The 56,261-nt window shown below is 60.2% G+C and carries 47 protein-coding genes, 6 tRNA genes, 2 rRNA genes, 1 pseudogene and 1 riboswitch (2 of these 57 only partly in view); of the genes and pseudogenes, 27 read left to right on the forward strand and 29 right to left on the reverse strand.

The genetic code is table 11. The features are described 5' to 3' along the window. From ACTG2T_RS06575 to ACTG2T_RS06600, 6 genes are all read right to left on the reverse strand, one after another. Positions 1-304, reverse strand: the 5' portion of a protein-coding gene (locus ACTG2T_RS06575) for a DUF1820 family protein (protein WP_005340296.1). 20 nt of this gene lie to the left of the window's left edge; 304 of the gene's 324 nt are visible here — the first part of the coding sequence; its start codon is at positions 302-304; its stop codon lies beyond the left edge, outside the window. A gap of 138 nt (positions 305-442) precedes the next feature. Then, complete coding sequence (locus ACTG2T_RS06580) at positions 443-1,330, reverse strand: YjjW family glycine radical enzyme activase (RefSeq protein ID WP_330124919.1); 888 nt, start codon at positions 1,328-1,330, stop codon at positions 443-445. Positions 1,331-1,340: 10 nt separating this feature from the next. Then, the gene (locus ACTG2T_RS06585; protein WP_330124920.1) at positions 1,341-2,867 is read right to left on the reverse strand and encodes a YjjI family glycine radical enzyme; all 1,527 of its coding nucleotides are present in this window, start codon (positions 2,865-2,867) and stop codon (positions 1,341-1,343) included. Positions 2,868-2,989: 122 nt separating this feature from the next. Further along, positions 2,990-3,325 (reverse strand): AzlD domain-containing protein, encoded by a 336-nt coding sequence (locus ACTG2T_RS06590; RefSeq protein WP_005340292.1) that lies wholly within the window; start codon positions 3,323-3,325, stop codon positions 2,990-2,992. 1 nt (position 3,326) lies between these two features. Continuing rightward, positions 3,327-4,034 carry an AzlC family ABC transporter permease gene (locus ACTG2T_RS06595; RefSeq protein ID WP_279488810.1) on the reverse strand — a complete coding sequence of 236 codons (708 nt, stop codon included), beginning with the start codon at positions 4,032-4,034 and terminating at the stop codon, positions 3,327-3,329. Between the two features lie 120 nt (positions 4,035-4,154). After that, positions 4,155-4,634 (reverse strand): L,D-transpeptidase family protein, encoded by a 480-nt coding sequence (locus ACTG2T_RS06600; RefSeq protein WP_031227763.1) that lies wholly within the window; start codon positions 4,632-4,634, stop codon positions 4,155-4,157. Between the two features lie 279 nt (positions 4,635-4,913). On the opposite strand from ACTG2T_RS06600, the gene ACTG2T_RS06605 reads away from it, so the two are divergent. Next, on the forward strand, positions 4,914-8,081 hold the full coding sequence (locus tag ACTG2T_RS06605) for a S41 family peptidase (protein ID WP_330124921.1): 3,168 nt from the start codon (positions 4,914-4,916) through the stop codon (positions 8,079-8,081). A 15-nt stretch (positions 8,082-8,096) separates the two neighbouring features. Here ACTG2T_RS06605 and ACTG2T_RS06610 read toward each other — a convergent pair whose 3' ends face one another. Then, a complete protein-coding gene (locus ACTG2T_RS06610) occupies positions 8,097-9,389 on the reverse strand; it encodes a ferredoxin reductase family protein (RefSeq protein WP_330124922.1) in 1,293 nt (430 codons plus the stop codon). A 308-nt stretch (positions 9,390-9,697) separates the two neighbouring features. Between ACTG2T_RS06610 and ACTG2T_RS06615 the strand changes: the two genes are divergently transcribed. After that, entirely contained in the window at positions 9,698-9,934 is a 237-nt protein-coding gene (locus tag ACTG2T_RS06615; RefSeq protein WP_330124923.1) for a hypothetical protein, read from the forward strand. Between the two features lie 79 nt (positions 9,935-10,013). Here ACTG2T_RS06615 and ACTG2T_RS06620 read toward each other — a convergent pair whose 3' ends face one another. Continuing rightward, complete coding sequence (locus ACTG2T_RS06620; RefSeq protein WP_330124924.1) at positions 10,014-11,879, reverse strand: M3 family metallopeptidase; 1,866 nt, start codon at positions 11,877-11,879, stop codon at positions 10,014-10,016. A 276-nt stretch (positions 11,880-12,155) separates the two neighbouring features. Here ACTG2T_RS06620 and ACTG2T_RS06625 point away from each other — a divergent pair, with 276 nt between their 5' ends. Then, complete coding sequence (locus ACTG2T_RS06625) at positions 12,156-13,838, forward strand: methyl-accepting chemotaxis protein (protein ID WP_201986191.1); 1,683 nt, start codon at positions 12,156-12,158, stop codon at positions 13,836-13,838. A gap of 265 nt (positions 13,839-14,103) precedes the next feature. Beyond that, positions 14,104-14,188: riboswitch (cyclic di-GMP riboswitch) on the forward strand. Positions 14,189-14,253: 65 nt separating this feature from the next. Then, on the forward strand, positions 14,254-15,675 hold the full coding sequence (gene gbpA / locus ACTG2T_RS06630) for an N-acetylglucosamine-binding protein GbpA (RefSeq protein ID WP_330124925.1): 1,422 nt from the start codon (positions 14,254-14,256) through the stop codon (positions 15,673-15,675). Positions 15,676-15,745: 70 nt separating this feature from the next. Here gbpA and cbl read toward each other — a convergent pair whose 3' ends face one another. The 6 genes and pseudogenes from cbl to ACTG2T_RS06660 form a co-directional block, all read right to left on the reverse strand. After that, on the reverse strand, positions 15,746-16,693 hold the full coding sequence (gene cbl, locus ACTG2T_RS06635; protein ID WP_159157696.1) for an HTH-type transcriptional regulator Cbl: 948 nt from the start codon (positions 16,691-16,693) through the stop codon (positions 15,746-15,748). A gap of 123 nt (positions 16,694-16,816) precedes the next feature. Next, positions 16,817-17,883 (reverse strand): annotated as a pseudogene (locus ACTG2T_RS06640) (sulfate/molybdate ABC transporter ATP-binding protein). A gap of 23 nt (positions 17,884-17,906) precedes the next feature. Further along, positions 17,907-18,797 carry a sulfate ABC transporter permease subunit CysW gene (cysW, locus tag ACTG2T_RS06645; RefSeq protein ID WP_184236104.1) on the reverse strand — a complete coding sequence of 297 codons (891 nt, stop codon included), beginning with the start codon at positions 18,795-18,797 and terminating at the stop codon, positions 17,907-17,909. Further along, on the reverse strand, positions 18,794-19,633 hold the full coding sequence (cysT, locus tag ACTG2T_RS06650; protein WP_040067348.1) for a sulfate ABC transporter permease subunit CysT: 840 nt from the start codon (positions 19,631-19,633) through the stop codon (positions 18,794-18,796). Before cysT ends, cysW begins: the two co-directional genes overlap by 4 nt. A gap of 271 nt (positions 19,634-19,904) precedes the next feature. Continuing rightward, a complete protein-coding gene (locus ACTG2T_RS06655) occupies positions 19,905-20,480 on the reverse strand; it encodes an RBBP9/YdeN family alpha/beta hydrolase (RefSeq protein WP_088870220.1) in 576 nt (191 codons plus the stop codon). Positions 20,481-20,536: 56 nt separating this feature from the next. Continuing rightward, positions 20,537-21,538, reverse strand: coding sequence for a sulfate ABC transporter substrate-binding protein (locus tag ACTG2T_RS06660; protein WP_108541086.1), 1,002 nt, complete (start codon positions 21,536-21,538; stop codon positions 20,537-20,539). Between the two features lie 217 nt (positions 21,539-21,755). Here ACTG2T_RS06660 and ACTG2T_RS06665 point away from each other — a divergent pair, with 217 nt between their 5' ends. The 4 genes from ACTG2T_RS06665 (at position 21,756) to ACTG2T_RS06680 (ending at position 24,406) form a co-directional block, all read left to right on the forward strand. Further along, a complete protein-coding gene (locus ACTG2T_RS06665; protein WP_330124926.1) occupies positions 21,756-23,018 on the forward strand; it encodes an MgtC/SapB family protein in 1,263 nt (420 codons plus the stop codon). Positions 23,019-23,104: 86 nt separating this feature from the next. Then, a complete protein-coding gene (locus tag ACTG2T_RS06670; protein WP_069554486.1) occupies positions 23,105-23,695 on the forward strand; it encodes a sugar O-acetyltransferase in 591 nt (196 codons plus the stop codon). After that, positions 23,692-24,030, forward strand: coding sequence for a DUF1294 domain-containing protein (locus ACTG2T_RS06675; RefSeq protein ID WP_159157701.1), 339 nt, complete (start codon positions 23,692-23,694; stop codon positions 24,028-24,030). The genes ACTG2T_RS06670 and ACTG2T_RS06675 overlap by 4 nt, the downstream gene beginning before the upstream one ends. A gap of 163 nt (positions 24,031-24,193) precedes the next feature. Then, on the forward strand, positions 24,194-24,406 hold the full coding sequence (locus ACTG2T_RS06680; protein WP_040067337.1) for a hypothetical protein: 213 nt from the start codon (positions 24,194-24,196) through the stop codon (positions 24,404-24,406). Positions 24,407-24,474: 68 nt separating this feature from the next. Here the strand turns inward: ACTG2T_RS06680 and yrfG are convergent, their stop codons facing one another. Next, positions 24,475-25,155: a GMP/IMP nucleotidase gene (gene yrfG / locus ACTG2T_RS06685; RefSeq protein ID WP_159157702.1), complete on the reverse strand. Its 681-nt coding sequence runs from the start codon at positions 25,153-25,155 to the stop codon at positions 24,475-24,477. A gap of 143 nt (positions 25,156-25,298) precedes the next feature. Here yrfG and nudE point away from each other — a divergent pair, with 143 nt between their 5' ends. The 3 genes from nudE to ACTG2T_RS06700 all read left to right on the forward strand — a co-directional run bounded on the left by nudE (position 25,299) and on the right by ACTG2T_RS06700 (position 28,466). After that, positions 25,299-25,907 (forward strand): ADP compounds hydrolase NudE, encoded by a 609-nt coding sequence (nudE, locus tag ACTG2T_RS06690; RefSeq protein ID WP_330124927.1) that lies wholly within the window; start codon positions 25,299-25,301, stop codon positions 25,905-25,907. Between the two features lie 37 nt (positions 25,908-25,944). Next, positions 25,945-26,757: a 3'(2'),5'-bisphosphate nucleotidase CysQ gene (gene cysQ, locus ACTG2T_RS06695; protein WP_005357849.1), complete on the forward strand. Its 813-nt coding sequence runs from the start codon at positions 25,945-25,947 to the stop codon at positions 26,755-26,757. Between the two features lie 437 nt (positions 26,758-27,194). Beyond that, positions 27,195-28,466 (forward strand): aromatic amino acid transport family protein, encoded by a 1,272-nt coding sequence (locus ACTG2T_RS06700; RefSeq protein WP_103252478.1) that lies wholly within the window; start codon positions 27,195-27,197, stop codon positions 28,464-28,466. 71 nt (positions 28,467-28,537) lie between these two features. Here ACTG2T_RS06700 and ACTG2T_RS06705 read toward each other — a convergent pair whose 3' ends face one another. The 3 genes from ACTG2T_RS06705 to metJ form a co-directional block, all read right to left on the reverse strand. Further along, a complete protein-coding gene (locus ACTG2T_RS06705) occupies positions 28,538-28,876 on the reverse strand; it encodes a tRNA-binding protein (RefSeq protein ID WP_139494963.1) in 339 nt (112 codons plus the stop codon). A gap of 72 nt (positions 28,877-28,948) precedes the next feature. Next, positions 28,949-29,683, reverse strand: a complete 735-nt coding sequence (locus tag ACTG2T_RS06710) for an AraC family transcriptional regulator (RefSeq protein ID WP_330124928.1) — start codon at positions 29,681-29,683, stop codon at positions 28,949-28,951. Between the two features lie 41 nt (positions 29,684-29,724). Next, on the reverse strand, positions 29,725-30,048 hold the full coding sequence (gene metJ, locus ACTG2T_RS06715) for a met regulon transcriptional regulator MetJ (protein ID WP_005340251.1): 324 nt from the start codon (positions 30,046-30,048) through the stop codon (positions 29,725-29,727). Positions 30,049-30,253: 205 nt separating this feature from the next. Here metJ and metB point away from each other — a divergent pair, with 205 nt between their 5' ends. Both metB and ACTG2T_RS06725 read left to right on the forward strand, forming a co-directional pair. Then, positions 30,254-31,426: a cystathionine gamma-synthase gene (gene metB, locus ACTG2T_RS06720; protein WP_330124929.1), complete on the forward strand. Its 1,173-nt coding sequence runs from the start codon at positions 30,254-30,256 to the stop codon at positions 31,424-31,426. Continuing rightward, a complete protein-coding gene (locus ACTG2T_RS06725; RefSeq protein ID WP_330124930.1) occupies positions 31,426-33,882 on the forward strand; it encodes a bifunctional aspartate kinase/homoserine dehydrogenase II in 2,457 nt (818 codons plus the stop codon). Before metB ends, ACTG2T_RS06725 begins: the two co-directional genes overlap by 1 nt. A gap of 91 nt (positions 33,883-33,973) precedes the next feature. Here the strand turns inward: ACTG2T_RS06725 and ACTG2T_RS06730 are convergent, their stop codons facing one another. Further along, positions 33,974-35,239, reverse strand: a complete 1,266-nt coding sequence (locus ACTG2T_RS06730) for an inorganic phosphate transporter (protein ID WP_005343043.1) — start codon at positions 35,237-35,239, stop codon at positions 33,974-33,976. Between the two features lie 25 nt (positions 35,240-35,264). After that, positions 35,265-35,945 carry a TIGR00153 family protein gene (locus tag ACTG2T_RS06735; RefSeq protein ID WP_005340244.1) on the reverse strand — a complete coding sequence of 227 codons (681 nt, stop codon included), beginning with the start codon at positions 35,943-35,945 and terminating at the stop codon, positions 35,265-35,267. Between the two features lie 170 nt (positions 35,946-36,115). On the opposite strand from ACTG2T_RS06735, the gene ACTG2T_RS06740 reads away from it, so the two are divergent. Beyond that, complete coding sequence (locus ACTG2T_RS06740) at positions 36,116-37,084, forward strand: CYTH domain-containing protein (RefSeq protein ID WP_236285769.1); 969 nt, start codon at positions 36,116-36,118, stop codon at positions 37,082-37,084. Positions 37,085-37,162: 78 nt separating this feature from the next. Here the strand turns inward: ACTG2T_RS06740 and dapA are convergent, their stop codons facing one another. Continuing rightward, positions 37,163-38,035 carry a 4-hydroxy-tetrahydrodipicolinate synthase gene (gene dapA, locus ACTG2T_RS06745; protein WP_330124931.1) on the reverse strand — a complete coding sequence of 291 codons (873 nt, stop codon included), beginning with the start codon at positions 38,033-38,035 and terminating at the stop codon, positions 37,163-37,165. Between the two features lie 280 nt (positions 38,036-38,315). On the opposite strand from dapA, the gene rsmC reads away from it, so the two are divergent. The 9 genes from rsmC to ACTG2T_RS06790 all read left to right on the forward strand — a co-directional run bounded on the left by rsmC (position 38,316) and on the right by ACTG2T_RS06790 (position 43,317). Continuing rightward, positions 38,316-39,344 carry a 16S rRNA (guanine(1207)-N(2))-methyltransferase RsmC gene (gene rsmC, locus ACTG2T_RS06750; protein WP_330124932.1) on the forward strand — a complete coding sequence of 343 codons (1,029 nt, stop codon included), beginning with the start codon at positions 38,316-38,318 and terminating at the stop codon, positions 39,342-39,344. Between the two features lie 151 nt (positions 39,345-39,495). Further along, positions 39,496-40,713, forward strand: coding sequence for a glucose-1-phosphate adenylyltransferase (glgC, locus tag ACTG2T_RS06755; RefSeq protein ID WP_201937720.1), 1,218 nt, complete (start codon positions 39,496-39,498; stop codon positions 40,711-40,713). Then, entirely contained in the window at positions 40,703-42,163 is a 1,461-nt protein-coding gene (glgA, locus tag ACTG2T_RS06760) for a glycogen synthase GlgA (protein WP_139429970.1), read from the forward strand. Before glgC ends, glgA begins: the two co-directional genes overlap by 11 nt. Before the next feature lie 128 nt (positions 42,164-42,291). Further along, positions 42,292-42,377: transfer RNA gene (locus tag ACTG2T_RS06765), tRNA-Leu, on the forward strand. Positions 42,378-42,430: 53 nt separating this feature from the next. Further along, positions 42,431-42,516 (forward strand) — tRNA-Leu (locus ACTG2T_RS06770). Between the two features lie 44 nt (positions 42,517-42,560). Continuing rightward, a tRNA-Leu gene (locus ACTG2T_RS06775) sits at positions 42,561-42,646 on the forward strand. Positions 42,647-42,692: 46 nt separating this feature from the next. Next, positions 42,693-42,778: transfer RNA gene (locus ACTG2T_RS06780), tRNA-Leu, on the forward strand. Between the two features lie 71 nt (positions 42,779-42,849). Continuing rightward, positions 42,850-42,935 (forward strand) — tRNA-Leu (locus ACTG2T_RS06785). Positions 42,936-43,044: 109 nt separating this feature from the next. Beyond that, on the forward strand, positions 43,045-43,317 hold the full coding sequence (locus tag ACTG2T_RS06790; RefSeq protein WP_005343036.1) for a late competence development ComFB family protein: 273 nt from the start codon (positions 43,045-43,047) through the stop codon (positions 43,315-43,317). Here the strand turns inward: ACTG2T_RS06790 and ACTG2T_RS06795 are convergent. Beyond that, the gene (locus ACTG2T_RS06795; RefSeq protein ID WP_005357820.1) at positions 43,312-43,521 is read right to left on the reverse strand and encodes a hypothetical protein; all 210 of its coding nucleotides are present in this window, start codon (positions 43,519-43,521) and stop codon (positions 43,312-43,314) included. The genes ACTG2T_RS06790 and ACTG2T_RS06795 overlap by 6 nt on opposite strands. A 301-nt stretch (positions 43,522-43,822) precedes the next feature. On the opposite strand from ACTG2T_RS06795, the gene nhaC reads away from it, so the two are divergent. Continuing rightward, complete coding sequence (nhaC, locus tag ACTG2T_RS06800; RefSeq protein WP_005357819.1) at positions 43,823-45,232, forward strand: Na+/H+ antiporter NhaC; 1,410 nt, start codon at positions 43,823-43,825, stop codon at positions 45,230-45,232. Positions 45,233-45,371: 139 nt separating this feature from the next. On the opposite strand, the gene erpA is transcribed toward nhaC, so the two are convergent. The 3 genes from erpA to clcA all read right to left on the reverse strand — a co-directional run bounded on the left by erpA (position 45,372) and on the right by clcA (position 47,985). Then, the gene (gene erpA / locus ACTG2T_RS06805) at positions 45,372-45,722 is read right to left on the reverse strand and encodes an iron-sulfur cluster insertion protein ErpA (protein ID WP_005340225.1); all 351 of its coding nucleotides are present in this window, start codon (positions 45,720-45,722) and stop codon (positions 45,372-45,374) included. A gap of 87 nt (positions 45,723-45,809) precedes the next feature. Further along, positions 45,810-46,505: a DUF6776 family protein gene (locus ACTG2T_RS06810; protein ID WP_107684419.1), complete on the reverse strand. Its 696-nt coding sequence runs from the start codon at positions 46,503-46,505 to the stop codon at positions 45,810-45,812. A gap of 91 nt (positions 46,506-46,596) precedes the next feature. Further along, the gene (clcA, locus tag ACTG2T_RS06815) at positions 46,597-47,985 is read right to left on the reverse strand and encodes a H(+)/Cl(-) exchange transporter ClcA (RefSeq protein ID WP_330125763.1); all 1,389 of its coding nucleotides are present in this window, start codon (positions 47,983-47,985) and stop codon (positions 46,597-46,599) included. 244 nt (positions 47,986-48,229) lie between these two features. On the opposite strand from clcA, the gene hemL reads away from it, so the two are divergent. After that, positions 48,230-49,516 (forward strand): glutamate-1-semialdehyde 2,1-aminomutase, encoded by a 1,287-nt coding sequence (gene hemL, locus ACTG2T_RS06820; RefSeq protein ID WP_076495780.1) that lies wholly within the window; start codon positions 48,230-48,232, stop codon positions 49,514-49,516. A 217-nt stretch (positions 49,517-49,733) separates the two neighbouring features. Next, positions 49,734-50,549, forward strand: coding sequence for a hypothetical protein (locus tag ACTG2T_RS06825; RefSeq protein WP_139442935.1), 816 nt, complete (start codon positions 49,734-49,736; stop codon positions 50,547-50,549). Here ACTG2T_RS06825 and ACTG2T_RS06830 read toward each other — a convergent pair. Both ACTG2T_RS06830 and ACTG2T_RS06835 read right to left on the reverse strand, forming a co-directional pair. Continuing rightward, complete coding sequence (locus ACTG2T_RS06830; RefSeq protein ID WP_330125764.1) at positions 50,464-51,366, reverse strand: sulfite exporter TauE/SafE family protein; 903 nt, start codon at positions 51,364-51,366, stop codon at positions 50,464-50,466. The two genes, ACTG2T_RS06825 and ACTG2T_RS06830, sit on opposite strands and share 86 nt — an antisense overlap. A 296-nt stretch (positions 51,367-51,662) precedes the next feature. Next, the gene (locus ACTG2T_RS06835) at positions 51,663-52,412 is read right to left on the reverse strand and encodes a DsbA family protein (RefSeq protein ID WP_330125765.1); all 750 of its coding nucleotides are present in this window, start codon (positions 52,410-52,412) and stop codon (positions 51,663-51,665) included. Between the two features lie 197 nt (positions 52,413-52,609). On the opposite strand from ACTG2T_RS06835, the gene ACTG2T_RS06840 reads away from it, so the two are divergent. Beyond that, positions 52,610-52,697: transfer RNA gene (locus ACTG2T_RS06840), tRNA-Ser, on the forward strand. Between the two features lie 493 nt (positions 52,698-53,190). Here ACTG2T_RS06840 and rrf read toward each other — a convergent pair. Together rrf and ACTG2T_RS06850 are read right to left on the reverse strand one after the other, a co-directional pair. Then, positions 53,191-53,305, reverse strand: a 5S ribosomal RNA gene (gene rrf / locus ACTG2T_RS06845). 108 nt (positions 53,306-53,413) lie between these two features. Continuing rightward, positions 53,414-56,261, reverse strand: a 23S ribosomal RNA gene (locus ACTG2T_RS06850); it runs 42 nt beyond the window's last position.

The raw sequence follows: 56,261 nt of genomic DNA on the forward strand, positions 1-56,261 counted from the left end.
TGGGGCTGGGGAAGGAGGCGACGTTGCTGCCCAGATCCGTGATGCGGGCAGCCCCCTGCTTTTTCACCTGATCGATGCGCAGCACCTGATGCATGGGAATAAGGGTCTGGCGCACATCGGCAAATTCGCTCTTGAGCTTCTCGTGACTGGGATCGACGATAAGTGCCGTATGGTTATCCCAGACAAAATCGGCAATCTCGATAAAACCAAACAGTTGGCCCTGATTGACTTCGCGCACATAGACTTCGTAGCGCTCGCTGTGGCAAATAAACTGAACCCGATATAACGCCTTGCTTTCACTCATGATTATCTGTCATTGAGGGGTAAGAAGATGGCCATTATTCTAGCCGCCGTTCTCGCCCCCTCCAATAGACAGAAATCACAGTTGCGGCCTTTCCATGCCGCACCTCACGCCATGACGGTCACCGGATGACGCAACCACTCAGCCCATCAAGGCAGGCAGTGAGACCGGCCCCAATCCCGCTGCACGCAAACGACTGGCCAACTGTTCCAGCTCGGTTTGGTGAGCCTCTGGCCATTGCGCCGCCTCCCCCCGCACCCCGTGGTGGCGAAAGCCGTTGAGGCGAATGGGCACAGGCCCAAGCTGCTGCAAGAAGGCGGCGAGATCCGCGTCCAGCTCACCACTCGCATCCAGAAAATCGCTCTTGCCCGGCACATGGAGCAGCCGCAGTTCGGTCAGCTTGTCGTGGCGTGCCAGCAGTTGCAGCGATCCCAGCACCCGCTCGCGACCATAGCCGGTCAGGGTGTGATGCACCGAGTCACGCCACCCCTTGAGATCGAGCATGGCGCCGTCGAGCACCGGCAGCAGCCGCTGCCAGCCGGTTTCGGCCAGCGAACCGTTGCTGTCGAGCAGGCAACTGAGATGGGCCAGATCCGGCGCGGCCTTGATGGCGGTAAAGAGAGCAACCACAAAGGGGAGCTGGGTGGTCGCCTCACCGCCGGAGACGGTAATCCCGCTCAGCAGTGGGCCGTAGCGGCGCAGCAGGGCCAGCACCTCGACCACCGTCATGGTAGCGGTCTTGGGATTGGCACTGCGCGGGCAGACATCCAGACAGGCGTCGCAATCGGTACAGAGCGCCGCCTGCCATTGTATCTTGCCTTCGCTCAAGGTGAGGGCACCGCTTGGGCAGACCGCAAGGCAGTCACCGCAATCGTCACACAGCCCTATGGTGTGCGGATTGTGGCAACCGGGGCAGCGAAAGTTGCACCCTTGCAGAAACAGCACCAGCCGGTTACCCGGCCCGTCGACACAGGAGAACGGCAGCACCCTGCTTACCAAGGCGCTGCGTGTTGGCAATACATCAGCCATCGGTGCGAACTCAATACTCGCCGATGGTCGATTCGTGGGCGACCACTCGCGGCGCCCTCTGACGAATGGCGGTCACTTCACTCGCCTCGGCACCGAGACAGGTGGTCTGCAAGCGCGACCCCTCCTCTGCGAAGCGGGCCACGTCGCTCTTGCGGATCATATAGCCGGTCACCCGCACCAGATCGCTGTCGGCCACGTTGGCGGTGAACTCGCGCATACCGATAGCGAGCGCCCCTTTGCAGAGCTGCAGCAGTGCCTGCGGGTTCTGACGGATGGTGGGATCCAGCGTGAGGATCTCGCTGATCCCCGAATGGTAATAAGTGTGGTGCGGTGCCAGTGCCAGCACATGGCTTGCAGGATCCGGCTCCTGCCCGTAGGGAATGCGCACCCCGGGGGTAACAGCCACATCGATGCTGAGGCCACCTTGCGAGTGCAGCAGCGCGCGACCACCCCAAGCATGGGTCTGCGGGGTCGTGGTCACATAGGCGGAGAGCTGGGCCGAGATGCGATAGCCAAGCTGGTTAGCCTCCTCGCCATGGCCGTAGCGATCCGGCAGATTCTCTTTATCCATCAGGATATTGACCGCTTCCGCCATGCCGTAGATACCGAACATGGGGACAAAGCGATCCTCATCCAGCAGCCCCTCTTTCACCAGAAAGCTGTCGAAGAAACCGGACTCATCATGGAGGAAAGCAGCCCGCGCTTCGATCAGCTGAGAGGCCAAGCGGCAGTAGTGGGGCAGCAGGCAGCCGAGGAAGTCATCGATCCCCTGACACTGCTCGGCGACCCGCTTGAGGGAGATGCGCACCAGGGTGTTGGCGCCCCCGGCCTGAGGCAGGGCGTTGTAGCAGCTGACGATACCAAAACCACGCTGGTCGAAGGTATCGCGGTGGATCGGGTAGTTGGCGATGTGCGGCTTGCTGCACTCGGCGATATTCTTCACCGCCTGCAGCAGCAGGCTGTCCGGGGTCTGCTCCGGATCGTGGAAGAAGGTGAGGTTCGGCGCCACCTGCTTGAGCTCGTTGTCGATGCGCAGGATCAGGCGGCAGATACGGTTGTCATCCGGCCCGATATTAACGTGCATGAAGGCGTCCGGCAGCACCCTGTCCAGATAGACCCAGAACCCCTTCAGCTTGCGATAGAGGGTCTCGTCATCCAGTTCGCCGACAAACGGCAACAGCAGATGGTCGAGCCGACCCAGCCAGACCGGCATGCCGGTGACGGAGGGGACATGGTGATAGAGGATGCGCAGGGCGTTGAGCGCCTCGTCGAAATCCTGTGGTGGTGCCAGCTCCAGCCAGGCAGAGCCCTGAGTCAGGAATTTTTCATAGTCCGGCAGCACATAACGCGGCTTGTAGGGGGCATGCCCTTCGAACATGTCGCAGATAAAACCCAGCTCCATCGCCTCGGCGACTGCGGCAGGCAGGTCGGGGTAGGGCAACGCATTCTCGGCGGCCAGCGCCAGTGCGTGGCTCTTCTGGGCGGCGGAGAGATGGGGATCGCGCACGATACGCTGACAGGTTTCGATCAAAGACATGGGACACTCCTTCACGGACAGAGCCCATATCCTCACCATTTGCAGGCTTTTTTTGAAGTGACATTCATGACATGACGGATGTCGAATAATGACATCCATTACACAAGATCACGGCTCGCGCTTCACCAAGGCAAGAGCTCGGCTATGCCTCCCAGCCAGCGCAGCAGGAAGAAGCCCCCCATTCCACCCACCACCACAACCAGAGTCGGCAGCCGCAACAGGGTCAAGAGCATCACCCACAGGGTGGCGGTCAGGTAGTCAGGATCCCAGTCAAGACCTATCCCCGGCTCGTAGCTAAAGACGATGGGCAACCAGATGGCAGTCAGCACCGACTGGGCCGAGAAGCCGAGAAACGCCCCCATCTCGGCACCCGGCTGATATCGGGTCAACCGAGAAAAGAAGGCGAAGCGGTTGAAAAAGGTGATCAGGGCCAGCAGGCCAATCATCAGCCAGCTCACGCTACCTCCTCATCCGGTGCAACACATAGCCCACCACCATGCCAGCCAGAGCCGAGACGATGATGTGGATCTCCGCCAGCAGCGGCTTGGTAAGCAACGCTGTGCCGCCGCTCACCAGAGTGGCCGCCACCATGGGCAAGTTTTTCATGGCGGGAATGGTCATGGCGATGAAGGTGGCCGCGATGGCAAAATCCAGCCCCATGCTGTCCAGTCCATCGATGTACTGGCCGGCCGCGATGCCGACCAGGGTCGCCAGATTCCAGAACAGATAGAAGACGAATCCCGCGATGAGCGCGTAGGCCGGATCAAAGTGGCCGCTGCGCTCCCGGTCTTTCAGCGCCACAGCGAACATCTCATCAGTCAGGAAAAAAGCAAGGCTGGCCCGCCAGCGCAGGGAGAGCGGCAATACGTCACGGCGGAAGGTGAAGCCGTATAGCAGATGCTGGGAAGTGATCACCATGGTGGAGCCCATGATGGGCAGCAGGGGCGTGCCCGCCCCGAACAGGGTCGTGGCCGAGAGCTGGGCGGCTCCGGCGTAGACCAGCAACGACATCAGCTGAGCCTGAAGCGGACTCAGCCCTGCCTGCAACGCCAAAGCGCCACACAGGATCCCCCAGGGGATCACAGAAATGGAGAGCGGGAGCATATCCAGTGTGGCACGCCACCAGAGCATCCCCGTTCGCTCGGGCACGCTCGTTACTGACATCATGTGATCTTCCTTGTCACAGCCAAAGCGAGCCGAAAAAACTAGCACGGGACGGCAAGCGCTGTCACGTCATCACTGGCGGGAAATAAAACGCCCGCGGAGTCGCGGGCGTGCACAAGGGGATCAGGGCTCGATGACGATGGGCGTACCCGGGTCAACGGCGTCCCACACCTCATCCAGCTCGTGATTGAGCATGGCGATGCAGCCATTGGTCCAGTTGGAAGGCTGAACCCTGCGGTTGCCAATGCTGTTGCGCTGGCCGTGGATCATGATCATGCCACCCGGACGAACACCCAGCTCATTGGCGCGCTTGATGTCATCCAGGTTCGGATAGTTGATATGGATGGCTTTGTAGTAGCCGGAATTGGTCTTCTTGTAGTCGAGGGTGTAGCGCCCTTCCGGCGTACGCTGATCCCCTTCCTGCTGCTTGTGCCCCTTGGGCGCCGGGCCCAGAGCAATCCAGTAGCGCTTCAGTTCTTTGCCATCCTTCATCAGGGTCAGGCTATAGGTCGACTTCTTGACCACCACCAAATCGGCTTTTTCGGTCAAGGCAAAACTCAATGCGGGCCAAAGCCCCAACAAACACAGTAATACGGCTCTCATTCCATCCCTCGACAAGCCTCTGGTGCGGGCTTTTCTTGTTACCAGATCATCTGAACGATGCCCGCCGAGCGGCGAGCGAGCGCCATGATATTGGATCGCCATCAATACTCAATATGCCCGGCAAAACATATCTTGCCGCAGCCAGGCCATCTTCCTTGAACGCCGTCATTTGGTATTGGTAATTAACAGTTAAAACAACAAGATACCAAAAATTATCGCGCTGGCACCCGGGGCAATGATCGGCGAAGATAACACTCCACTCCCCGACAGGATCATGCCATGCGCTCTTCGTGCCGCCTCGCCACCCTGCTGTTCTCGCCACTTCTGCTCTGGCTGCCCGCCATTGTCGCCGCCGATGCACTCTGGCTGCGCGAGCCCGCCCTCTCCCCCGATGGCAAGCAGCTTGCCTTCACCTGGCAGGGGCGCATTTTTGTCGCCAGTGCCGAGGGTGGCCCCGCTACGGCGCTCACCGGCAGCGACTACCTGAGCCAGCGACCAATCTGGTCGCCGGATGGCAAACAGCTCGCCTTTGCCGCCAATCTCTACGGCAACGAAGATGTGTTCGTGGTACCCGCCAGCGGCGGCGAGATGGTGCGCCTCACCCGCGATTCGCGCACCGATCTGCCGCAAGCCTTCAGCGCCGATGGCAAACGACTGCTGCTGAGCAGCCAGCGCCTGGGGGCGCCCGATGCCGACCATTTTGTCGCGGAAGGCTACCAATGGGGCGAGCTCTACTGGACCCCGATCACCGGCGGCACCTTGCAGGCCGATCTGCCGCTGCCTGCGACCCTCGCCCGTCCCCACGGGGAGCGGATCGCCTATCAGATGCCCGCGGCGGATCAACCCTTTCGCAAGCATCAGCACTCGTTCGCGGTGCCCCGTCTCTGGCTGTTTGATGGCAAGCAGCACAAGCAGCTGACCGAAGATCGGGTGGCGGCCACCGATCCGGTCTGGAGCGACAAGGGAGATACCCTCTTTTACCTGAGCGAGCGCAGCGGCAATTTCAACGTCTGGCGCCGGGATCTTGCCAGCGGCAAGGAGCAACAGCTGACCCACTATCAGGGCCATCCGGTGCGGGGGCTCAGCGCCTCTCGCAGTGGCGATCTGGTCTGGTCATGGCTGGGCGAGCTCTATCGCCTCGATGCCGATAGCAGCGAGCCACGCAAGCTGACCCTCACCCCGCAAGTGGCCAGCGCGCCGGATGAGGCGAGCGAGACCCTGGCCCTGGCAGACGAAGCGCTGGTCAGCGAAGAGGCAGATGAGTTGATCCTGGTGAGCGAGGGCAACCTGTTTGCCGTCGACCCCGAGCGGGAAAGGGTGCGCCAGCTGACCCGCGATCCGAGCGAGCAATCCAGCCCTCTCTTTGCCGAGCAGGGGCGCGCCCTCATCTATCTGTCGGAGCAGCAGGGGCACGCCGCCCTCTATCGCCTGCGCAAGGGGGACCCTGATCTGCTGTTCAGCGATCCCGGCACTCTGACCGAGAGTCTGCTGCTGGCGATTCCCGACAAGGGGATCAGCTGTCCGGTGCTCTCCCCCGACGGCAAGCAGCTCGCCTTCGTGGTGGATGGCCAGGCCATCCATCTGCTGGATCTGGCGAGCAACAAGCAGCGGGAGCTGGTGCCTGCCAGCTTCAACCCGTCGCGCCACGAGGTGCATCTCGCCTTTGCCCCCGACTCCCGCCATCTGGCGCTCACCTTCCGCCCCGATGCGGCAGAGCAGGAGATCGCGGTGATCGACACGGCCAATCCCAAGGCCAAACCGGTCAATGTCAGCCTCAACGGCTATCAGGATGGGCAACCGGGCTGGAGTCAGGATGGCGCCATCCTCTACTGGCAATCGACCCGGTTTGGCGCACTGGGGCCCGATGGCGAGCCCCTCGTCACCAACCTGCTCGGCATTTACAGCAGCCGCGCCGCCAGAGCCGATGCGATTGCCGAACTGGAGCCGCCGAAAGGGGGATACGGCTTTGAGAGCGATCGTCTCAACCATCGCGAAGCGCTGCTGCTGCAACCCACCGGCACCCTGCTTGCCAGCCGCATCATCGGCGACCAGCTGATCTATCTGGTGGAGGAGATGGGGGTCAACAGCGAGAGCGAGATCAAGGGCTACAGCCAGGACCTGCGCAAGGGCAAAACCAGCGAACTGTTTGGTGAGCAGCCCGGCCCTGCGCTGGCAAGCCTCAACCAGCAGGGCACCCTGGCTACCCTGGTGCGCGATGGGGAGATCACCCGGATCCACCTCGACTCCGGCGAGGCCACCAGCACCCCCTTCGCCTTGCAGCCCACCAGCCGCTGGCAGGAACGCATGACCGCCGCCTTCGATCAGATCGCCCGGCTCACCCGGGACGAGTTCTATCTGGACGACATGAACGGGGTGAACTGGGATAGCTATGTCGCCGCTTACCGCCGCCTGCTGCCGGGCATCGGCAACCCGCGGGACTTTGGCAACCTGCTGGCGGAGCTGGCTGGCGAGCTCAATGTCTCCCACACCTGGGGCAGCGGCCCCGCCCCCTTCCCGCGCATGGCGGACGAGACCGCCAGCCTTGGCGGCTACTGGCAGGATGGCGAGCAGGGGGTGATGCTCACCGCCCTACTCTCTGGCGGCCCGCTGGATCAGGAGAGCGATATCGCCCCGGGCGCCCGCCTGCTCGCCATCAACGGCGTCCCGATTGCCAATCTGGCCGAGCTGGATCGGGCCCTCAACCATCAGGCCGGTGCCCGGCTTGCCCTCACCTTCCAGCAGGAGGGCAACAAGCAAACTGACGAGGTAGTGCTCACCGCCATCAACAAGCTGCAGGAGTACCAGCTGCAACAGGATCGCTGGATTGAGAAACGGCGGGAACTGGTGGCCAGCCTGAGCGGAGGACGGGTCGGCTACGTCTATCTGCCGGCAATGAATAGCGAGGTCTACGATGCAGTGGTGGCGGATGCCCTCGGCAGACAGCGCAATCGCGATGCGCTTATCGTCGATGTCCGCTTCAACAGCGGCGGCTATCTCGCCAATACCCTGGTGGAGTTTTTGACCGGCAGCGGCAGCACCAAGGGGATGGCCAGCAGTTGGCCCCGTCAGGGCAAGGGGGAAACCGATGCCGCCACTCGCCAGTGGACCAAGCCTTCGGTGGTGCTGGTCAACGCTGGCAGCTACTCGGAAGGTTCCGCCTTCCCCGAGTACTACCGTGCCCTCAAGGTCGGCCCCATCGTCGGCGATCCGGTGCCCGGCACCGGCACCATGGTCTACAGCCACGACTCCCGGCTGATCCCGGGACTCTCCTACGGCATTCCGACCCTGGGGCTGCGCAAACCGGACGGTACCTTCTACGAGAATCAGGAGCTGATCCCGGACCAGCAGGTGCCCCTCACTCCGGCTGACATGGTGGCTGGACGCGACCCGCAGCTGGAGGCGGCGGTACAAGCCGCCCTCAAGCAGTTGCCAGCCAGCGCCAAATAACGGCGCCCATCGAGCTCAACGAAAGCGGAACAGCTCGCGATGCAGATGCCCGTCCGGCAACAGCCGGGTCAGGGCATCTGCCATCCCCTCCGGCCCGCAAAACCATACCTGCTCGGGCGCATCCTGCGCGATGCGGGCCAGATCCAGCCGCCCGGCCACCTTGTCCAGATGCAGCTGATAACACACACCGGTGCGATGACAGAGCTCGGCCAACCGCTGCTGGTAAACGGCCCCCGCCAGATCCGGCGCGCACTGGATCAGAGTGATCCCTTCGCCCCGCTCCCCACGGGCAGCCAGCCCCTCCAGCCAGGCGACGAACGGCGTGATACCGATCCCGGCCCCCAGCCAGAGGGTTCTACCTCCCCCTTGCGGGGCGACAAAGGCGCCATAGGGGCCGGTCACCACCACCCCATCCCCGACGCGCGCCTCTGCCACCAGCTGACGAGTATGATCCCCGAGCGCCCGCACCGCGATCACCAGCTGGCGCCGATCCGCCGACACCCGCACCAGGGTAAAGGGGTGCGTCCCCTCCTTGGCATCAAATTCGAAAAAGGCAAACTGACCCGGGCGGTAATGGGCGAGCGGCCTCTCCAGCTGCATGGTCAGCTCGCAGGTGTGATCCGCCAGCGCCCGCACCGCAATGACCCGGCCGGGATGGCGATCCCGCGCCCCCACTTGCCCCAGCAGGGAGTAGAGGGCCCCGATAGCTCCCAGCCCACCGATTAACCAGATCGCTACCCCCACCGGGGTCATGGCCCCAATCTGAGGCAGCAGGCAGAGCCCGTGGCCCCAACCCGCCAGATAGATGAGCGGCGCCAGCCGGTGGATCAGCCGAAAGCGGCCATAACTGACCAGCGCCAGCAAGCTCACCACCACCAGTGCGATCAGCAGATAGAAACTCCACTCACCCAGGGTATTGCCAAGGGCATGGAGCGAGATGCCATTACCTGCACCAGCTCCAGCTGCACTGGCCCCACGCCGAGCGGGACGACTCAGCCAACCCGCCGAGACTGCCCACTTGGGCACCTCCACCAGCAGCCAGTGGGCGGTCAGCGCCAACGCACCGCCGATGGCCGTCTGACGGTGCCATCGCAACATCCGGTCCAGACCGCCACACCACACCTCCAGCTGCGGCAGACGCAACGCCAGCAACAGCGAAATGGCCATATAAGTCATCCCCAGCAGACCCGTCAGCAGCAACATCTCATGGCGCCAGGGCCACACCCCGTTGGCATCCCCCGCATAACCCAGCCACCAGACCCCGACCGCCAGCAGCGGCAACAGCCACCACATCCATTTGTTCGTCATAACATGCTCCCTGGTTCCATCGCGGCAGGGCCTCATCTCCCTGCTAATGGCGCCATTACACACCTGTCCGGTCACAAGACTTTGCCATAGGGGGAAGCTTGTGTGGCAATGTGTGACAAACGGAAACAAAAGAGGGGTCAACTGGCCCCTCATGATCACCCTTGTTGGCTCGCCCCTCTTCACAGGAGATGGCGCACAATCCACCTCCGCTGTGATTGACGACCTGCCAGAAAAAGGAATCAAATGGGGACATTACATATCTGCGGCGGAAAACCTGCTGCCCACTCTTCCGGACAAGGAGATCCCCCTTGCTTGCATCCACCGAACAACGCTACTGCCCGAGTTGTCAGCGCGAGACCAACCATGTCGTGGTGCTGGTCGACAAATCCTATGGAAAAGAGGTGAAACCAGAGCAAAAGCGCACTGCATTTATCAAAGACTTCATTACCGGCTGGGCCGCCGGCCCCTTTCTGGCCAACATGGATCGCTTTGAACGCCATACCATCTGTGAAAATTGTGGAAATAAAGTCATTGATGAATCGTGAATAATGAAAAAAGAATGGCAGGAAGGTCGCCCCTCCTGCCAATTGCCTATTCATATCAAGCCTGCCTTCATCACATCACTTACTGCACGCAGCTCAGCTCCTCTCTGACATCTCCAGCAAAGTAGCACCGGGTAATCCACGCCTCGAAGTCGGCCAGCATGCGGGTTTCCGACTCGCTGTTGTCGGCGATAAGCTCGGCGCCGTGTACCACCCGGATATGGGCATCAAGCGGGCTTCCCTCGCCAGCCGCGGGGCGCTGCTGGGCTGCGGCCATGCAGGCCTGCGCCTGTTGCCAGGCTTCGGCGGCGCTCAGGTTGCATGCCTCGGCCAGCGGCACCGCGCTAAACCCCTCGCCAGTCAGGCTGCGCAGGGTCTCATCGTGACTCATGCCGTTGCCAGGCCCCCAGTAGTGGGCGGCCAGATCCGGCCCGATACGCGGGTTGTCGGTGAGGTAGCCATCACGTTTGAGGAAAAAGGCGCGGGTCTGCTCCACCGCCATCAGCGCCAGCAGGTAGCCGTGATAGGCGCAGGCCGACTCCTGATTAAGGAGGTGCGGAATGGCCAGCAACGGGCGCGGGCTCTCGACCCCGAGGATCTTGCGCTCCCACTGGCGGGCCAGCGCCAACACAGCCTCGGGGGTGCGCTCGGCCTCACCCATGGCGTAGAGATCCCGCTCGAAGTAGGCCACCAACGCGATCTGGCGCTCGTTAAAAGCGCGAAACGGCTGACGCGCTTCAATCATCTCCTTGATGAGGGCGTCGGGAACAGCCTCTCCTGCCGCATTTCTAGCGTAACGTTTGAGCCAGTCGGCATCGTCCAGCAGGCTGTCGCAGAACATCGACTGGGTCTCGGCATAAGCCATGGAAGTTGGCGGGAACTCCTGGGAGAAGCAGGGGGCGTTGCCGGTGACATTGGCAAAATGCGCGGCGTGCCCCCCCTCGTGGAACAGGGTGTTGAGGCCACTCCAGCCGCTGCCCACCTGCGCCGGATCGGCCAGGCTGGTGAAATTGACCACCGCAGGCACCCAATCCCCTTGCTGGAAGAAGCTCGGAACCGGGCCGTGGCAGAAGCCGTTCTCGTATTTCCCCTCCCGTGTCAGCAAATCCAGGGTCAGGGTCGCCCCGCGATACTGGATGCCGAGCCGGCGGAAGCTCTCGACCCAATCTCGCAGCGCCCGCGAGAAGGGCACGTAAGGATCGAGCTGACGGGTCACGTCGCCGCTCACGCTGTAACGCAGGTTGTGAGGCAGCAGGGCCGCCTCGCCCTTGGCGGCCTTCAGCTCGGCCAGGCTCTGCTGCAACCGAGCGTCGGTGCGGGCAATAAAGTCGTCGAGGATGGCGAACAGCTGCTCCGGGCTCATCTGCTCGTTCTTGCGCACCTTGTAGTCGAAGTAGTCGCGATAGCCCATGGCGCGGGCAAAGCGGTTGCGGAGCGCCACCACCTCGAGAAAACCGTTGCCGACCACCCACTGCTCCAGGGTGTGGAACATGGCGAGCGCGCTCTGGCGCACCGCCTTGTTCGGGCTGGCGGCAAGGGAGGTACTCGCGGCGGGCAGGCTGCCTGCGACCTGCTGGCCCTGCTCATCCAGCAGGGTCAGTTTCAGCCCCTTGCGGCGGGCGAACAGCGCCGCCTCGGCAGCCACCAACTCATCCATCAGGGCGGATGCGGCGGGATCTTCAATCACATTGCACTCGAAGAAGGCGATCCAGCCTTGCAGACCGCGCTTGAGATCATCCTCGTCGGCCTGCGCCAACATCTCCCGCAATTCGGGCAGACGGGCCGGATTGGCACAAAAGGCCTTGTAGGCCTGCTCGGCCGCGGTGAAACCGGCCTGATCGTCGCTGGTGCCCATATAGGTGGACCAGAAGAGATCCTCCTTGCGCCTGTGCACCTGCAGGTAGTCGGCGTTGAGCTGGTTGAAGTAATTCCTGGCAATGGAACTCATAAATTCCCTCTTGTTATGGGGTCACCCGCAGCGGGGCCCACTCCTTTTTTTAGTGAAATGCCAAATGATTCACACTCTTTGGCAAAAATTGCGCAGGGATGCGCATCAACACGCTACCAAAAAGTGGGGGTTGCTGTCTGCTGACTATACTGATGTTAAAACGCTCATTTGAGAAAGGTCGGCAAGAGACTGAAAGTAAATGAGTTGTTAACTCTTACGAACTGGCTGCCGCGGTACAGAGCCACATAAAATCAACAGGGAAATGAGGGTTTAGTCATGTTCAAGCTCGGTGATATTACCGTGAGCCGCAAATTGATTTTGCTGCTCGCACTGGCGTTTGTCGGTTTTGTCTCGCTGCTACTTATCTCGGCCAACGCGCTCCAGCGTAATCTGATGAGCGAGCGAGAGGCGCGGCTCAATGCGGTTCTGGAACAGGCCATGAGCCAGATCCAGTTTCTGGCCAGCACCCTGCCAGCAGAGCAGGCCCAGCAGGAGGCGCGCAAGCTGCTGACCAACACCCGCTTTGATGGCAACAACTATTTATTCGTCATCGACGAGAACCGCACCATGGTGGTTCACCCTATCCGTCCCGAACTGGTCGGCCAGAAGATGGGTGAAGGAAGCGCCGCCACCGCCGGGCAGTTCTGGTATCAGATGGTGGATATCGCCAAAGGGGGCAAACAGGGCACCCTGCAATATGTCTGGACAGGCCCATCGGGTGAAACCGCCGACAAGCTCTCCATGGTATCCGGCTATCAGCCTTGGGGCTGGATCCTCGGTTCCGGCATGCTGCTGCAAGATATTCAGCAGACCATCTGGGCCCAGTACATGAAGATGGGTACCGCCACCGCCATCGTGATCCTGCTGATGGGGTTGCTGGGCTGGCGCATCACCCACTCCATCGTCTCCCCCCTCAGTCAGATCAACCACGCCATGCAACGGGTCGCCAAGGGGGATCTGGTGGTGAGCATCCCGGTACAGGGCAAGGATGAGTTGGGAGTGGTCGCCCGCTGCACCAACCAGAGTCTCGATGCCATCCGTCACGCCCTGCTGGAGGCCAGCCAGGGGGCTCGCAACGTGGCGGATGCCGCCCTGCGCATCGCCGCCTCTGCCGAGCAGACCAATCAGGCGGTCACCAGCCAGCGGGATCAGCTGGCCCAGCTCGCTACCGCCATGAACGAGATGAGCGCCACCATCTCCGATGTGGCCGGGCACGCCGAAAATACCGCGCGGGATACCCAGGAAGCGACCGGTGAAGCTGGCCTCGGCAACCGCGACGTTCACGCCAGCGTGCACGGCATCAAGGCGCTGGCCACCGAGGTGGAGCAGGCCACCCAGCAGGTCAACCAGCTTAAAGAGGGAGTGATGCAGATCAGCGAAGTGACCGCCGTCATCAGCGCCATTTCGGAGCAGACCAACCTGCTGGCCCTCAACGCCGCCATCGAAGCAGCCCGTGCCGGTGAGCAGGGCCGCGGTTTTGCCGTAGTGGCCGACGAGGTGCGCCAGCTGGCCAGCCGCACTCGCCAATCCACCGAAGAGATCCAGAGCACCATTGCCCAGCTGCAGCAACGGGCCGTCACCGCCGCCAACGCCATGGATACCAGCCGCAAACTGGCAGAGAGCAGCGTCAACCAGTCCCAGCAGGCGGGGCAGGATCTCACCCTGATCGTCAACCACATCCAGCATGTAAGCGACATGGCCACCCAGATCGCTACCGCCGCCGAGCAGCAGAGCATGGTGGCCGAGGATATGAACCGCAACGTCAGCGGCATCAACGACTCGGCGCTGGAGATGTCCCAGTCCGCCTCGCAACTGGCGCAGGAGAGCGAGCTGCTGGCCGGTCTCTCCCGCAGCCTGGATGAGCGGCTTGCGGTGTTCAAATTGGGCAAGGAGTCCTCCACTGCACCAATGATGGCTCCCGTGTCTCCCCCGTCAGGCGAGCAGCGCGCCCGTCATTGATGGCGTCAATCCTTGTCGCCTTGTCACCCGACCTGCCAGCCAAGCTGGCAGGTTTTTTTTACGTCAGCAACACGCAATCAACATGCATCTTATCGGCATATTCAACGTTAATCGGTGCCATTCACAGATAAGAGAACAATTTAAAAACAGCCAGTTAGAATGATTTTCGCGCCATTGAATGGCGCATTTAAACATTTAACTTCAGATAATTAATCAATGCAGTACACAATGCTGATGGCCGAACATTTGGCCCATCACTAACCATCTAGTCATTTGGCAAACTGACCGAAAGGTGGGACGCAAAGCCTCCGGTCTACAGACGTTTTGTCCAGGATAGCGGGGTTGCCACACGCAAGTGTGCATCGGGGAACTCCCCGGCCAACTGACTGCCCACATCTATCGAACAGAGGAATGTATGGCAGCAAAAATCCAACTCAATCACATCGCGGCGATGCTGGCCCTGCTGGCCAGCGGCAGCGCCCTGGCCCACGGCTACATCAGCCAGCCAGAGAGCCGCAACTACCTGTGCAAAACCGGTGGCAACAGCCAGTGTGGCGGCGTGCAGTGGGAGCCCCAGAGCGTGGAGGGCCCATCAGGCTTCCCGCAGAGCGGCCCGCAGGATGGTCAAATCGCCTCGGCGGGCAGCCCGCGCTGGAGCGAGCTGAACATCCAGACCAGCGACCGCTGGACCAAGCGTGAAGTACAGCCCGGCCCCTTCGCCATCAGCTGGACCTTCACTGCCAACCACGTCACCCGCAACTGGCGCTACTACCTCACCAAGCAGGACTGGAACCCCAACCAGCCGCTCACCCGCGCCTCGTTCGACCTGACCCCCTTCTGCGTCATCGACGGCAACATGGTGCAGCCGCCCAAGCAGGTGACCCATAACTGCATCCTGCCGGAGCGCACCGGTTATCAAGTGATCCTTGGCGTGTGGGAAGTGGGCGACACCAGCAACAGCTTCTACAACATCATCGATGCCAAGTTCAAAGATGGCAGCCAGCCGCCGCTGGAGTGGAGCCAGGCAGGCACCATCTACCCCTCCATCGACCTCGCGGTGGGTGACAAGGCGATGACCCGGGTATTCGATGCCAACGGCGAGCGCCCGGAACTGCAGACCGTGCTGACCATCACCACCGCCGAGCAGGGCCAGAAGAACAGCTGGACCCATGCCCTCGCCAGCAAGATCAACGCCGAGCAGAGCCTGATCCGCGCCGGCCAGCAAGGAGCCGATGGCCAATTCAATCCGGTCTACGGTATGAACCCCGTCTATCTGCATCGAGACAGCAAACTGGATCGAGTCGAGATTGATCTGCAACAGCTGCAGCCGCCGGTAGTGGACAGCATCAGCGTCAGCGGTCTGGCCAGCGACTATTTGCTGGACAACGGCAAGGCAATCCTCGATTTCACCGTCACCGCACAGGGCGATCTGGTCGTCACCAACACCCTCTATGACCACGGCGGCGTCGCCAAGGGTGAAAGCAGTGCCGACATCAAGGACAGCAGCCACACCTTCACCATGGCGCTGGAAGGTCTCAAGGCTGGTCACCACCAGCTGGTGATCAAGGCCACCCCGAAAGCGGGTGGCGAGACCATCCAGCAGACCATGGACCTGATGTTCAAGGAGCAGAGCAGCGGCGAATACGACTTCGTCTTCCCGAACTCGCTCAAATCCTATGCCGCCGGCACCAAGGTGCAGCAGCCGAAAAATGGCAAGGTCTATCAGTGCAAGCCCTTCCCCTACAGCGGCTACTGCCAGCAATGGACCACCACCGCCACCCAGTACGAGCCGGGTGTCGGCTCCCACTGGCAAGAAGCCTGGATTGAGCTGAAGTGATCCGCAGCGGGTCATGACGCCATCAATACAACGGGGAGCCAGTGGCTCCCCTTTTGCTATCTCTTCTCATTCAAATCTGGAAGTCGAGGGCGGGTTCGCTGCCCATGGCGCGGGCCTGAATATCCGCCAGCGCCAGCTCGGGGTTGCAGAGCTGGATAAACTGCCAGGCAAAGTTGTGCTGGAACTGCCCCTGCTTGAGGCCAATCCAGGCAGTGTGGGGGGCAAACAGATGGCTGCCGTCGAGCTGTACCAGCCCCTGATCACGCTGGGTGTCGAACGCCATATCGGCCAGTATGCCGACCCCCATCTCCAGCTCGACATAGGTCTTGATGACATCGGAGTCCTGCGCCGTCAGCAGGATCTGCGGCTCGATACCAGCCGCAGCAAAGGCTTCATCCACCCGCACCCGCCCGGTCAACCCGGCTTGATAGGTGACGATGGGCCAGTTGGCCAGCGCCGCCAGCGTCAGATCCCGCTCGCCAGTAAGCGGATGTTGCTCGGGCACCACGATATTGTGGTGCCAGCGGTAGTAGGGGAATGCCACCACCCCTTCGCTTTTGTCGAGCTGCTCGCTGCTGATGCCGATATCCACCTCGCCGGTCTGCACCAGCCGCACTATCTCCTCCGGGCTGCCCTGACGCAGCTCCAGCTGCACCAGCGGGAACTGTTCGCGAAACGCCTTTACCACCCGCGGCAAGGCATAGCGCGCCTGGGTATGGGTGGTCGCCACCAGTAAACGTCCCGAGTCGCGGTTGGCGAAGGTGCTGGCCAGTTTGCGGATGTTGTTGGCGTCATTGAGAATGCGCTCGGCAATCACCAGCAGCTCCTTGCCAGGCTCGGTCATACCGAGCAGCCGCTTGCCGTAGCGGATAAAGAGCTCGATACCGAGCTCCTCTTCCAGCTCGCGGATATGGCGACTCACCCCGGATTGCGAGGTAAAAAGGGCGTTGGCCACCTCGGTCAGGTTGTAATCCCGCCGCGCTGCCTCCCGGATAATGCGTAACTGCTGAAAATTCACCTTGTCGCCTCCTGCGAAGAGTGGGCGACACAATCTGCTCGCCCCTCTCATTTTTGTTATTTGGCCGGATCATGCCCCGGCAGAGCGCCTGAACCGGGCGGCCACACCGCCCGCAACACAGCATCAAATCTGATAATCGGGATAGAACTGCGCCTGTCTGGCCACCAGCTTCACCCCCTGACCCGGGACAAACAGCTTGGCCGCCTCCTTGGTCAGCTCCGCCTCGTAGTGGGCCCCTTTGGTCTCTCCATCGCCACGCAGCTCCACCCTAATGCGTGGTCCCATGGGCAGCAGACGGGTAATGGTGGCGCGGATCCCGCCCGGCGCATCGGCTGGCAAGATCTCCAGCTCATGGGGACGGACATAGGCGATGGCGGCACTGCCGTGGGCCAGATGAGAAGCCGACGGCCCGCCGAGCAGCTGCTCACCGACACCGATCCCTGCTCCGCCACCCGACCGCGGAACTGGTTCACACTGCCGAGGAAGCTGTGGACGAAGGAGCTGGCAGGCTGGTCGTAGACCTCGGCCGGGGTGCCGATCTGCTCGACCCGTCCGGCATTCATCAGCACCACCCGATCCGCGACCTCCAGCGCCTCCTCCTGATCGTGGGTGACGAACAGGCTGGTGACGTGCAGCTCGTCGTGCAGCTCGCGCAGCCAGCGACGCAGCTCCTTGCGCACCTGCGCATCGAGGGCACCGAAGGGCTCATCCAAGAGCAGTACCTTGGGCTGCACCGCCAGCGCGCGAGCCAGCGCGACCCGCTGACGCTGACCGCCGGAGAGCTGGGTCGGATAGCGCTCGGCCACATGGCTGAGCTGCACCAGATCCAGCAGCTCCTTGACCCGGGCGCGAATGGCCGCCTCGGCCGGGCGCTCACTGCGCGGTTTGACTCTAAGGCCAAACGCCACGTTCTCGAAGACTGTCATATGGCGAAACAGGGCGTAGTGCTGGAACACGAAACCGACATTGCGCTCGCGCACATGGAGATCCGAGGCGTCCTCACCGCGGATGATGACGCTGCCACTGTCGGCCTGCTCCAGCCCGGCGATGATCCGCAGCAGGGTGGTCTTGCCACAGCCGGAGGGGCCGAGCAGGGCCACCAGCTCACCGTCGTGAAAGTCGAGGTTGATGTCTGCCAGCGCCGCGTACTGATTGAAATGCTTGTTGAGTTGTTGAACCTGAATGCTCATGGCTGCCTCTTTAAAACGGTGACTCAGTGAGATTTGGTGGGCTGGGCACGCAGCCGGGCCAACAGGGTTTCCCCCAGCAAGGTAAAGATCCCGAACAGAGCCAAGAGGCTTGCCACTGCAAAGGCGGCGCCGGTCTGGTACTCGTTGTAGAGGATCTCGATATGCAGCGGCAGGGTATTGGTCTGGCCGCGAATATGGCCGGAGACCACCGACACCGCGCCAAACTCCCCGACCGCGCGGGCGGTACAGAGCAGCAGGCCGTACATCAGGCTCCAGCGAATGCCGGGCAGGGTGACGCGCCAGAACATCTGCAGACCGCTCGCCCCCAGCATGATGGCCGCCTCTTCCTCTTCCGGGCCACGCGCCTCCATCTGGGGCAGCAGCTCGCGCACCACGAAGGGCACGGTAATGAAGGTGGTGGCCAGGATGATCCCCGGGGTGGCGAAAATGATCTTGATGTCGTGCTCGCTCAGCCAGTCACCAAACCAGCCGCGGCTGCCGAACATCAATACCAGCATCAGACCGGCGATCACCGGCGATACCGAGAAGGGCAGATCGATGATAGTGATGAGCAGCTGCCGACCGGGGAAGCGGAAGCGGGCGATGGCCCAGGCCGCCGCGATCCCGAACAGCAGATTGAGGGGAACGGCGCAGAGGGTCACCAGTGCGGTCAGACCGAGGGCGCTCAGGGCATCCGGCTCGCTGATGGCGTGCCAGAAAAAAGCCAGCCCCGGCGTCAACGCCTGAATAAAGACGGTGGCCAACGGCAGCAGCAACAGGGCGGCAAACCAGCCCAAACCGACCGTGATGAGCAGCCACTTGACCCACTGGGGTTCACGGATCACGACCGGCGCCTTGCGAGCGGGGGTCACCTCCACAGAGGCCGCCTCAATAGCGATAGCAGATGAACTCATATCCGGCTCCCTCCGATGCGAGACCAGCTCCAGGCCTGCAACTTGTTGATTAGCAGTAACAAAATGAACGAAATCAGCAGCATCACCACGGCGATGGCGGAGGCTCCGGCGTAGTCATACTCCTCCAGATGGCTCATGATCATCAGCGGCGCGATTTCCGAGACCATCGGCAGGTTGCCAGCGATAAAGATGACCGAACCGTACTCCCCCACCCCGCGGGCAAACGCCAGCGCAAAGCCGGTGAGCAGGGCAGGCACCAGGGTCGGCCAGAGCACCCGCAGAAAGGTCTGCCAGCGATCGGCGCCGAGGCTGGCGGCCGCCTCCTCCTGTTCAGTTTCAGCCTCCCGCAGCACCGGCTGCAGGGTACGCACCACAAACGGCAATCCGATAAAGGTGAGTGCGATGACCACCCCGATAGGGTTGTAGGCGAGCTGGATGCCGAGCGGCGCCAGCAACTGGCCGATCCAGCCGTTGGGGGCGAAGATGGCGCACAGGGCGATGCCGGAAACGGCGGTCGGCATGGCGAATGGCAGGTCGATCAGCGCATCCACCAGACGACGACCGGGGAAGGTGTAGCGCACCAGGATCCAGGCCAGGATCAGGCCAAACAGGCTGTTGAGCAGCGCCGCGACAAAGGCCGCACCGAAGCTCAGGCGAAAAGAGGCGAGCACCCGGGGTGAACCGATCACCTGCCAGAACTCGGCGGCGGTCAGGTTGTTGATCGCAAACAGTACCAGGGCCGAGAGCGGCAACAGCACCAGCAGGCCCAGATAGAGCAGGCTGAACCCCAAGGTGGGGCCAAAACCGGGCAGGACAGAATAAGAACCAAATCGCATAACACATCCATCTGTTATGAAGAATTTTCGATATGGTGATTCTGCGCACTCCCCTCATCGGCAACAAACATCAATTGCGACTTTGCTAATCACTTTTTTGTCTAACCGCAGAGTCACAAGGCTCTTGGCGCACTCCAAATAAAAAAAGGTCTTTTATATAAATAAAAGACCTAAGAAATGGAGCAATACGGAGCGGAGCATTCAAAGAACGGGGGCATGGAGTAGCCAGCGAACAGCGCGCTCGCCAACCCTCCAACCACTTCACAGATACCTAGCGAAAGCCCAGTACGACCGGCCGGGGCGATGCGGTCTTGACCGGTGCCACCACCAGCTCACCACGGCGATAGAGAGCCCCCAGCAAATGCAGCCCTTGATGCCAGTCCCCATGACCGGACTGGGCATTGATATGGCCCGCCTCACCGGCATCGAACAGCGGCACCTGCCACTGACGGCTCCAGTATTCGGCCCGTTCAAAGCTCATCCAGGGATCATTGCGGCTGGCCACCAGCTGGGCCGACACCTGAAGCGGCCCGGCCAAGGCCTCATCCACAATGCCAAAACGGGCAGGATCGGCGGGAGCTACCAGAAAGATCGAGGCCACCTTCTCCGGCTGCAAGCGGGCCGCCGCGATGGCGGTCAGGGCGCCGAAGGAGTGAGCCACCAGATGGACCCGGCTGCGGCGACGTTTCAGCTTGCTCGCCAGCTTGGCACTCCAGACCCTGAGGTCCGGCTTGTCCCACGGTAGCCCGGTCATCCGCTGCCATTGGGGAAAATGATCGTGCCAGCGGCTCTGCCAGTGATCCGGCCCACTGTTGTGCAGACCGGGAACCAGGAGGATCTTGTTCATCTTGGTGCTCCTATCGGCTGGCACAGGGGCCAGTTCAGTGATGGATAACGAAGCTATCAACGACCCGGCTGATAGATCTGGTCAAACAGACCGCCCTGGGCGAAGTGTTTCTTCTGGGCTTTCTCCCAATCCCCTTCCAGATCCTTGACGGTAAAGAAGGCAAGCTGCGGGAACTGGGCTGCCGTCTCCTTCAGGATCGCCGGGTTGCTGGGGCGATAGTGATGTTTGGCGACGATATGCTGCCCCTCGTCAGAGTAGAGATAATCGAGATATGCCTTGGCCACCGCTTCGGTACCGTGCTTCCTGGCCACCTTGTCCACCACCGCGACCGGCGGCTCCGCCAGAATGGAGACCGAAGGCACCACCAGCTCGAACTTGTCGCTGGCACCCGCCTGACCAAGCACCAGCAGGGCTTCGTTCTCCCACGCCAGCAGCACGTCACCGAGACCGCGCTCGGTAAAGCTGGTGGTGGCACCGCGGGCGCCTGAGTCCAGCACCTTCACGTTCTTGAATAGATCGCCGACAAACTGCTTGGCCCCCTCTTCACTGCCGCTCTTCTTCAGGGCATAGCCCCAGGCGGCCAGATAGTTCCAGCGTGCCCCGCCGGAGGTCTTGGGATTGGGAGTCACGATGGCGACATCCTTGCGCACCAGATCATCCCAATCCTTGATCTGCTTGGGATTGCCCTTGCGCACCAGGAAGACGATGGTGGATGTATAGGGCGAGGCGTTGTTGCCGAGGCGACTCTGCCAGTCGGCAGCGGTCAGCCCCGCCTTGGCGATGGCGTTGACATCGTAGGCCAGCGCCAGCGATACCACGTCGGCCTCCAGTCCATCCACCACAGCGCGGGCCTGCTTGCCGGAGCCACCGTGAGACTGGCTCACCACCACGTCGTCACCGGTTTTTGCCTTCCACTCCTTGGCAAACGCGGCGTTGTACTCCTGAAACAGCTCGCGGGTCGGATCGTAAGAGACGTTGAGCAGGCGGATCTCGGCGGCATTGGCCTGACCAAATGCCAGCAGAGAGAGCAGGGTCAGGGCGGTCATTCGCAGTTTCATGGTGATTCTCCATATCTTGTTGGGTTGAGAACAGCATGCCGTGGAGTTGTTATGCCCAGAAGAAAGAAATAACTCTTTGCTTATCTCTTTTGCTCATATCAACTCAGCCACCCACACCGGGAGCCGAACGCAGACTCTGTGAGCCATGCCCCTCTGGCCCCTTGCTCGCTGTGCCATCATGGGAACAAGGCAGGCTGATGACGAAAAGGAAGTCGTTATGTGGATCAATGCAGAACCGGTCAACGGTGCCCTGGTCTCGCTGGCCATCGGCCTTATCATCGGGCTGGAGCGGGGCTGGCAGGTGCGCCAGCTGGGGGATAACCAGCGCATCGCCGGGATGCGGACCTACGGCCTCATCGGCCTGCTTGGCGGGGTGTGCGGTTTGCTGCTGCCCACCCTGGGCCCCTGGCTGCCGCTGCTCGGCCTGCTGGCGGTGGTGATCGGCTGCGGCCTCTCGGTCTGGCTGGCCCAGCGCTGGCAAGGGGAGTTCGGTCTCACCAGCTCGGTAGCTATGCTGCTCACCTATTTGCTGGGGCTGATGTCGGTACTGCTGAGCCCGAGCGAGGCGGTCGCCTGCGCCGTGCTGGCCGCCCTGTTGATGGGCTTGAAGGGACAGATCCAGCAGGGGATGCTGTTTCTCAGCGAAACCGAATTCCACGCCACCCTGCGCTTTCTGCTTATCTCGCTGGTGCTGCTGCCGGTGCTGCCCAACGAGGAGATGGGGCCCCTCGATGCCTTCAACCCCTTCAAGATCTGGCTGATGGTGGTGGTGATCGCCGGCATCTCGTTTTGTGGCCACTTCGCGGTACGCCTGCTCGGCACCCGCGCCGGGCTGGTGCTCACCAGCATACTGGCGGGACTGGCCTCCTCCACCGCCCTCACCCTGCAGTTCGCTCGCCTCAACAAGGAGCAGGGGGGGCTGGAGCGACTACTGGCTACCGGCATCCTGCTGGCAGGGGCCACCATGTGGCTGCGGCTGCTGGTGCTGGTGCTGCTCATTCACAGCGAGCTGGCGATGCGCCTCATCGCCCCCCTGTTGCTGCTGGCCACCACAGTCTACGGCTTTGCCTTCTGGTTCTGGCGTCAGCGCGAGGAGCTGACTGACGGCCCGGTGCAGCCGGAAACCAGCAACCCGCTCGATCTGGCCACCGCCATCAAGTTCGGCCTGCTGCTGGCACTGATCGGCTTTATGGCCACCCTGTTGCAGAGCAAGGTGGGCAACTCCGGGGTCTATCTGCTGGCGCTGGTGTCGGGGATCACCGACGTGGACGCCATCACCTTGTCGCTCTCCCAACTTTCCCATAAAGAGCTGGCGCTGGAGGTGGCGGCCCGCGGCATCCTGCTCGCCGGTTTGATCAACTCGCTGGTGAAGGGGCTGCTGGCCCTCGGTATCGGCGGTCGCAGTCTGGGGCTGCGGGTGCTGCTCCCCTACTTCATCTCGGCCCTGCTGATCCTGCCCCTCGTCTGGCCCGCAGGTTGACGGGGATCACCTGCAACAAGTGACAGACTGACGGCGCCCCTGACAGTCACGTATACTGCCTGCTCTTGCAGCATGAGGAGGTAGCAATGGCGAGCGACTGGGACAAGGTACTGGCAGGCGGGGCACTGGATAGCCAGAGCGAGGAGATAGCCAACGACCGGATCCGCGGTCAGGCGCTGCTGGCCCGGCTCAATGGTTCATCGGCGGGCGATGCCCCTCTGCGCCAGCAGATCTGCCGCGAGCTCTTTGGCCACTGCCCCGACTCCTGCTGGATCAGCACGCCGTTTACCTGCGAATTCGGCCGCAACATTCATATCGGCGAGAAGACCTTCTTCAACTTCAACGTCACCATTCTCGACGTGGGCGAAGTGCACATCGGCAGCCATGTGCTGCTGGCCCCCAACGTGCAGATCTACACCGCCACCCACACCATGAACTATCTGGAGCGACGCAACTGGACCGCCTACAACAAGCCGGTGCGGATCGGTGACGACTGCTGGATTGGTGGCGGCGCCATCATCTGCCCCGGCGTCACCATAGGGCCGCGCTCCATCATAGGTGCCGGCGCCGTGGTGACCCGCGACATCCCGGCCGACTCGGTGGCAGTGGGCAATCCGGCCAAGGTGATCCGCACCCTCAAGCAGGACGAGGAGCGCTGCTGGGAGCTGGCCCAATGATGGCGCTGGCGCTGCTGCCACTGGGCGCCGCCCTCTGGCTCGGCCTCGGCGAACAGCAGTGGTGGCCCCTGGCCGTGTTGCTCTCCATGAGCCTGCTCACGGTAGCCGCCTACGCCTGGGACAAGCGGCAGGCGGTACGGGGTGAGTGGCGCATTCCCGAATCGAGGCTCCATCTGCTGGAGCTGTGCGGCGGCTGGCCGGGGGCGCTGGTGGCCCGCCAGTGGCTGCGCCACAAGACCCAGAAGCGCAGCTACCGGCTGGTCTTCTGGTTTATCGTGCTGCTGCACCTCACCCTGTGGGCCCTCTGGCTTGGCCGCCCCCTCTGGCAACAATAGCCACCCGAGTAACAAAATTGTGGCTTGACCGCCCGCTCTGGCAGCAATAGCCAACTGCATCACAAAGACGAAACGGGCCCCATTGCGGCCAATTGGCGGCTATGAGAAAACAGAACGGATCCATCAGCGTTTTCGCCGTTTATAGACGACAAGGAGTCGTGACATGACCATGTGGACAGGCATAGTCCTGATCGTATTTATCAGCCTATTGTTCGGATATCTCGGCAAGCGGGCCCGCTATCAGATGGGGGATGCCCGCATCACCGACCGCCTCGGCAAGCAGGATATGATCATCAGAGAATTGCAGGAGAGGATCGCCAATCTGGAGGCGATCGTCATCGAAGAGGAGAAACGGCGCCCGTTTCGGGAGCTGTGATTTTTTCACCGCAAGGTTTCAGATACAGAGAGGGCTGCACGATGCAGCCCTCTCTTGTTTCAGCAGGCTCAGATTGCCAGCGGCAGCAACTCGGCATAGTCGCGGATCGCCGGAAAAGCGGTAATGCTCTGCTCCGGCTTGCAGCTGTCCGGATTCTGGATCGCCAGCTGGTAGCCGATACCGTAGTCGGCAGCAGCCTGCAGGATCCGCTCGCTGTCATCCACAAACAGAGTACGGGCCGGATCGAACGCCAGCCGCTCGGCCAGCGCCTGCCAGCAGTGCTGGCTCTCCTTCGACCAGCCCAGCTCGTGGGTACTCACCATCAAATCCAGATGGTCGCGGAGCCCCAACTGCGCATCCTTCACCGACAGGCTGGCGGGGTGGGCATTGGTGAAAAGCACCAGCTGCTTGCCCGCGGCGCGCAGCGCGGCCAGAAAGGGGATGGCGTGTGGACGCCACTGGATCTTCGCCAGCAGCTCCTGCTTGAGGGCACGAATATCGAGCCCCAGGGTCTCGCTCCAGTAATCCACGCAGTACCAGTTCAGGGTGCCGTTGACGGCGTGATAGTGGACATCGATCTGCGCTTTGGCTTCATCCAGTGGCAGCCCGAGCCGCTCGGCGTAACGCTCCGGCACCAGCTGCTGCCAGAGGTGGTTGTCAAAATGCAGATCGATCAGGGTGCCATCCATATCGAGCAAGACGGTATCTATCTGGTGCCATGGCAAGGTGGTGGAGCGGGAGTGTGGCATCGGGCCTCTTGATCGCGGATCTCGGAAAACGGGGCGGCAGTATAACGGATTTTTCCTCCCCCTTTCCCCTCCCTGCCCCGTGGTGTTCGGTGTGGGAGTCGTTTACTCTTGAAGCACGATTTTTTAACGAGCTGTCACCCCTGATGAGTGAGCACCACAAAAGCCCCCCCGAACAGATTTCGATCGACCAGCTGGAGCAGGAGAAGAGCAAACCGGAGATCCTCAAGGCCGAGATCGTGGCAGAGAGCCGGCTGTTCAGAGTGGAATCCCTCCACCTCAAATTCTCCAACGGCGAGGAGCGGGTCTACGAGCGGATGCGCGGCGGCAACCGGGGCGCCGTCATGGTGGTACCGCTGTTCGATGCCCACACCCTGCTGCTGGTGCGCGAATATGCCGCGGGCACCCACTCCTACGAGCTGGGCTTTCCCAAGGGGCTGATCGACCCGGGCGAAGATGCCTTCGAGGCTGGCAACCGGGAGCTGATGGAGGAGGCGGGCTTTGGCGCCAGCAGCCTCACCCTGCTCAAACAGGTGTCACTGGCGCCCGGTTACTTCTCCAGCCGGATGGACATTTTACTGGCCCGGGATCTCTTCCCCGAGCAGCGGATCGGCGATGAGCCTGAGCCCCTCGAGGTGATCCCCTGGCCCCTCAACCGGATCGACGAATTGCTGGCGCGACCCGACTTCACCGAGTCGCGCAGCATCAGTGCCCTGCTCCTGGCCCAGAAGTGGCTGGCGGAGCAGGCAGAGTAGCCCGCAGACGGGCAGTTAACAGACAGAGGATAACGAGATGCAGGAGTTGTTGGCCTGGGTGCCGGGGGTCAAGGAGATTGCCCGCGAAGCCGGAAGGATCCTTCACGACATCTATCACGGCGGTCAGTTCGAGCGTCAGCTGAAGGAGGATGCGACCCCGGTCACCAGTGCCGATCTTGCTGCCGATGCCTACCTCAAGCAGGCGCTCTCGGCGCTCACCCCCCATGTGCCGGTGCTGACCGAAGAGGCAGCCGACATCCCCTTCAGCCAGCGATCCAACTGGCGGCAGTACTGGCTGGTGGATCCCCTCGACGGCACAGGTGAGTTCATCGCCGGTAGCGGCGACTTCGCCACCCTGATCGCTCTGGTGCGGGACAATGTGCCGGTGCTCGGGGTCATCTATGCTCCCGAGTCCAACGTGCTCTACTGGGCGGTGCGCGGCTACGGCGCCTTCAAGGAGGTGAATGGCGAGGTACTGCCCATCAGCGCCATGCACCACGAGCATGACCAGCCCGACTCACTGGTGGTGGCCATCAGCCGCCGCCAGAAGCTGGAAAACCTCACCCGCCGCCTCAACCCGGCCATCAACTACGAGCTGATCCCGCTTGGTTCCAGCTCCCTCAAATCCTGTCTGGTGGCGGAAGGGGCGGCCGATTGCTACGTGCGACTCGGCCCCACCGGCGAGTGGGATACCGCCGCCGCCCAGTGCATCGTCGAGGCAGCCGGTGGCCGCATCCTCAGCCTGGCGTTGCAGCCGCTCAGTTACAACGAAACCGAGTCGCTGGAGAACCCTGACTTTATCGTGATGGGGGATCCGGATCTCGCCTGGGGCAACATTCTGGCCCACTAGACCGATAGCGATATCATCACACCAGACAAGCAGGCGGCCCGATGGCCGCCTGCTTTTTCAGGGAAGTTGCCCCAGGTGATGACCGGAGTGATCCGCTGGTCAAGGCACTCTTGAACAGCGTGATACGCTGGCAAAGCGGCAAAATGATAGTGAAACATCACAATCGGTCGGCGAGAAATGGTGCGATTTTTCACGTAATTCTGAAAACACCTGATTAGCCAAAATAAAAAAATGATAGTCGATCAGATTTTGGTTTTATATTTCACAAAAATCACCAATATCAGTTTTGTTCCATTATGTGAACCAGATTCCATTCCCAATCTCGCTGGCTAAACCCCGCAATGGCAGTGATATGTTTCAGTCTCGTTTTTTGAGAATTAAATCCCGATAAACCACAATGAACTCAGATTAAAACACTAACAAAAAGTGAATTAGTAATGAGTTTATCTGTAGAGGCTACCAAGGAGCTATCCGGTTCCTGCTCCACCACAGCCAGCACCACCCGCTGGCGCCGTCACGACACCCACTGGGTCATCAGCCTGTTTGGCACCGCCGTTGGGGCCGGCATCCTGTTCCTGCCTATCAATCTGGGTCTGGGCGGGATCTGGCCTCTCGTCATCGTCGCGGTACTGGCGGGCCCCATGACCTTCCTCGCCCACCGAGGGCTGGCGCGCTTCGTGCTTTCCTCTTCGCGCCCCCACGCCGACTTCACTGAAGTGGCGGAGGAGCACTTCGGCAAGATGGCCGGTCGCCTCATCTCGGCGCTCTATTTCCTCTCCATCTTCCCGATCCTGCTCATCTACGGGGTCGGGCTGACCAACACGGTAGAGAGCTTCATGGTCAACCAGCTCGGCATGGCGACCCCGGATCGGGTGATGCTCTCCGGCCTGCTGGTATTTGCCATGATCGCCGTGATGCTGGCGGGTGAGAAAGCGATGCTGCGTGCCTTCGCCTTTATGGTCTATCCGCTGGCGGCCATTCTGGCGGCCCTCTCCTGCTACCTGATACCTCAGTGGCAATGGCCGGAAGTGACCGCGTTTGAAGGGGTCAGCTTCCTCAACACCGTCTGGCTGGCGCTGCCGGTCACCGTGTTCGCCTTCAGCCACGCCGCCGCCATCTCCGGCTTTGCCAACGTGCAGCGCCGTGAATATGGCGAGCAGGCCGAAGCCAAGAGCGGCCTGATCCTGCGCAACACAACTGTGATGCTGGTAGGCTTCGTGCTGTTCTTCGTCTTCTCCTGCGTGCTGAGCCTCTCGCCAGCCCAGCTGGCAGAAGCCAAGGCCCAGAACGTCTCTGTGCTCTCCTATCTCGCCAACATCACCGACAACCCGGTGATCGTTACTCTGGGGCCGCTCATCGCCTTTATCGCCATCAGCTCCTCCTTCCTCGGCCACTTCCTCGGTGCCCGCGAAAGCCTCAAAAGCCTGATCGCCAAGCCCACCGGCCTGCCGCTGGCCAAGGCGGACAAAGTCGGCATCGCCCTGATGTTCTTCTCTATCTGGGGTGCCGCCGTCATCAACCCGGGCATTCTGGGGCTGATGGAAACCCTCTCCGGCCCGGTCATCGCCATGATCCTGTTCATCATGCCGGTGATTGCCATCTATAAGGTGGAGGCGCTGGCCCGCTTCCGTCACGGCTGGACCAACGGCTTTATCCTGCTGACCGGTTCGCTGGCGGTATCAGCGCTGATCTTCAGCCTGTTGAAGTAACGACTCGCAGCAGAAAACAAAAAGAGAGGCGACCCCGGGGTCGCCTCTCTTGTCTCTGTTCGGGTGTGAACTCAGCCCAGCCTGGCGCCGTTCTCCACCGCCCGCTCGGGAATGGCCATCACCACGGCGCCATCCTGCCGGTAGAATCCGGTTAGCAGAAACTCCGACTGAAACGGGCCGATCTGCTTGGTCGGGAAGTTGACTACGGCGATGATCTGGCGGCCCACCAGCTGCTCTGGCTGGTAGAGAGCGGTGATCTGGGCACTGCTCTTGCGAATCCCCAGTTCGGGGCCAAAATCCGCCCACACCTTGTAGGCCGGTTTGCGCGCCTCGGGGAACGGCTCGACCCGCACCAGGGTGCCCACCCGGAGCTCCACCATTTCGAAATCCTGCCAGCTAATCGTCTCCATTTCAGCTCCTGTTTATCGTGCACCTTGCATGACCCGCAGCATGGCCCAAAGAGAGCATCTCGTCTTCGGCGATCAGCCGTTTCGTTGCGGCAGGCGGCCGTTTTGCTGGCGCCAGAGGGAGGGCGTGAGCCCGGTCTCGGCCAGGAAGCGCTCGCCGAAGGCCCCCTGATTCTGGTAGCCGCAGCGGCTGGCAATCTCCCCAACGGGCAGTTGCGTACCGGCAAGCAGGGTGCGCGCCAGCGCCATGCGCCGACTGCGAATGTAGTGGGAGACGCTCACCCCCAACTGCTGGCGAAAGGCGAGCTTGAACTGGCTCTGGCCAAGGCAGGCGATGGCGGCGAGTTGCTGATTGGTCAGCGGGGCGGCGAGGTTGGCATCGATATGGCGTTGCACCTTGAGGATGCGGGCGGCAAGGCGTGGAATGGCTGCGCTCTGCATCCCCAGCCCTTCAGCCAGCAGGGAGAGCCACACCTGCTCCATGCCCGCCACCTGCCGCCCCTCGGCCACCATTCGGTGCAGAAAAGCGAGGTAGTGGCGCTGGGGCTCATCCAGCTCGATAAAGGGGCGGGCCGCCAAATCGCCGGGTAACCAGTCGCTCTCCTGCACCAGAAACGAAAGCGCGGGATCGGCAGCGTAGTCGTGCCGCTCGCCGGGGGCGATGACGCAGGCAGAACCGGGGGCAAGTCGACGCGCCCGGCCCTGCACCTCGATCTCGAGGGGGCCGTCGAGGGGGAGCACCAGTTGGGCAAAGTCGTGGCTATGACTGCAAACGTGGTGGTGATAGTGGCGCAGGCTGAAGCGGGACATGGCAGATAGCAATGACGCGGCCAGGACCGCGTCATCAGGGGTTATTCCTTGTCGAAATCTTCGATCTCTTTGCCCAGCGCTTCCATGATGGCGCGCGCTTCGGCCGGGACGCTGTCCGGTTGATCCTTGCGCAAGTCTTCGTCGCAAGGGAGCGGCTGGCCGGTGAAAGCGTGCAGGAAGGCTTCACAGAGCAGCTCGCTGTTGGTCGCATGACGCAGGTTGTTCACCTGACGGCGGGTGCGCTCATCAGTCAACACTTTCAACACCTTGAGCGGGATCGAGACGGTAATCTTCTTGACCTGTTCGCTCTTCTTACCGTGTTCCGCGTAGGGGCTGACGTAGTCGCCGTTCCACTCTGTTCCCATGACTCACCTGTTCTCATTTAGCCGTGAGCGCGGATTTTAACCCTTAAGGAAATTAATGGCAATCCAACAGCAAAGCCATTTAGACGTCTGGAAGTGTTGACGGCTTTTTTAAGCTGGCGTAGTGTGGTTGTCCATGAGCCCGCAATGGCGGGATGGCGCGTGGCAGCAAGATGCCGGCGTGTGAAGAGACATCAAGGAGAGTGATATGACCCACAAGGCCACCCTGGCGGTTCGCACCGGGATTGAGACAGACACACAGCACGGTGCCGTGGTGCCCCCCATCTACCTCTCCAGCAACTACACCTTTGCCGACTTTGGCGAGCCCCGTCAATACGATTATGCCCGCTCCGGCAATCCGACCCGCACCAATCTGGCGGACGCGCTGGCGGCGCTGGAAGGGGGCGCTGGCGCCGTGGTCACCGGCACTGGCATGGGCGCCGTCCATCTGGTCACCACCGCCCTGCTCAAGGCGGGAGATCTGCTGATCGCCCCCCACGACTGCTACGGTGGCACCTGGCGCCTGTTCGAGTATCTGGCGGCCAAGGGCCACTACCGGGTGCAGTTTGTCGATCAGGGGGATGAGGCCGCACTGGCCGCCGCACTGGCGCAAAAACCGGCACTGGTATGGGTCGAGACCCCCTCCAACCCGCTGCTGCGAGTGGTAGATATCAGTGCCATCGCCAGCGCCGCCCATGAGGCAGGTGCACAGGTAGTGGTGGACAACACCTTCCTCTCCCCCCTGCTGCAACAGCCGCTGGCCCTCGGTGCCGATGTGGTGGTGCACTCCACCACCAAGTACATCAACGGTCACTCAGACGTGGTGGGCGGGGTGGCGATTGCCAAGGAGGCCGCACTGGCCGAGTCGCTGGTGTGGTGGGCCAACTGTCTGGGGCTCACCTCCGGGGCGTTCGACTCCTACCTCACCCTGCGCGGTCTGCGTACTCTGGCCCCCAGATTGCGCACCCATCAGGAGAACACCGATCGCATCCTCGCCTTCCTGCAACAGCAGCCGCTGGTGAAACGCATCTATCACCCCAGCCTGCCGAGCCATCCGGGCCACGATATTGCGCGCCGTCAACAGTCCGGCTTCGGCGCCATGCTAAGTTTTGAACTCGATTGCAGCGAAGCGGGCATTCGTGCCTTCCTCGCGGCCCTCACCCTCTTCTCGGTGGCCGAGTCCCTCGGCGGGGTGGAGAGTCTGGTGGCCCATCCGGCCAGCATGACCCACAGGGCCATGACCCCGGCTGCGCAGCAGGCAGCAGGCATCAGCGCCCAGCTGCTGCGGCTATCGGTCGGTATTGAACACGGTGAAGACCTGGTGGCCGATCTGGCTCAGGCTTTTGAACAGGCGCAGCAGGCAGAACAGGTAGCGAAGTAATGGAACAGCAGCAACAAGGAGAGATCGCGGTGGCAGCAGAAGCAGGATTGAAGCGACGTCACGTCCACAAATTTGGTGGCAGCAGTCTGGCGGATCCGGTCTGTTATCGCCGGGTCGCCAGTATCGTTGAACAACAGGTGGGCGGGGATGAACTGATCGTGGTCTCCGCCGCCGGCAAGACCACCAACCGGCTGATCCAGCTGGTGGAGCTGGCCGAAGCGGGGGACGAAGCCGCCGGTGAAGCCATCTCTGCCCTGCAGGCCTATCAGCAGAGTCTGATCGACGGCTTGCTGGAGGGTGAACTGCAGCTCGATCTGAGCAAGCAGCTGGCCGACGACATGCAACTGATCGCCAAAACGCTGGAGGGACAGTTTGATCGCTTCGCCCGAAACGGCCTGCTCGCTTTTGGCGAAGTGTGGTCGGCGCGCCTGCTGGCGGCCCTGCTCACCAGCCGCGGCGACAAGGCTATCTGGCTCGATGCCCGCAGTTTCCTGCGCGCCGAGGATGGCGCTCTGGTCAAGGTGGATACCGCCCTCTCCAGCGAACTGCTCAAGGCGCGACTGGCGGAGCATGCCGGTCGCATCGTGGTAACCGGCTTTATCGCCGCCGACATGGAGGGGCGCTCCCTGCTGCTCGGTCGCAATGGATCCGACTACAGCGCCAGCCTGTTGGCCCTGCTGGCGGACGGCGAATCCACCACCATCTGGAGCGACGTGGCCGGTGTCTACAGCGCCGACCCGCGCCGGGTGAAGGAGGCTCGCCTGCTGGAGCGCCTGAGCCTAGCCGAAGCCAACGAGCTGGCCCGCCTCGGCTCCTCGGTGCTGCACTCGCGCACCCTGCAACCTGTGGCCGACAGTCGTCAGCGCCTCACCCTGCGCTGCAGCTACAACCCGGACGAAGGCTGCACCCACATCCTGCGCCGCGCCCCCCGCTCCGGCGGTGCCCGCATCGTCTCCTCGGTGGATCAGATCGCTCTCATCGAGCTGAAGGTGCTGCCACAGACCAACTATGAGCAGACGGTGGCTACCATCGAGGCCCATCTGGCCCGTCACCGCCTCAACCCGCTCACCCTGCAGCGCCAGCCGGATCGCCGGATCCTGCGCCTCGCTTACACCCTCGAGGTGGCACAGGGAGCGTTCGAGCTGCTGCGGGACTTCCAGCTGCAAGGGAGCTTCACCGGCCTCATTCAGAAAGAGGGGTACAGTCTGGTGGCGCTGGTAGGGGCAGGGGTCACCGACAACGCGGAGCAGTGTCACCGCTTCTATCAGCTGCTGGCAGATCAACCGCTGGAGTTCGTACAGGTGGCCCGAGATGGCCTGAGTCTGGTGGCGGTGCTGCGCCAAGTGGTGCTGGAACCGCTGCTCATCGCCCTGCACAGCGCCCTGTTCAGCCGCCCGACCCGGGTCGGACTGGTGGTGTTCGGCAAGGGCAATATCGGGGGCCACTGGCTGAGCCTCTATGCCCGCGAAAAGGCGCGACTCGAGCATGAACTCAATCTGGCACTCACCCTCTACGGGGTGTTCAGCTCGGAAGGGGGCCTGCTGGATGAAGAGGGGCTCAATCCCCTCAAGGTACAGGACAACTTCAACCCCAAACCGCTGATCTGGCCGGAGTTGCTCTCCCAGCTTGAACAGCACAGCTTCGATGCGCTGATTGCGCTGGACATGACCGCCAGCGAAACGGTGAGCCGCTACTATCCGGATTTTGCCCAGCTCGGCATTCACATCATCGCCGCCAACAAGTTTGCCGGTGCCGCCGACAGTGAGTTCTACCAGCGCATCAAGCAGACCTGCCGCGACCATCAGGTGCAGTGGCGCTACAACGCCACCGTGGGTGCCGGGCTGCCAATCCAGTCCAGCATCCAGATGCTGCGCCAGAGCGGCGACCGTATTCAGGGGGTCTCCGGCATCTTCTCCGGCACCCTCTCCTGGCTGTTCCAACAGTATGACGGCACCCGCCCCTTCTCCGAGCTGGTGGACGAGGCGTGGCAGCACGGCCTGACCGAGCCGGATCCCCGCGAGGATCTCTCCGGTCAGGATGTGCGTCGCAAGCTGCTTATTCTGGCGCGGGAGGCGGGCTTCGAGCTCGACTCCGCCGATATCGAGCTGGAGAATCTGGTGCCCGTTACGCTGCGCAAGGTGACCGCCGATCAGTTCATGGACAGACTGAAAGAGCTGGATTGCCCGATCCAGACCGCCTTCGAAGGGGCCAAGCGCCTCGGCAAGGTACTGCGCTACGTGGCCCGCTTCGAGCATGACGGCAAGGCGCGGGTCGGACTGGAGGCGCTGGAGCCCCACCACCCGTTTGCCAACCTCTTGCCGTGCGACAATATCTTCGCCATCGAGAGCGACAGCTATCGCACCAACCCGCTGGTGATCCAGGGGCCGGGGGCGGGTCGGGAAGTGACCGCCGCCGCTATCCAGTACGATCTGTGGCAGATCTGCGCCAGCCTCTAAGGTGATATGCAAAGGGAGCAGCACTCAGCTCCCGCGCACAATAAAAAAGCCCGAGTCGATGACTCGGGCTTTTTGCAGAATGCCGCTTCGATTAGGAGAAGCAGGCCTGCAGCACGTAGAAGATGGCGATAGCCAGAATGGCACCTGCAGGCAGGGTGATGATCCAGGAGACCACGATGTTGCGCAGTACCCCCAGATTCAGCGCCGCAATACCGCGCGCCAGACCGACACCCATCACAGCACCGACCAGGGTCTGGGTGGTGGAGATGGGCAGACCGGTACCGGAGGCAATCACTACGGTCGCGGCAGTCGCCAGCTGGGCAGCAAAACCACGGCTCGGGGTCAGGTGAGTGATGCCGGTACCGACCGTCGCCATCACCTTCTCGCCCATGGTCGCCAGACCGATCACGATACCGATACCGCCCAGCGGCAGGATCCACCAGGCAATGGCAGCCTGACTGGAAATCTCGCCACCGGAAGCCACGATAGAGGCCACCGCAGAGAGCGGGCCAATGGCGTTGGCCACGTCGTTTGAGCCGTGGGCAAAGGCCATGGCACAGGCAGTGATCACCATCAGGATGCCGAACACCTTCTCCACGTTGGCGAAGTGCATCTTGCTGTCATCCTGCGGGTTGTACTTCTGACCGCGAATGTAGATCCAGCCGGCAAACGCCACTGCGATGGAGATGGCGATGGAGAGCAGAATGCCCTCGCCATCGCTCAGGTGCAGACCGACGTGGGTCAGCCCCTTCTTGATGGTCACCAGACAGATCACCAGCGCAGTCAGGAACATGTAGAACGGCACATAGCGCTTGGCGTTGTTCAGGGGATCATCGGTGTTGAAGATAAGCTTCTGCACGCTGATGAACATGAAGTAGGCGATGACACCTGAGATGGCCGGGGTGATGACCCAGGAGCCGACGATGCCGCCAAACTTGCTCCACTGCACCGCTTCCGGGCCAATGCTCACCACCGCAAAACCGACGATGGCACCGATGATGGAGTGAGTGGTGGAAACAGGCCAGCCGAAGTAGGAGGCGAGGATCAACCAGGCGCCGGCCGCCAGCAGGGAGGCGATCATGCCGAGCACCAGCAGGTCCGGGCTATCGACAAACGCATTGCTGTCGATGATGCCGTTACGGATGGTGGCCGTCACTTCGCCACCGGCCAGATAGGCACCGGCAAATTCGAAGATCATGGCAATGATGATCGCCTGACGGATGGTCAGGGATTTGGTGCCGACCGATGTCCCCATGGCGTTGGCAACGTCATTCGCGCCAATACCCCAAGCCATCAAAAAGCCGAACAAGGCCGCCACGAGCACCAGAGTGGTGCCGTAATTCGCGATAATGTCCATTAATAGTGTTTACCCAGTCAGTCGATTACGAACGAGCCAGCATCAGTTCCAGACGGGCGCCTACGCGCTCGGCCTGATCTGCCAGGTCACCTACCCATTCGAGGATCTTGTAAAGGAACATCACATCGATCGGATTGTAATTGTGCTCAACCGCTTGCAGCTGTTGGCGCAGTCCGATCTGCATGGTGTCTGTATCGTCCTCGATCAGATCCAGCTGGTGGATCATCTCGGCAACCATTTCCACTTCCCGTCCTTTGAAGCCGGTCTCGAGCAGCTCGTCGAGCTCCCCGATCGCTTTCTCGGCCTGAGCGGTCGCATCAATACAACGTTTGAGGTAAGCCATGAAATCCGTCCGCATTTCGGCGGGGAACTCCATGCGACGACCAAGCATGCGGCCGGAGATATCCTTGGCACGGTTGGCAATCTTGTCTTGCTGGGTCAACAGCTCCAGCAGGTCGGTACGTGCAACCGGCAGGAACAGGCCGCGAGGCAGTTTCAGACGGATTTCACGCTTGAGGGTATCTGCCTCTTTTTCCAGTTGGGCGATCTGCTGCCGGATCTTCTCGGCATCTTCCCAACGGTCTTCGGCAACGGCGTCAAAGAAGGGAACCAACTGCTGGGAGCACTGGTGAACCTTGACGATATGCTTCTGCAGCGGCTTGATGGGGGACTTGGCAAAAAGCCCCAAAATAGTATTTACTGGCATGGCCAAACCTGTGTCGGTGAAAAAACACTCGATACGATTTTATGAGGCGCGCATGGTAACCGAACTGCGCCCTCAATTAAACCGCGAATTAATCTAGTCGTCTCGCGGGCATTATATCCCCGCGACCCGAATCCTGCCCCCCCAAAGTTGTCTGCCAGCCCGGAATGACTATGCAAACTGAGATCGAGATAAAGTTTTTTGTCGCCCGCGACATTCAACCCGAGTTATCCAACCTGCTGAATTCTCTTGAGATTAAAGAATCGTCACAACAGCAGCTCGGCAACGTCTATTTCGATACGCCGACCTTGGCTCTTCGCCAACTGGATATGGGGTTGCGCATTCGCCGCTGCGACGCCTTCGCCGAACAGACCATCAAATGCCGCGGCCAGGTGGTGGGCGGCCTGCACGCCAGACCCGAGTACAACGCTCCCGTGAGCGGCGATCTGCCGACCCTCTCGGCCTTTCCCGATGAGATTTGGCCAACCCTGAGCGAGCGCGACCACATTCAGCAGCAGCTGGTCGCCCAGTTTCGCACCGACTTCCTGCGCCGCCACTGGCTGATCGCCTTCGAGGGGGCCGAGATTGAGCTGGCCTGGGATCAGGGAGAGATCGTCGGCAGTCAAGGCAGCACCACCATCAACGAGCTGGAACTGGAGCTCAAATCAGGCGCTACCGCGGCGCTGTTTGCACTGGCCCAACGCCTCGCCGGGATCGGCGGGCTGCGCCTTGGCGCCCAATCCAAGGCCCAGCGCGGCTATCGACTGGCTGGTCTTGGCAAACCGCTGGCCCTGCAGGCGCTGGTCGAACATGAAGGTATGGATGGCACAACGGGGGTAAGCGAGGGGCTGCGCCACTGGCAGCATCACGAGCAGCTCTGGCTGGAGCATCCTCAGGATAAAGGCATTCAACAGCAGGCACTCGCAGCCCTGTGCCAAGGGATCGATCTGGTCGCCCGCACTGCGGCCACGCTGCCACAACCCGCACCTTGGCTGCCAGCACTGACCAGCCTGCACGCCCATCTGCAAGCCCAATCGGACGAGCAAAACGAGTGGCCTGCCGAACTGGCCGATCTCTTCCTCTATCCGGCATATGTCGAGTTGCAGCTGGCCATCGCCGCCTGGCTGCATCACGCAGCCTGAGTGGTGCGATGTCGTAAATAAAGGCCAGAAACAAAAGCCAAAAACAAAACGGGTGAGCCTTGGCTCACCCGTTTTGCATTACAGCAGGTTGAGCTGCTGCATGGCGCTGCGAATGCGCTCGCGAGTCGCCTCCGACAGCGGCATCACCGGCAGGCGACACTCCTCGCTGCAGAAACCGAGCAGGGAAGCGGCATATTTGGCACCGGCCGGGCTCGGCTCGGCAAACATCGCCTGATGAAGCGGAATCAGCTGGTCTTGCAGTTCACGCGCTTCTTGCCACTTGCCGGCCAGCGTGAGGTTCTGCACCTCGGCCACCAGCTTGGGGGCCACGTTGGCGGTCACAGAGATACAGCCCTGACCACCGCCGATGTTGTAGGCAACAGCGGTGGCATCCTCACCGGAGAGCCAGGCGAAGGACTTTTTGATCAGCTGGCGCTCGGTCCAGGGGCGGGCCAGATCGCCGGTGGCATCTTTTACCCCGGCAATGCGCGGCAGCTCGGCCAGACGGGCCAGGGTCGCGGGTTGCACGTCAACGATTGCACGCGGCGGGATGTTGTAGACGATGATCGGCTTGGCGGTGGCATCGTGTACCGCCTTGAAGTGGTGGTAGAGCCCTTCCTGATTGGGACGGTTGTAGTAACCGGCTACATGCAGGGTGGCATCGGCGCCCACCCGCTCGGCATACTGGGTATATTCGATCGCCTCGACTGGATTGTTGGAACCCGCTCCGGCAATCACCGGAATGCGACCAGCGACCTGCTTGACCACCAGCTCCACCACCCGGCAATGCTCGTCGTGGGTCAGGGTCGGACTTTCCCCCGTGGTACCCACCGGCACAATGCCGTGAGTACCCTGTTCGATATGCCACTCAACCAGACGCAGCAGCGCCTCTTCATCCAGCTTTCCCTGTCGAAACGGGGTGATCAACGCAACGATTGAACCTTGAAACATGGGATCTCCTTCTCCTAAATGACGCGCATATGGCAATAAAAAACCCCGGTACGATGTGCGCAACCGGGGTTTGAAGCTTCTCAGGGATGAGAGGTTACGCGCGAACGTCGGCAGGCCCGAATTTCAGGCTTTTTTTGTGCTTTCGTTTCAACCCGTTGAACCGCATTTCGTCATCTCTGGTCAAAAAATGGTGTCTGGGCATATTTCGGGAACACGGCATAAATGTCAAGGCGAAAGGGGCTATGTATAATGGCCGCCCAAAATTGCGTGGAGAGACCCGATGAGCAGCCCAATCAGTGCCGTCAGCCAGATGCTGGAACGAAACCAAGCCCTCTTTGTCGGCAAGCGGCTACTTGTCTGTGGCGCGCTGGAGGATGACTATCCCCGCCAGCTGGCGAGCCTGGCCCAGACCCTGACCGTCTTTACTACCGATTACTGCTACTACCGCAGCCAGCAGGCGGCCCTCGGCGAGGCCATTCTGTTCGACCACCAGCTCGGTGGCGCCCCCCGCTTCGATGCCCTGTTGCTGCTGATGCCCAAGGCCAAGGCCGAGGCACAATATCTGCTGGCCATGATGACCCCCTTGCTGGAAGCGGGTGCCGATCTGTTCCTCGCCGGTGAAAACCGCGGCGGCATCAATGGCGCCGACAAGCTGCTGGCCCCCTATGGCGAAAAGCCGATCAAGCGCGATTCGGCCCGCCGCTGCTCCCTCTATCACGGTGAGCTGAGCCAACCGGTCGCCCCGTTCGATCTGGATAGCTGGTTTGGCCGCTACCAGTGCAAGGCCGGTGATACCGAGCTGACCGTGCTGGCACTGCCCGGCGTCTTCAGCGCCGCCGAGCTGGATCTCGGCACCCAGATGCTGCTGGCCGCCGTGCCGCCGATGACGGGCGAATTGCTCGATTTCGGTTGTGGCGCCGGGGTGATTGGGTCTGTGCTGGCCAAGCGCAATCCGGCTCTGCGGGTCAACATGGTGGATATCAGCGCGCTGGCGCTCGAATCGAGCCGCCGCACCCTGGCGACCAACGGTCTGAAGGGCAAGGTCACCGCTTCCGATGTCTATTCGGATGTCTCCACCCGTTTCCAACACATCGTCTCCAACCCGCCATTCCATGCGGGTCTCAAAACCTTCTATGCGGCAACCGAGCAGTTCCTGGCCAAGGCGCCGGAATTTTTGCTGCCAAATGGTTCGCTGACTATTGTTGCCAACGCCTTCTTGCGCTACCAGCCTATACTGGAGACACACTTCAAACGGACTGAAGTGATCAGCAGTGATGCCAAATTCAAGGTCTATCTGAGCAAAATGTAAATAAGTGTAAGCAGCACAATAAAACAGCTAGAGAGCGCCATCCGGCATCTGATAAGGTATTAAGCACACGATAAAAACCACCCCTTTAGGGGTGTTTTTATACCGAACATTGAAAACCTTTTCATGTTGTTAATTCAGGGAGAGAAATACGATGGCAGGCATATTGACCATGATCCTGGCTGGTGGCGAAGGTACTCGCCTGCAGCCTCTGACCACTACCCGCAGCAAGCCTTCCGTCCCCTTTGGTGGCAGCTACCGGCTGATCGACTTTGTCCTCAACAACTTCGTCAACGCCGACTTTCTGCGCATCTATGTACTGACCCAATTCAAATCACAGTCCCTCTACCTGCACATGAAGAAGGGGTGGAATATCGTCGGCATCACCGACCGCTTTATCGATCCCATCCCGGCCCAGATGCGGATGGGCAAACGCTGGTATGACGGCACCGCCGATGCCATCTACCAGAACCTCGGCTTTATCGAGCGGGCCGAACCGGATCATGTCTGCATCTTCGGCTCCGACCACATCTACAAGATGGATGTGAGCCAGATGGTCACCTTCCACAAGCAGAAGAACGCCGCCATGACGGTCGCAGCCCTGCGCATGCCCATCGAAGAGGCGAGCGCCTTCGGGGTGATCGAGGTCGATACCGAAGGGCGGATGATCGGCTTTCAGGAAAAGCCGAAGCAGCCCAAGCACATTCCCGGCGATCCGACCCAGGCGCTGGTCTCCATGGGCAACTACATCTTCGAGACCGATGCCCTCTGCCGCGAGTTGAAGCGGGATGCCGCCGAGGAGAACTCCAGCCACGACTTTGGCAAGGATGTGATCCCGAGCCTCTACCCACGTGCCCCCGTCTATGTCTATGACTACAGCACCAACGTCATCCCCGGCGAGAAACCGCACGTCTACTGGCGGGATGTGGGCACCCTCGACTCTTATTGGCAAGCGCACATGGACCTGGTGGCCGACAATCCCCCCTTCTCCCTCTATAACCGCAAGTGGCCCCTGCACACCCACTATCCGGCGCTGCCACCGGCCACCTTCATCGACAGCGACGAGTGCAAGGTGAAGATCGCCAACTCGCTGATCTCCGCCGGTTGCTTCATTCAGGGCAGCCAGATCAAGCGATCCATCCTTGGTTTTCGCTGCAATATCGGCGCGTGCAGCCATATCAGTGAATCCGTGCTGCTGGGGGATGTGAAGATTGGTGAAGGCTGCTCCATCCGGCGCGCCATCATTGATAAAAACGTTGAAATTGCGCCAGGCACCGTTATCGGTGAAAATCTGGACCACGATAGAGAGCGATTTACCGTATCCGAAGGCGGTATCGTGGTGGTACCTAAGGGAGCAAGAGTTGGCTATTAACCCACTGAAAATCCTGTTTGTTGCCTCGGAAGTTGAGGGGCTGGTCAAGACCGGGGGCCTGGCCGATGTCGCCAGAGCCCTGCCGATGTACCTGGCCCAGAAGGGACATGATGTCAGGATCATGTTGCCCTTCTACAAGACGATAAAACGACGGGATGAGGCCAGACTGGTGGCGTCACGCTGGTTGCCAACCCACCCCGGGCTGCCGGATATCGGTTATCGCATCTACCAGATGGAGCTGGATGACGTCTGCGTCTATCTGCTCGACTGCCCGCAATATTTCGATCGTCCACAGCTCTACGCCGAGAACAATCAGGCCTATCCGGATAATGGCGAGCGCTTTGCCTTCTTCTCGGCCGCAGCCCTCCATGCCTGCGAGCAGCTCGGCTTTGCCCCGGATATCGCCCACTGCAATGACTGGCACACCGGCCTGCTGCCACTGCTGCTGAAAACCCGCCACGCCCACAACCCCTTCTTCCAGCAGACCCGCAGCGTGATCAGCATTCACAACGCGGCGTTTCAGGGGGTGTTTGGCCGCGAGCAGTTCTGGGCCATGCCCGAGATCGCCGACTACGAACGCCGCATCAACTACGACTACGGCCACGTCAATCTGCTCAAATGCGGGGTGCTCTACGCCGACAAGATCAACGCAGTCAGCCCCAACTATGCCCAGGAGCTGCTGACTCACCTCGGCGCCCACGGCATGGCACATATCTTCCAGCAACGGGCGGCGGATCTCTGTGGCATCCTCAACGGCTGCGATTACAAGGACTGGGATCCGGAGTTCGACGAATTCCTGCCTGCGACCTACAGCATCGACAACATGGCTGGCAAACAGATCTGCAAAGAGAGCCTGCAACAGGAAGCGGGGCTGGCCGTGGCGGACTTGCCCATCTACGGCATGGTTTGCCGCCTGACCGAGCAGAAGGGCGTTCCCCTGCTGCTCCCTGCGCTGGAGAAATTCCTCCACCATCAGGTACAAGTGGTGATCGTCGGCTCTGGCGATCCTGCGCTCGCCACGCAACTGCAAACCATGGCCCGGGATTATCCGGGCAAGCTCGCCTTCATCAACACCTATGACGATCGGCTGGCTCATCTGGTCGAAGCCGGTGCCGACTTTTTCCTGATGCCCTCGCTGTTCGAGCCTTGCGGCCTCAACCAGATGTACAGTCTCGCCTATGGCACCCTGCCACTGGTGCGGGCCGTGGGTGGTCTGAAAGATACCGTGGTGGATTGGGATGCCGATCCCGAGCATGCCACCGGCTTCTGCTTCAACGATCCGACTGCCGCCATCCTGCTCGATACCATGCGCCGCAGCCTGCTCTATTTCCTGCAGGACAAAGAGCGTTTTGCCAAGGTGCAGCGCAATGCCATGAGCACCCGCTTCAACTGGCCTGACTCGGTCACCCAGTATGAACGGATGTATCAGAGCGCATTGGGCCGTTACTGAACGCCAAACGTCAGCTGATTGCTGAAGTTTTGTACCCTTGGCGCCACTTTGGGCGTCAACAGCGAAAAAAGTCCCCTTTGGCTGTTGACGCTCCCCCAAAACTCTATAGAATCCCCCTCCGCAGTGATGCGAAGGTGGCGGAATTGGTAGACGCGCTAGCTTCAGGTGTTAGTGTCCCACGGATGTGAGGGTTCGAGTCCCTCTCTTCGCACCAATACTGCCATGCTGATTCAGCAGCATGTAAATCCAACTAGAAAACCCGAATGTGCGAAGGTGGCGGAATTGGTAGACGCGCTAGCTTCAGGTGTTAGTGCCCCCCGGGTGTGAGGGTTCGAGTCCCTCTCTTCGCACCATGCTTCTCCAGACAGCATGTAAATCAAAACTGGTAACACAATGTGCGAAGGTGGCGGAATTGGTAGACGCGCTAGCTTCAGGTGTTAGTGTCCCACGGATGTGAGGGTTCGAGTCCCTCTCTTCGCACCATGCTTTATCCAGACAGCATGTAAATCCAGACTGGAAACCCGAATGTGCGAAGGTGGCGGAATTGGTAGACGCGCTAGCTTCAGGTGTTAGTGCCCCCCGGGTGTGAGGGTTCGAGTCCCTCTCTTCGCACCATGATTCTGACATGTAAACACAGAGCAATGCGCTCCAACCGCATTTAAAAACCAGCTGGAGAAAATCAGTGTGCGAAGGTGGCGGAATTGGTAGACGCGCTAGCTTCAGGTGTTAGTGTCCCACGGATGTGAGGGTTCGAGTCCCTCTCTTCGCACCATTCATTACGCAAAAGGCCCATCACGAAAGTGATGGGCCTTTTGTTTTTACTCCTTGTTATGGCTATGCTTTTGACGACTCCCCGCTCATCGTCATGCCAAGGAACGCATATGATACTGGATACCGACATTCACAACTTTTACGAACATCTGGTGCTCAAGGAAATTGAGAAACAGGGGCTGCAGCAAAAGCTCAACAGCGATCAGATGGCCGACCTCTGCTGCCTTACCCTCAACCAGCTTCCGGCCCACTATATTCGCCACAATGTCGACATGATCTACTTCCTGACCGACGCCAAGCGCACCGAAATGGAGAAACTGGTGGTCGAATCGCTCAAGGTGGCACAGCAGAAGATCAAGCAGGCTCCCGTCAAAAGCTCATAACCAGGGCTGCTGCCAGAGCAGGGTAACGATACCGGTCAACCCGGCCACTGGCAGCAAGATCAAGGCGGGCCGTAATCCGGGCTCCAGCATCACCCAGGCAGCCAGCAGAAAACCGGCACTCCAGGTGCCGTACTCTTTATCCTGACCCCATGCGAGTACGGCCACCGCCACCAGCAACATCATACCCCGCAATATCCAGCGCATTGTCTTCTCCTCAAACAACAATTGATAATAATTATCATCTTCATCTACTGGGGATGCAAGTGGCGTCACAAGCAAGCTTCGTATGTGACCCATTGTGTCAACAGGCCGCTCAAAAACGGGTTATGAGATCAACTAATTTGTGATTTTTTCAATCAAATGTGCATTTTTGCCAATTTGATGGGGCTTTAACCCGCCGGGTTTGTGGTAGATTGCGGCCTCTTTTTGGGTTGCCTCCTCGGGATCGATGTATCCACAGGACGAGAGGGAGTGACCTTGGCGAGCAAGAGTTTAGGAAGTATCTATGCAAAACCAACAAAACCACATCCGACTACCGGGCATGGCACAGGTATTTGCCTGTCTGGCCATTTTCCTGGCCCTGGCATTCTCGTTCACCAGCGTGCTCGATCTGCCGATCCAGCTGGCACTGTTCATCGCCTGGTTCGTCATCATGGGGCTTGGCATCAAACTCGGCCACGATTACAAATCCCTGGAGCAGGCTGCCGTTGACGGCGTTGCCAAGGGAATGGGGGCCATCCTGATCCTGGTCTCCGTCGGTGCCCTGGTCGGCACTTGGATTGCCGGCGGCATTGTTCCCAGCATCATCTATTTCGGCCTCAAGGTGATTCACCCGTCCATCTTCCTGCTGGCAACCCTGATCATCTGCTCCCTGACCTCGCTGGCCACCGGCACCTCCTGGGGCTCTGCCGCCACCGCCGGTATCGCCATGATGGGGATCGGCCACAGCCTCGGCGTGCCTGCGCCGCTGGTAGCCGGTGCCGTGCTCTCCGGCGTCTATTTTGGTGACAAGCTCTCTCCGCTCTCCGACTCAGTAGTGCTGGCTTCGACCATGTCCAACGTCGACGTGGTGGAGCATATCAAGGGGATGCTGCCCATCAGCCTGCTCTCCTATGTCATCACCGCCGTGCTATTCACCGTGGTGGGCATGCAGTATTCAGGCAACGTCAGCCTGGAGCAGGTCAATCTGGTGATGGAGGCCCTCGACAACCAGTTCAACATCACTCCGCTGGCCATAGTGCCGGTGGTGCTGGTACTGGGCCTGCTGGCTAATCGCAAGCCCGCCTTCCCGGTGATCAGCTTCGGTGCCCTGCTGGGCCTGATCTGGGCCATCGCCTTCCAGGGCATGGATCCGGTCAAGGCGATGCACTCGGCTTATAGTCCTTTTGCCATCACCTCCGGCATCGATTTTATCGACAACATTCTCGGGCGCGGCGGCATGGAGTCCATGCTGGGCTCGGTCGCGGTCATCATCTTCGGTCTCGGGTTTGGCGGCCTGCTGGAGAAGGTCGGTATTCTGGAAGTGATCGCCAGCGCCTTCGAGAAGCGCATCAATAGCGTCGGCAGCCTGACCAGCCACACCATCGGCACCGCGTTTCTGGCCAACGTGTTTGGCTCAGCCATGTATGTGTCGCTGATCCTGACCCCCAAGATCATGGCCAAAAACTACGACCGACTGGGACTGGCGCGCAAGAACCTCTCTCGCAACGCCGAGTTTGGCGGCACCCTCACCTGCGGCATGGTGCCCTGGAGCGACAACGGCATCTTCATGGCCGGGGTTCTGGGGGTAGCAACCCTCGACTACCTGCCCTACATGTGGCTGAGCTTCACCTGCATCATTGTGACCATCACCCTCGCCTACATGGGCAAGGCAGTGAACCGGATCCCGCTGGTCGCGGCGGCAAGCTCCCGCTAAGCCATCCTGCAAACAACAAAGGCGCCATCGAGGCGCCTTTGTTGTTTCAGAGAAATGCTATTTGATGGAGCACACTGATCACCACAAACAAAAACAGCCCTCGTTGCCGAGAGCCGTTTCATCAGACCGATAATGCCGATCAGATGGAGAAGCTGGAGCCACAGCCACAGGTCGTGGTGGCGTTGGGGTTGGTCACGGTGAAGCGTGAGCCTTCCAGACCCTCGGTGTAATCCACACTGCCGCCTACCAGATATTGCAGGCTCATGGGATCGATCACCATGGTGACGCCATTCTTCTCGACTACGGTGTCCCCGTCGTTGATCTTCTCATCAAAGGTAAAGCCATACTGGAAACCGGAGCAGCCCCCACCCGTGATGTATACCCGCAGCTTCAGCTCGGGATTCTCTTCCTCGGTGATCAGGTTCTTCACCTTGTTGGCCGCCGCATCCGTCATCTGGATGGGCAGCGGGGCTTCTGCTACTGCACTCATTACTGACCTCACAACCATTAGATCCACAAACATGGAAACCGCGAAATTATCCAATACCCGACCATTCAGTTCAAGTATTCACCACGTTTAACCGGCCGCGGGAACCGGAGCAGGCGGCGCGGCGACCAGCGGCTTGATCACCTCGCCCCACTCAACCAGCAGCTCTTGCGCCGGTTGCCTGCCATCCTTGTTGATGGTGACACGGATCCGATCCGGCACAAAGCCTTCCGGCAACTGCCAATTCCCTTCCAGCAGCTGGAAATAACGCAGGGCATAACGCCACTCGCTCACCTTCATTCCGAGATCGCGACCGGTCAGCGTCTTCGGCTTGTCAGCCAGACTCCCCTCGACCCGGATCTGCACCTGACCACGAAACAGCTCCCGCTTCTTGGCGGGCTGGGTCAGGGCGAGACGATAGTGGTAGCGACCGGGAATGCTGGTCTCCTGCAGAGTCAGGTTGTCGATCACTACCCCCACCTGTTCGCCGGTGGGGCGCATGATCCGCTCGAAAAAGGCCAGCTGGCGCTTGAGCTCCTGCACCTGCGCCTCCTGACTCTTCAGGGTGGTCTGCAACTGCTCGAAGGCCGCTTTCTGGGTCGCCAGCTGGGTATCTTTCACCCCCAATTCGGTCTTGAGCTGGCTGATGGCCTTGCCCTGACGATCCAGCGTCTCCTGCTGTACCACCAACAGACTGCTCTGGGCTAGCTCCTGACGGTTCCCGACAAAGTAACCGATGAGCCCGCCAACGGCTAACACGACCAATAACTTCAATAGATTGGACATAGCCCCTCATCCCGTTATCACGCCATTTACGGCAGCGCCTCTCCCTTCACTATACTGCCCTGACCGGGGCCACAGGCGATAAAGGGAAAAATTAACTGGCCGTGGCGCTGCCATCACCTCGCTTTTGACGCGCGGCGAGCCGTAAAGTTCGCTCCAGGATCTGGGAATAGATCGGCCGGCCACCCAGCCACTGGGCAACCAGAGTCGCCCCGACCGTGGTAATCATCATCGGCAGGATCAGCTGATAGTTGTCGGTCATCTCGGTGACCAGCACGATACCGGTGATGGGGGCGCGCACGGTGGCAGCAAAGAGAGCCCCCATTCCGGCAATGGCAAAGGCACCGGGCTCGATGCCCAGCTCGGGAAACGCCGCATGAAACAGATGGCCGAACACCACGCCAAACAGGGTGCCTAGTGCGAGGGTCGGCGCAAACACCCCACCCGGGGCACCGGAGCAGAAGCAGATGAGGGTCGCCACCAGCCGCACCGAGAAGATGAGGAACAGGGTCGCCATCGCATACTCATCGCCCATCAGATGGGGGATGAGTTCAGTGCCGCCGCCGGTCACCGAGGGAGCAAACAGCGACAGCACACCAAACGTTCCGGCGACCAGCATGCCGATGGCCACGAAACGGTGGCGCTTGTTCTGATGCAGCGCCAGATAACCATCCTGACAGGCAAGCACCAGCTTGTTGAAGACAAAACCGAGCACCCCGAAGGTGGCCCCCATAAAGAGGAACAGCCAGAGCGCCTTGAGGGCTGGCGCATCGTAGTGAGGCAGGGTGATCACCGCCCCCTGCCCTTTCATGTTCTGCAGCATCAGGGTCGCCATGATGGCGGAGATCCCCACCGCCTTGATGGCCAGAAAGGAGTAGCGGAATTGCGGTCGCATCTCCTCCATCACAAACAGGATGCCCGCCAGCGGCGCATTGAAGGCTGCCGCCAGACCGCCCGCCGCACCGGCGGCCAGCAGGGCGTGACCATGCTCCTTGGGTAGCCGGAAGATATCCGCCACCATCTTGCCAAGGTTGCCACCGATCTGCACCGAGGGCCCCTCCCTCCCCAGCACCATGCCGGAGCTCAGGGTGCAGATGCCACCGAAGAACTTGACCGGCAACACCCGCCACCACCGCACCGGGCGCAGATCATCCATCGCCCCCTCGATCTCGGGAATGCCGGAACCGCCCGCTTCCGGGGCAAAGGTATGAGTGAGGAAGTAGCCGACAAATCCCAGCAAGGCGCTGAAGCCAAAGCCGAGCAGACCGAGCTGCCACCAGGGACGGTCGGCCAGCAAGGCAATGCGTTGCTCTGCCAGCCAGTGGACTCCCGATTCGAACAGGCCGCACACCAGTCCGGCCAGGGTGCCGACCAGCGCCGCCAGCAACAGAACCAGCAAGGGCATCTTGTCTTGCCGGATAATGCGGGCAAGCGGCCCCCGCGAAGAGGTATCGGCTTCAGAGGAGAGAGCTTGTTGCGCCATCTTGTTACACCAACTTGGAAAAACCATATCGTCAGCTAGCTGAGATCAGGATCACCCGGTGCGTTGCTCGGCTGCCCAGGGCTGGGGCTTTCTGCTATAGTCGGCCCGTTAAATTTTTGTCACGGGAGCAGACCGAGAGTCCGGGTGGCGAGAGCGCAAAGCATACTCCTGATGCTCCGGCCTGCCGAGTCTCAATCGGCTGCAATCCCTTGTGTGACGACCAAAATCCCATTAAGGATGATCCATGTCAAAATCAGATCAGCTGTTTGAACAGGCCCGCCAGACCATTCCGGGTGGCGTCAACTCACCGGTCCGCGCCTTCAATGGGGTCGGCGGCACGCCCCGCTTCATCGATCACGCCGACGGCGCCTATCTCTATGATGTGGATGGTCAGGCCTACGTGGATTACATCGGCTCCTGGGGCCCCATGCTGCTGGGTCACAACCACCCGGCCATCAAGGCCGCCGTCATCAAGGCCGTTGAGAAGGGGCTGAGCTACGGTGCGCCGACCGAGATCGAAGTGCTGATGGCCGAGAAAGTCCGCCAGATCGTCCCCTCCATGGAGCAGGTGCGAATGGTGAATTCCGGCACCGAAGCCACCATGAGCGCCATTCGTCTGGCCCGTGGCTACACTGGCCGCGACAAGATCGTCAAATTCGAGGGCTGCTACCACGGCCACGCCGACTCCCTGCTGGTCAAAGCCGGTTCCGGCGCCCTGACCCTGGGTCAGCCCAACAGCCCGGGCGTTCCAGCCGATTTCGCCAAACACACCTTGACCTGCGTCTTCAACGATCTGGATTCAGTGCGTGAAGCCTTCACCCAGTACGGCAGCGAGATCGCCTGTATCATCGTCGAGCCGGTCGCAGGCAACATGAACTGCATCCCGCCGGTGCCGGGCTTCCTGGAAGGTCTGCGCGCCATCTGTGACGAGTTCGGCGCCCTGCTGATCCTGGACGAGGTGATGACCGGCTTCCGCGTCTCCCTGCGCGGCGCTCAGGGCCACTACAACATCGACCCGGATCTCACCACCCTTGGCAAGATCATCGGTGCCGGCATGCCGGTGGGCGCCTTCGGCGGCAAGAAGAAGGTGATGCAACACATCGCACCGACCGGCCCTGTCTATCAGGCGGGTACTCTCTCCGGTAACCCGGTGGCCATGGCAGCCGGTCTGACCATGCTGGATCTGCTGCTGGAGCCGGGTCTCTATGAGCAGCTGAGCGCCAAGACGGCTCGTGTTGCCGAGGGACTGAAGGCGGCCGCCGCCAAACACGGTATCCCGCTCGCCATCAACTATGTGGGCGGCATGTTCGGCTTCTTCTTCACCGAAGAGAACGAAATCACCCGCTACGAGCAGGTCACTCGCTGCGATATGGAACGTTTCAAGCGCTTCTACCATCTCATGCTGGAAGAGGGCGTCTATCTGGCGCCGAGCGCCTACGAGGCAGGCTTCCTGTCGCTGGCTCACGGCGACAAGGAGATCGAACATACCCTGGCTGCCGCCGAGCGCAGCTTCGCCAAGCTGGCTGGCTAAATCGCTACTGCTTGTCGCAAAGGGCCCGTCATGGGCCCTTTTCTATTACAGAGACTCCATCACCACACAGGGCGGCAATACGCCCATTTCTGGTGCATTACCCCCTCGTCATCCACCGATTTGTCATTCTCTGGTGCAACTTGCCCCGCCATCCCTGTCATAAAGCAGGCCCACTATTTGCACATTCACCACAAGAGCCCACGTCACCGAGGTCCATATGGCAGAGATGAGCCCCATCGATGTGCTGCGGCGCTATCAGGAGTATCAGGAGGAGTTGACCCCGCTACTGCAGGGGCTGCTCAGCGCCCCCCTTGTCTCGCTCAAGGGGTATCCCTTTGTCGTCAGCATTGACCATTATCAGGGGCCGATGTGCATCCAGCCTGCGGCACCGGCCGCCCATAACCGGTTGCACCTTATCGTCCAGGGGCAAGGACGGGAGATCACCGTCTGTCTGAATCAGCTGATTGGCTGGTTGATGGGGGACAGGGAGCGCCGCCGCGCCATGCCCTGGTTCAAGGCGGTCTATGTGGTGCTCAGCATGGCGCTGTTTTTGATCGTCGCGACGCTCATCTGGCACGGGCTGGAACAGCTCTACCAGCTGTTGTGCGGCGAGCAGCAGAACCAGCTCGGCGCCTTTAGCGCCATCATCTTCCTGACGCTGGCACTGGCGGTGTTCGATCTGGGCAAGACCATTCTGGAAGAGGAGGTACTGCTGCATAAGGATATCTTCCGCCACAGCGCCATTCGCCGCACCATCACCCGCTTTATCGCCGCCATACTGATCGCGGTCTCCATCGAGGGGCTGTTGCTGCTGTTCAAGGGTTCGCTCGGCCAGAGCGAGCTGCTCTGGCCAGCGGTCGGAGTGATGGGGTGTGCGGTGGGTTTGCTGCTGGCGCTTGGCCTCTATGTTTTTCTGGGGGCCAAGGCCGAGGCGGCGCTGGTACAGGCTAGCCTGCGCTCTCCACCGTCAGCGGCACGGGGGAGCGACGCGCCGCCCGCCAGGAAGCGTACATGGTCCAGGAGGTATAGATGACGATAAAGGCAACCAGCCACTTCAGCATCTCCATATTCATGGATTTGACCAGCATGGCGGCCAGCACCACACCGATGGGACCAAAGATGGCCACCGCCAGCACGGCTTTGGCATCGAATGCCCCTTTGCGGATAAAGGTGCCTGCGGAGAAGACGCTGAGCACGGCGGTGGAGCCCATCATGATGGGAAACGCCGCCAGCGGATTCATCCCCAGCAGATAAACCAGCGTCATGCAGGGGGCAAACAAGCCGATACCGACATTCATCAGCACTCCGAAGATGAAATTGCCGAGCAGGGCGATCGCCAGCTTGTAGCCGCTGAGCCCCATCGCATCGCCGCCTACAGGGAAAAGACCCAGCAGACCGGCAAAGATAAGCCCTGCGACGACCAGCAAGGAGATAGCCATCACCAACCGGATGGTCTGCCGATCAAACGAGGCCACATGGCGAGCCCCCCAGGCAGCACCCGCTGCGGCGGCCATCATCATGCTGATCAGCGTCAGCGGCTCCACTGCGACTGCACCGACGAAGATCAGCGACTGAGTCACGGTCGGCAGCACGCACTGCCCATTGAGGGTACCCGGCAGCACCCGATCATCGATCAGCTTGAACTGCTTGTAGCAAGCGGTCTTTACCGCAAAGCTGCCCACCCCCAGGGTATCGAGGAAGTTGGCAATCCCACCGATCAATGCCACCGGCCAGAAGGGGGTCGCCTCAAAGGATCCACTCTGCTTCTTCCGCCAGCAGGCTTGCACCAGCATAAAGATGAATACGAGGCCTCCGGCTATAAAAACCAGCCGTAAAATATCAACTAACATAGGGGTTTCTCCTGCAACGGGCGGCGATTCTAAGGCAAGCAGCAGAAAAAATCTTGACCGGAATTAAGCAATGCTCACGACACACCTCTGCGAGGCGAAATATTTATCAATAGACTCCGAACGACTCTGCTAATACTTGTTACTGAGGCCAACAGGCCGGGTCCTGAGCACGTTGTTATGGTCCTTTCGCGACGACCACCTGTGCCAAAGGACATAATAAAAAAGAGGGCCGGTAGTGATACCGACCCTCTTTCTGTATCTGGCCGGAGCGCTGGGCCCTCGACCATGACAACCGCTTATTGAATGCTCTTGCCGGCACGCACGTCCTTGATAAACCCCTTCAGGCTGGCCAGATCACGGGGGGCACCGCGCAGGATCTGATCACCGATGATGAAGGCCGGAGTACCGGAGATACCGAGCGCTTCAGCCAGCGCACGGTTGGTACCGAGGTTCTGGTCAATGTTGCCATCCTTGATCTTGGCCTCCACCTTGCTCCAGTCAACACCGGCCGCCACCGCCAACTGCTTGACCTGTGCTTCATCAGCGAGCGGGCCCTGATGGCTATAGAGCTTCTCGTGGAACGCCTGGTACTTGTCAGGCTGACCCAGCTGGACCGCCAGCGCAGCACGAGCTGCGAAGTAGGAGGACTCGCTCAGAATGGGGAACTGCTTGTAGATGTACCGGATGTCTTTATCTTCCGCCATCAGCTGCTTGACCAGCGGATGGGCCCGTTTGCAGTAACCGCAGTTGTAATCGAAAAACTCTACAATGGTCAGCGACGCCTTCGTATTCCCCATCTCGGGATCCTGATTGGCATAAAGCTGCTTGGAGTGAGCCTTGATCAGCGCCTTGTCACTCTCGGCCTGCTGGCTCTCCTGCTTGGCACGCAGGGCATTGGACATCTCGACCAGGATCTCGGGATTCTTGACCAGATAGTCGCGAACGATTTGCTCGACATCGCTTTTGGTCAGCTCGCTTGCATGTACCGGCGTCGCCAGCAGGGTCACACCAGCCAGCGCGCAAAACAGGGCATTTTTAATAGTCATAACGTTATCTTGCAGAGAATATGATAGAGGCCACTATAGTGGTTGAGTCTGTTTTCAAGTCAAGTTATCTGGCCAAAAAAGCGCTTGATACGCTCTGATTGCCACTTTTTCATGTCATTTCGCACAATTAACCAGCAATCAAACCGAGCAGGGATTTACAAGCCGGATCAGCATGGTAATATTCGCCGCACTGCTGCGGAGGGGTGGCAGAGCGGCTGAATGCACCGGTCTTGAAAACCGGCGATGGGCGACCATCCGTGGGTTCAAATCCCACCTCCTCCGCCATTCATACCGAGCCCATGCAACCATGTTGCGTGGGCTTTTTATTTGCCTGCAATTTGCCACTCCTCATAGATCTCAACAACGACCCAACGCAGCGACCACGGCTCCAGCATGTTGCTACCGCCAATAACCCCTCTTCTAAATAAAGTCAGGGCCAGTTAACACAGTCATAGAAAAGCAGGGACTATGGAGCCGCGGCTTAAAAAAGAGGGGACGGCTAACTCAGGAAGCCTAGACCCAAAGCAAGAGATTATGATGTATAGGCGATCATGGGATGCACGGGATATGACGACGCCAGAGCCACCGTACAAAGCGACAGCGGTTCAGCGAAGAAGAGTACCAAGCGGAACATCAGACTATTTGTGGAACCTGAAAATAGCGACGAGTAACAATAAGAACAGAGGAGAAGAGATAAGATGGGTCAATTATCAGGTAGCGTGCTGATTTTCAGGCAATAAAAAACCCCGCTCGATGAGCGGGGTTTCTTGTATTGGGTGCCTGGCAGTGTCCTACTCTCGCATGGCGAATGCCACACTACCATCGGCGCTACCGCGTTTCACTTCTGAGTTCGGCATGGGATCAGGTGGTTCCACGGCGCTATGGCCGCCAGGCAAATTCTTAATCTAGAAAGCTGACGTGAATAACGACTTGGTCATTATCACTGAATTTGAGTAGTTCGTTCATTCGCTACAAGGCCCAGAACACTTCTTGGGTGTTGTATGGTTAAGCCTCACGGGTAATTAGTACGGGTTAGCTCAATGCATCGCTGCACTTACACACCCCGCCTATCAACGTTGTGGTCTCCAACGGCCCTTTAGGACCCTCAAGGGGTCAGGGATGACTCATCTCAGGGCTCGCTTCCCGCTTAGATGCTTTCAGCGGTTATCGATTCCGAACTTAGCTACCGGGCAGTGCCACTGGCGTGACAACCCGAACACCAGAGGTTCGTTCACTCCGGTCCTCTCGTACTAGGAGCAACTCCCTTCAATCATCCAACGCCCACGGCAGATAGGGACCGAACTGTCTCACGACGTTCTGAACCCAGCTCGCGTACCACTTTAAATGGCGAACAGCCATACCCTTGGGACCGACTTCAGCCCCAGGATGTGATGAGCCGACATCGAGGTGCCAAACACCGCCGTCGATATGAACTCTTGGGCGGTATCAGCCTGTTATCCCCGGAGTACCTTTTATCCGTTGAGCGATGGCCCTTCCATTCAGAACCACCGGATCACTATGACCTACTTTCGTACCTGCTCGACCTGTCCGTCTCGCAGTTAAGCTGGCTTATGCCATTGCACTAACCTCCTGATGTCCGACCAGGATTAGCCAACCTTCGTGCTCCTCCGTTACTCTTTGGGAGGAGACCGCCCCAGTCAAACTACCCACCAGGCACTGTCCGCGAGCCCGATTCAGGGCCCTGCGTTAGAACATCAAACATACAAGGGTGGTATTTCAAGGACGGCTCCAGCGCAACTGGCGTCACGCCTTCAAAGCCTCCCACCTATCCTACACATGTAGGTTCAATGTTCAGTGCCAAGCTGTAGTAAAGGTTCACGGGGTCTTTCCGTCTAGCCGCGGGTACACCGCATCTTCACGGCGAATTCGATTTCACTGAGTCTCGGGTGGAGACAGCATGGCCATGGTTACACCATTCGTGCAGGTCGGAACTTACCCGACAAGGAATTTCGCTACCTTAGGACCGTTATAGTTACGGCCGCCGTTTACCGGGGCTTCGATCAAGAGCTTCGCTTGCGCTAACCCCATCAATTAACCTTCCGGCACCGGGCAGGTGTCACACCCTATACGTCCACTTTCGTGTTTGCAGAGTGCTGTGTTTTTGATAAACAGTCCCAGCCATCTGGTCACTGCGACTCCCAACTGCTCCATCCGCAAGGGACTTCACTGTCAAGAGCGAACCTTCTCCCGAAGTTACGGTTCTATTTTGCCTAGTTCCTTCACCCGAGTTCTCTCAAGCGCCTTGGTATTCTCTACCCGACCACCTGTGTCGGTTTGGGGTACGATGACTTGTAATCTGAAGCTTAGAGGCTTTTCCTGGAAGCAGGGCATCAATGGCTTCCGCACCGTAGTGCGTTCGTCTCGTGTCTCAGTGTTGTGTCTCCGGATTTGCCTGGAAACACCACCTACGCACTTTCACCAGGACAACCGTCGCCTGGCCCACCTAGCCTTCTCCGTCCCCCCATCGCAATTACAAGTCGTGCAGGAATATTAACCTGCTTCCCATCGACTACGCCTTTCGGCCTCGCCTTAGGGGTCGACTCACCCTGCCCCGATTAACGTTGGACAGGAACCCTTGGTCTTCCGGCGAGGAGGCTTTTCACCCCCTTTATCGTTACTTACGTCAGCATTCGCACTTCTGATATCTCCAGCATACCTCTCGATACACCTTCGCAGACTTACAGAACGCTCCCCTACCACTCACACATAAGTGTGAATCCGCGGCTTCGGTGCCTGGTTTGAGCCCCGTTACATCTTCCGCGCAGGCCGACTCGACTAGTGAGCTATTACGCTTTCTTTAAATGATGGCTGCTTCTAAGCCAACATCCTAGCTGTCTGAGCCTTCCCACATCGTTTCCCACTTAACCAGAACTTTGGGACCTTAGCCGGCGGTCTGGGTTGTTTCCCTCTTCACGACGGACGTTAGCACCCGCCGTGTGTCTCCCGGATATTACTTACTGGTATTCGGAGTTTGCATGGGGTTGGTAAGTCGGGATGACCCCCTAGCCCAAACAGTGCTCTACCCCCAGTAGTATTCGTCCGAGGCGCTACCTAAATAGCTTTCGGGGAGAACCAGCTATCTCCGAGTTTGATTGGCCTTTCACCCCCAGCCACAGGTCATCCCCTAACTTTGCAACGTTAGTGGGTTCGGTCCTCCAGTTGATGTTACTCAACCTTCAACCTGCCCATGGCTAGATCACCCGGTTTCGGGTCTACACCTTGCAACTAGACGCCCAGTTAAGACTCGGTTTCCCTACGGCTCCCCTATACGGTTAACCTCGCTACAAAATGTAAGTCGCTGACCCATTATACAAAAGGTACGCAGTCACCCCGAAGGGCTCCCACTGCTTGTACGTACACGGTTTCAGGTTCTATTTCACTCCCCTCACAGGGGTTCTTTTCGCCTTTCCCTCACGGTACTGGTTCACTATCGGTCAGTCAGGAGTATTTAGCCTTGGAGGATGGTCCCCCCATATTCAGACAGGATGTCACGTGTCCCGCCCTACTCGATTTCACATCAAGGTTGTTTTCGTGTACGGGGCTATCACCCTGTATCGCCGGCCTTTCCAGGACCGTTCCACTAACTTCCAAGATGCTTAAGGGCTAATCCCCGTTCGCTCGCCGCTACTGAGGGAATCTCGGTTGATTTCTTTTCCTCGGGGTACTTAGATGTTTCAGTTCTCCCGGTTCGCCTCTGTTACCTATGTATTCAGTAACAGATACCCGAGTTATCTCGGGTGGGTTTCCCCATTCGGAAATCTGTGAGTAATAGCGTCTCTTACCGACTTCTCACAGCTTATCGCAGGTTAGTACGTCCTTCATCGCCTC

It is taken from the genome of Aeromonas sp. 75A (assembly GCF_051919425.1).
Taxonomy (GTDB): Bacteria; Pseudomonadota; Gammaproteobacteria; order Enterobacterales; family Aeromonadaceae; genus Aeromonas; species Aeromonas veronii.

Coding starts and splice junctions, on each gene's coding strand:
- hemL (WP_076495780.1), top strand. CDS start 48,230: ATGTCAAAATCAGATCAGCTGTTTGAACAGGCCCGCCAGACCATTCCG.
- erpA (WP_005340225.1), bottom strand. CDS start 45,722: ATGAGTGCAGTAGCAGAAGCCCCGCTGCCCATCCAGATGACGGATGCG.
- ACTG2T_RS06680 (WP_040067337.1), top strand. CDS start 24,194: ATGACCATGTGGACAGGCATAGTCCTGATCGTATTTATCAGCCTATTG.
- cysQ (WP_005357849.1), top strand. CDS start 25,945: ATGCAGGAGTTGTTGGCCTGGGTGCCGGGGGTCAAGGAGATTGCCCGC.
- ACTG2T_RS06700 (WP_103252478.1), top strand. CDS start 27,195: ATGAGTTTATCTGTAGAGGCTACCAAGGAGCTATCCGGTTCCTGCTCC.
- ACTG2T_RS06625 (WP_201986191.1), top strand. CDS start 12,156: ATGTTCAAGCTCGGTGATATTACCGTGAGCCGCAAATTGATTTTGCTG.
- metJ (WP_005340251.1), bottom strand. CDS start 30,048: ATGGGAACAGAGTGGAACGGCGACTACGTCAGCCCCTACGCGGAACAC.
- ACTG2T_RS06670 (WP_069554486.1), top strand. CDS start 23,105: ATGGCGAGCGACTGGGACAAGGTACTGGCAGGCGGGGCACTGGATAGC.
- ACTG2T_RS06725 (WP_330124930.1), top strand. CDS start 31,426: ATGGAACAGCAGCAACAAGGAGAGATCGCGGTGGCAGCAGAAGCAGGA.
- ACTG2T_RS06810 (WP_107684419.1), bottom strand. CDS start 46,505: ATGTCCAATCTATTGAAGTTATTGGTCGTGTTAGCCGTTGGCGGGCTC.
- ACTG2T_RS06710 (WP_330124928.1), bottom strand. CDS start 29,683: ATGTCCCGCTTCAGCCTGCGCCACTATCACCACCACGTTTGCAGTCAT.
- gbpA (WP_330124925.1), top strand. CDS start 14,254: ATGGCAGCAAAAATCCAACTCAATCACATCGCGGCGATGCTGGCCCTG.
- cysT (WP_040067348.1), bottom strand. CDS start 19,633: ATGCGATTTGGTTCTTATTCTGTCCTGCCCGGTTTTGGCCCCACCTTG.
- ACTG2T_RS06795 (WP_005357820.1), bottom strand. CDS start 43,521: ATGCGCTGGATATTGCGGGGTATGATGTTGCTGGTGGCGGTGGCCGTA.
- ACTG2T_RS06675 (WP_159157701.1), top strand. CDS start 23,692: ATGATGGCGCTGGCGCTGCTGCCACTGGGCGCCGCCCTCTGGCTCGGC.
- ACTG2T_RS06665 (WP_330124926.1), top strand. CDS start 21,756: ATGTGGATCAATGCAGAACCGGTCAACGGTGCCCTGGTCTCGCTGGCC.
- dapA (WP_330124931.1), bottom strand. CDS start 38,035: ATGTTTCAAGGTTCAATCGTTGCGTTGATCACCCCGTTTCGACAGGGA.
- ACTG2T_RS06660 (WP_108541086.1), bottom strand. CDS start 21,538: ATGAAACTGCGAATGACCGCCCTGACCCTGCTCTCTCTGCTGGCATTT.
- ACTG2T_RS06835 (WP_330125765.1), bottom strand. CDS start 52,412: ATGACTATTAAAAATGCCCTGTTTTGCGCGCTGGCTGGTGTGACCCTG.
- ACTG2T_RS06605 (WP_330124921.1), top strand. CDS start 4,914: ATGCGCTCTTCGTGCCGCCTCGCCACCCTGCTGTTCTCGCCACTTCTG.
- ACTG2T_RS06580 (WP_330124919.1), bottom strand. CDS start 1,330: ATGGCTGATGTATTGCCAACACGCAGCGCCTTGGTAAGCAGGGTGCTG.
- ACTG2T_RS06740 (WP_236285769.1), top strand. CDS start 36,116: ATGCAAACTGAGATCGAGATAAAGTTTTTTGTCGCCCGCGACATTCAA.
- nudE (WP_330124927.1), top strand. CDS start 25,299: ATGAGTGAGCACCACAAAAGCCCCCCCGAACAGATTTCGATCGACCAG.
- clcA (WP_330125763.1), bottom strand. CDS start 47,985: ATGGCGCAACAAGCTCTCTCCTCTGAAGCCGATACCTCTTCGCGGGGG.
- nhaC (WP_005357819.1), top strand. CDS start 43,823: ATGCAAAACCAACAAAACCACATCCGACTACCGGGCATGGCACAGGTA.
- ACTG2T_RS06600 (WP_031227763.1), bottom strand. CDS start 4,634: ATGAGAGCCGTATTACTGTGTTTGTTGGGGCTTTGGCCCGCATTGAGT.
- ACTG2T_RS06610 (WP_330124922.1), bottom strand. CDS start 9,389: ATGACGAACAAATGGATGTGGTGGCTGTTGCCGCTGCTGGCGGTCGGG.
- ACTG2T_RS06655 (WP_088870220.1), bottom strand. CDS start 20,480: ATGAACAAGATCCTCCTGGTTCCCGGTCTGCACAACAGTGGGCCGGAT.
- ACTG2T_RS06595 (WP_279488810.1), bottom strand. CDS start 4,034: ATGATGTCAGTAACGAGCGTGCCCGAGCGAACGGGGATGCTCTGGTGG.
- ACTG2T_RS06620 (WP_330124924.1), bottom strand. CDS start 11,879: ATGAGTTCCATTGCCAGGAATTACTTCAACCAGCTCAACGCCGACTAC.
- ACTG2T_RS06790 (WP_005343036.1), top strand. CDS start 43,045: ATGATACTGGATACCGACATTCACAACTTTTACGAACATCTGGTGCTC.
- ACTG2T_RS06730 (WP_005343043.1), bottom strand. CDS start 35,239: ATGGACATTATCGCGAATTACGGCACCACTCTGGTGCTCGTGGCGGCC.
- cysW (WP_184236104.1), bottom strand. CDS start 18,797: ATGAGTTCATCTGCTATCGCTATTGAGGCGGCCTCTGTGGAGGTGACC.
- ACTG2T_RS06825 (WP_139442935.1), top strand. CDS start 49,734: ATGGCAGAGATGAGCCCCATCGATGTGCTGCGGCGCTATCAGGAGTAT.
- ACTG2T_RS06585 (WP_330124920.1), bottom strand. CDS start 2,867: ATGTCTTTGATCGAAACCTGTCAGCGTATCGTGCGCGATCCCCATCTC.
- glgC (WP_201937720.1), top strand. CDS start 39,496: ATGGCAGGCATATTGACCATGATCCTGGCTGGTGGCGAAGGTACTCGC.
- rsmC (WP_330124932.1), top strand. CDS start 38,316: ATGAGCAGCCCAATCAGTGCCGTCAGCCAGATGCTGGAACGAAACCAA.
- yrfG (WP_159157702.1), bottom strand. CDS start 25,155: ATGCCACACTCCCGCTCCACCACCTTGCCATGGCACCAGATAGATACC.
- ACTG2T_RS06735 (WP_005340244.1), bottom strand. CDS start 35,945: ATGCCAGTAAATACTATTTTGGGGCTTTTTGCCAAGTCCCCCATCAAG.
- ACTG2T_RS06830 (WP_330125764.1), bottom strand. CDS start 51,366: ATGTTAGTTGATATTTTACGGCTGGTTTTTATAGCCGGAGGCCTCGTA.
- metB (WP_330124929.1), top strand. CDS start 30,254: ATGACCCACAAGGCCACCCTGGCGGTTCGCACCGGGATTGAGACAGAC.
- ACTG2T_RS06705 (WP_139494963.1), bottom strand. CDS start 28,876: ATGGAGACGATTAGCTGGCAGGATTTCGAAATGGTGGAGCTCCGGGTG.